The organism is Spirosoma lacussanchae (genome assembly GCF_005870035.1).
In the GTDB taxonomy this organism is placed as follows: Bacteria; Bacteroidota; Bacteroidia; order Cytophagales; family Spirosomataceae; genus Spirosoma; species Spirosoma lacussanchae.
This window is the reverse complement of record NZ_SWJG01000012.1, coordinates 57,672-115,342: the sequence shown is the minus strand read 5'-3', so window position 1 is coordinate 115,342 and position 57,671 is coordinate 57,672. Positions and strand designations below refer to the sequence as shown.

The 57,671-nt window shown below is 52.2% G+C and carries 50 protein-coding genes (2 of these 50 cut by a window edge); 42 read left to right on the top strand and 8 right to left on the bottom strand.

What is annotated here, in order from left to right; all coding sequences use genetic code 11:
• The 3 genes from FBR45_RS25025 to FBR45_RS25015 all read left to right on the top strand — a co-directional run.
• Nucleotides 1-1,224, top strand: the 3' portion of a protein-coding gene (locus tag FBR45_RS25025; protein WP_138507209.1) for a multicopper oxidase family protein. The gene continues 267 nt to the left of window position 1, outside the view; only the last 1,224 of its 1,491 coding nucleotides appear in the window; its start codon lies beyond the left edge, outside the window; it ends in the stop codon at nucleotides 1,222-1,224.
• Nucleotides 1,225-1,291: 67 nt separating this feature from the next.
• Complete coding sequence (locus FBR45_RS25020; protein WP_138507208.1) at nucleotides 1,292-1,783, top strand: DUF3347 domain-containing protein; 492 nt, start codon at nucleotides 1,292-1,294, stop codon at nucleotides 1,781-1,783.
• Between the two features lie 53 nt (nucleotides 1,784-1,836).
• A complete protein-coding gene (locus FBR45_RS25015; RefSeq protein WP_171044962.1) occupies nucleotides 1,837-2,403 on the top strand; it encodes a helix-turn-helix domain-containing protein in 567 nt (188 codons plus the stop codon).
• A 66-nt stretch (nucleotides 2,404-2,469) separates the two neighbouring features.
• Here the strand turns inward: FBR45_RS25015 and FBR45_RS25010 are convergent, their stop codons facing one another.
• On the bottom strand, nucleotides 2,470-2,688 hold the full coding sequence (locus tag FBR45_RS25010; RefSeq protein WP_138507206.1) for a hypothetical protein: 219 nt from the start codon (nucleotides 2,686-2,688) through the stop codon (nucleotides 2,470-2,472).
• Nucleotides 2,689-2,861: 173 nt separating this feature from the next.
• Between FBR45_RS25010 and FBR45_RS25005 the strand changes: the two genes are divergently transcribed.
• The 28 genes from FBR45_RS25005 (at nucleotide 2,862) to FBR45_RS24870 (ending at nucleotide 32,289) form a co-directional block, all read left to right on the top strand.
• Nucleotides 2,862-3,473, top strand: a complete 612-nt coding sequence (locus FBR45_RS25005) for a helix-turn-helix domain-containing protein (RefSeq protein WP_246082387.1) — start codon at nucleotides 2,862-2,864, stop codon at nucleotides 3,471-3,473.
• A gap of 101 nt (nucleotides 3,474-3,574) precedes the next feature.
• On the top strand, nucleotides 3,575-3,802 hold the full coding sequence (locus FBR45_RS25000) for a heavy-metal-associated domain-containing protein (protein ID WP_138507205.1): 228 nt from the start codon (nucleotides 3,575-3,577) through the stop codon (nucleotides 3,800-3,802).
• Nucleotides 3,803-4,203: 401 nt separating this feature from the next.
• Nucleotides 4,204-4,413: a hypothetical protein gene (locus tag FBR45_RS24995; protein WP_138507204.1), complete on the top strand. Its 210-nt coding sequence runs from the start codon at nucleotides 4,204-4,206 to the stop codon at nucleotides 4,411-4,413.
• A gap of 116 nt (nucleotides 4,414-4,529) precedes the next feature.
• Nucleotides 4,530-5,924: an efflux RND transporter permease subunit gene (locus FBR45_RS24990; RefSeq protein WP_246082386.1), complete on the top strand. Its 1,395-nt coding sequence runs from the start codon at nucleotides 4,530-4,532 to the stop codon at nucleotides 5,922-5,924.
• The gene (locus FBR45_RS24985; protein WP_138507203.1) at nucleotides 5,905-6,534 is read left to right on the top strand and encodes a class I SAM-dependent methyltransferase; all 630 of its coding nucleotides are present in this window, start codon (nucleotides 5,905-5,907) and stop codon (nucleotides 6,532-6,534) included. The genes FBR45_RS24990 and FBR45_RS24985 overlap by 20 nt, the downstream gene beginning before the upstream one ends.
• Before the next feature lie 10 nt (nucleotides 6,535-6,544).
• Entirely contained in the window at nucleotides 6,545-8,488 is a 1,944-nt protein-coding gene (locus tag FBR45_RS24980) for an efflux RND transporter permease subunit (RefSeq protein WP_138507202.1), read from the top strand.
• A complete protein-coding gene (locus FBR45_RS24975; protein WP_246082385.1) occupies nucleotides 8,439-9,812 on the top strand; it encodes a TolC family protein in 1,374 nt (457 codons plus the stop codon). The genes FBR45_RS24980 and FBR45_RS24975 overlap by 50 nt, the downstream gene beginning before the upstream one ends.
• Nucleotides 9,790-11,238 (top strand): efflux RND transporter periplasmic adaptor subunit, encoded by a 1,449-nt coding sequence (locus FBR45_RS24970; protein WP_171044961.1) that lies wholly within the window; start codon nucleotides 9,790-9,792, stop codon nucleotides 11,236-11,238. Before FBR45_RS24975 ends, FBR45_RS24970 begins: the two co-directional genes overlap by 23 nt.
• Before the next feature lie 2 nt (nucleotides 11,239-11,240).
• The gene (locus FBR45_RS24965; RefSeq protein ID WP_138507200.1) at nucleotides 11,241-13,097 is read left to right on the top strand and encodes an efflux RND transporter periplasmic adaptor subunit; all 1,857 of its coding nucleotides are present in this window, start codon (nucleotides 11,241-11,243) and stop codon (nucleotides 13,095-13,097) included.
• A 50-nt stretch (nucleotides 13,098-13,147) separates the two neighbouring features.
• Nucleotides 13,148-14,356: a glycosyltransferase family 61 protein gene (locus FBR45_RS24960; RefSeq protein ID WP_138507199.1), complete on the top strand. Its 1,209-nt coding sequence runs from the start codon at nucleotides 13,148-13,150 to the stop codon at nucleotides 14,354-14,356.
• A 31-nt stretch (nucleotides 14,357-14,387) separates the two neighbouring features.
• On the top strand, nucleotides 14,388-15,617 hold the full coding sequence (locus FBR45_RS24955; protein ID WP_138507198.1) for a glycosyltransferase family 87 protein: 1,230 nt from the start codon (nucleotides 14,388-14,390) through the stop codon (nucleotides 15,615-15,617).
• Between the two features lie 18 nt (nucleotides 15,618-15,635).
• Nucleotides 15,636-15,761: a hypothetical protein gene (locus tag FBR45_RS26795; protein WP_262709547.1), complete on the top strand. Its 126-nt coding sequence runs from the start codon at nucleotides 15,636-15,638 to the stop codon at nucleotides 15,759-15,761.
• A gap of 84 nt (nucleotides 15,762-15,845) precedes the next feature.
• On the top strand, nucleotides 15,846-16,637 hold the full coding sequence (locus tag FBR45_RS24950; protein ID WP_138507197.1) for a PEMT/PEM2 family methyltransferase: 792 nt from the start codon (nucleotides 15,846-15,848) through the stop codon (nucleotides 16,635-16,637).
• A 74-nt stretch (nucleotides 16,638-16,711) separates the two neighbouring features.
• Complete coding sequence (locus tag FBR45_RS24945; RefSeq protein WP_171044960.1) at nucleotides 16,712-17,821, top strand: BamA/TamA family outer membrane protein; 1,110 nt, start codon at nucleotides 16,712-16,714, stop codon at nucleotides 17,819-17,821.
• Nucleotides 17,822-18,079: 258 nt separating this feature from the next.
• Nucleotides 18,080-18,529, top strand: a complete 450-nt coding sequence (locus FBR45_RS24940; protein ID WP_099077268.1) for a 5-fold beta-flower protein — start codon at nucleotides 18,080-18,082, stop codon at nucleotides 18,527-18,529.
• 122 nt (nucleotides 18,530-18,651) lie between these two features.
• Entirely contained in the window at nucleotides 18,652-18,924 is a 273-nt protein-coding gene (locus FBR45_RS24935) for a hypothetical protein (RefSeq protein WP_099077266.1), read from the top strand.
• A 100-nt stretch (nucleotides 18,925-19,024) separates the two neighbouring features.
• The gene (locus FBR45_RS24930; protein WP_138507195.1) at nucleotides 19,025-19,603 is read left to right on the top strand and encodes a hypothetical protein; all 579 of its coding nucleotides are present in this window, start codon (nucleotides 19,025-19,027) and stop codon (nucleotides 19,601-19,603) included.
• Nucleotides 19,604-19,746: 143 nt separating this feature from the next.
• On the top strand, nucleotides 19,747-22,158 hold the full coding sequence (locus FBR45_RS24925; protein ID WP_246082384.1) for a TonB-dependent receptor: 2,412 nt from the start codon (nucleotides 19,747-19,749) through the stop codon (nucleotides 22,156-22,158).
• 109 nt (nucleotides 22,159-22,267) lie between these two features.
• Nucleotides 22,268-22,840: a helix-turn-helix domain-containing protein gene (locus FBR45_RS24920; protein WP_138507193.1), complete on the top strand. Its 573-nt coding sequence runs from the start codon at nucleotides 22,268-22,270 to the stop codon at nucleotides 22,838-22,840.
• Between the two features lie 107 nt (nucleotides 22,841-22,947).
• Complete coding sequence (locus FBR45_RS24915; protein ID WP_138507192.1) at nucleotides 22,948-23,286, top strand: four-helix bundle copper-binding protein; 339 nt, start codon at nucleotides 22,948-22,950, stop codon at nucleotides 23,284-23,286.
• 406 nt (nucleotides 23,287-23,692) lie between these two features.
• Nucleotides 23,693-24,088 carry a DUF6799 domain-containing protein gene (locus tag FBR45_RS24910; RefSeq protein WP_138507191.1) on the top strand — a complete coding sequence of 132 codons (396 nt, stop codon included), beginning with the start codon at nucleotides 23,693-23,695 and terminating at the stop codon, nucleotides 24,086-24,088.
• Nucleotides 24,089-24,169: 81 nt separating this feature from the next.
• Entirely contained in the window at nucleotides 24,170-25,972 is a 1,803-nt protein-coding gene (locus FBR45_RS24905; RefSeq protein WP_246082383.1) for an alpha-amylase family glycosyl hydrolase, read from the top strand.
• A gap of 57 nt (nucleotides 25,973-26,029) precedes the next feature.
• Entirely contained in the window at nucleotides 26,030-26,614 is a 585-nt protein-coding gene (locus tag FBR45_RS24900; RefSeq protein ID WP_138507190.1) for a hypothetical protein, read from the top strand.
• Nucleotides 26,595-28,463 carry an FAD-binding oxidoreductase gene (locus tag FBR45_RS24895; RefSeq protein ID WP_138507189.1) on the top strand — a complete coding sequence of 623 codons (1,869 nt, stop codon included), beginning with the start codon at nucleotides 26,595-26,597 and terminating at the stop codon, nucleotides 28,461-28,463. The genes FBR45_RS24900 and FBR45_RS24895 overlap by 20 nt, the downstream gene beginning before the upstream one ends.
• A gap of 4 nt (nucleotides 28,464-28,467) precedes the next feature.
• The gene (locus FBR45_RS24890) at nucleotides 28,468-29,235 is read left to right on the top strand and encodes a hypothetical protein (protein WP_138507188.1); all 768 of its coding nucleotides are present in this window, start codon (nucleotides 28,468-28,470) and stop codon (nucleotides 29,233-29,235) included.
• 837 nt (nucleotides 29,236-30,072) lie between these two features.
• Nucleotides 30,073-30,801 carry a helix-turn-helix domain-containing protein gene (locus tag FBR45_RS24880; RefSeq protein WP_138507187.1) on the top strand — a complete coding sequence of 243 codons (729 nt, stop codon included), beginning with the start codon at nucleotides 30,073-30,075 and terminating at the stop codon, nucleotides 30,799-30,801.
• 67 nt (nucleotides 30,802-30,868) lie between these two features.
• Nucleotides 30,869-31,861: a sterol desaturase family protein gene (locus FBR45_RS24875; protein ID WP_246082382.1), complete on the top strand. Its 993-nt coding sequence runs from the start codon at nucleotides 30,869-30,871 to the stop codon at nucleotides 31,859-31,861.
• A gap of 248 nt (nucleotides 31,862-32,109) precedes the next feature.
• Nucleotides 32,110-32,289 (top strand): hypothetical protein, encoded by a 180-nt coding sequence (locus tag FBR45_RS24870; protein ID WP_138507186.1) that lies wholly within the window; start codon nucleotides 32,110-32,112, stop codon nucleotides 32,287-32,289.
• A gap of 19 nt (nucleotides 32,290-32,308) precedes the next feature.
• On the opposite strand, the gene FBR45_RS24865 is transcribed toward FBR45_RS24870, so the two are convergent.
• Nucleotides 32,309-34,483 (bottom strand): heavy metal translocating P-type ATPase, encoded by a 2,175-nt coding sequence (locus tag FBR45_RS24865; RefSeq protein WP_138507218.1) that lies wholly within the window; start codon nucleotides 34,481-34,483, stop codon nucleotides 32,309-32,311.
• 460 nt (nucleotides 34,484-34,943) lie between these two features.
• On the opposite strand from FBR45_RS24865, the gene FBR45_RS24860 reads away from it, so the two are divergent.
• From FBR45_RS24860 to FBR45_RS24840, 5 genes are all read left to right on the top strand, one after another.
• Entirely contained in the window at nucleotides 34,944-35,540 is a 597-nt protein-coding gene (locus FBR45_RS24860) for an AraC family transcriptional regulator (protein ID WP_171044959.1), read from the top strand.
• A gap of 91 nt (nucleotides 35,541-35,631) precedes the next feature.
• Nucleotides 35,632-37,893, top strand: a complete 2,262-nt coding sequence (locus tag FBR45_RS24855; protein ID WP_138507184.1) for a heavy metal translocating P-type ATPase — start codon at nucleotides 35,632-35,634, stop codon at nucleotides 37,891-37,893.
• A 12-nt stretch (nucleotides 37,894-37,905) separates the two neighbouring features.
• A complete protein-coding gene (locus tag FBR45_RS24850) occupies nucleotides 37,906-38,136 on the top strand; it encodes a heavy-metal-associated domain-containing protein (RefSeq protein ID WP_138507183.1) in 231 nt (76 codons plus the stop codon).
• Between the two features lie 132 nt (nucleotides 38,137-38,268).
• Complete coding sequence (locus tag FBR45_RS24845; RefSeq protein WP_138507182.1) at nucleotides 38,269-38,781, top strand: DUF305 domain-containing protein; 513 nt, start codon at nucleotides 38,269-38,271, stop codon at nucleotides 38,779-38,781.
• 126 nt (nucleotides 38,782-38,907) lie between these two features.
• The gene (locus FBR45_RS24840; protein ID WP_138507181.1) at nucleotides 38,908-41,760 is read left to right on the top strand and encodes a multicopper oxidase domain-containing protein; all 2,853 of its coding nucleotides are present in this window, start codon (nucleotides 38,908-38,910) and stop codon (nucleotides 41,758-41,760) included.
• Between the two features lie 33 nt (nucleotides 41,761-41,793).
• Here FBR45_RS24840 and FBR45_RS24835 read toward each other — a convergent pair whose 3' ends face one another.
• From FBR45_RS24835 to FBR45_RS24815, 5 genes are all read right to left on the bottom strand, one after another.
• Complete coding sequence (locus tag FBR45_RS24835) at nucleotides 41,794-42,363, bottom strand: hypothetical protein (RefSeq protein ID WP_138507180.1); 570 nt, start codon at nucleotides 42,361-42,363, stop codon at nucleotides 41,794-41,796.
• Nucleotides 42,364-42,408: 45 nt separating this feature from the next.
• A complete protein-coding gene (locus FBR45_RS24830) occupies nucleotides 42,409-49,374 on the bottom strand; it encodes a polyketide synthase (protein WP_138507179.1) in 6,966 nt (2,321 codons plus the stop codon).
• 45 nt (nucleotides 49,375-49,419) lie between these two features.
• Nucleotides 49,420-49,965, bottom strand: a complete 546-nt coding sequence (locus tag FBR45_RS24825; RefSeq protein ID WP_138507178.1) for a GNAT family N-acetyltransferase — start codon at nucleotides 49,963-49,965, stop codon at nucleotides 49,420-49,422.
• Between the two features lie 237 nt (nucleotides 49,966-50,202).
• A complete protein-coding gene (locus FBR45_RS24820; RefSeq protein ID WP_246082381.1) occupies nucleotides 50,203-50,790 on the bottom strand; it encodes a DUF305 domain-containing protein in 588 nt (195 codons plus the stop codon).
• Nucleotides 50,791-50,813: 23 nt separating this feature from the next.
• Nucleotides 50,814-51,464 (bottom strand): DUF305 domain-containing protein, encoded by a 651-nt coding sequence (locus FBR45_RS24815; RefSeq protein ID WP_138507177.1) that lies wholly within the window; start codon nucleotides 51,462-51,464, stop codon nucleotides 50,814-50,816.
• A 170-nt stretch (nucleotides 51,465-51,634) separates the two neighbouring features.
• Here FBR45_RS24815 and FBR45_RS24810 point away from each other — a divergent pair, with 170 nt between their 5' ends.
• From FBR45_RS24810 to FBR45_RS24785, 6 genes are all read left to right on the top strand, one after another.
• The gene (locus FBR45_RS24810) at nucleotides 51,635-52,885 is read left to right on the top strand and encodes a hypothetical protein (RefSeq protein ID WP_138507176.1); all 1,251 of its coding nucleotides are present in this window, start codon (nucleotides 51,635-51,637) and stop codon (nucleotides 52,883-52,885) included.
• A gap of 235 nt (nucleotides 52,886-53,120) precedes the next feature.
• Complete coding sequence (locus FBR45_RS24805) at nucleotides 53,121-53,621, top strand: hypothetical protein (RefSeq protein ID WP_138507175.1); 501 nt, start codon at nucleotides 53,121-53,123, stop codon at nucleotides 53,619-53,621.
• A 93-nt stretch (nucleotides 53,622-53,714) separates the two neighbouring features.
• Nucleotides 53,715-53,996, top strand: a complete 282-nt coding sequence (locus FBR45_RS24800) for a hypothetical protein (protein ID WP_138507174.1) — start codon at nucleotides 53,715-53,717, stop codon at nucleotides 53,994-53,996.
• A 210-nt stretch (nucleotides 53,997-54,206) separates the two neighbouring features.
• Nucleotides 54,207-54,506, top strand: coding sequence for a hypothetical protein (locus FBR45_RS24795; protein ID WP_138507173.1), 300 nt, complete (start codon nucleotides 54,207-54,209; stop codon nucleotides 54,504-54,506).
• A 12-nt stretch (nucleotides 54,507-54,518) separates the two neighbouring features.
• Nucleotides 54,519-54,836 carry a hypothetical protein gene (locus FBR45_RS24790; protein ID WP_138507172.1) on the top strand — a complete coding sequence of 106 codons (318 nt, stop codon included), beginning with the start codon at nucleotides 54,519-54,521 and terminating at the stop codon, nucleotides 54,834-54,836.
• A 183-nt stretch (nucleotides 54,837-55,019) separates the two neighbouring features.
• The gene (locus tag FBR45_RS24785) at nucleotides 55,020-56,018 is read left to right on the top strand and encodes a DUF932 domain-containing protein (protein ID WP_138507171.1); all 999 of its coding nucleotides are present in this window, start codon (nucleotides 55,020-55,022) and stop codon (nucleotides 56,016-56,018) included.
• A 103-nt stretch (nucleotides 56,019-56,121) separates the two neighbouring features.
• Here the strand turns inward: FBR45_RS24785 and FBR45_RS24780 are convergent, their stop codons facing one another.
• Nucleotides 56,122-57,671, bottom strand: partial view of a YWFCY domain-containing protein gene (locus FBR45_RS24780; protein ID WP_138507170.1) — the 3' portion only. Its footprint extends 628 nt past the window's final position; only the last 1,550 of its 2,178 coding nucleotides appear in the window; its start codon lies off the right edge, out of view — the gene reads right to left on this strand; its stop codon occupies nucleotides 56,122-56,124.

Genomic DNA, 57,671 nt, shown 5'->3' with positions numbered 1-57,671 from the left:
CGGGGCGGTATGCTCGGGCCAACGATTCGGGTACAGAATGGCTCCGATGTTTCGTTACGCTTCACCAACAACTTAGACGAAGAATCGAATATCCACTGGCACGGGCTGCTGGTGCCTGCCGAGATGGACGGCCATCCGACTCAGTTAGTACAAGCGGGGGGGGCGTTCACCTATACGTTTCGGCTGAATCAGGCTGCCAACATGGCGTGGTATCACCCCCACCCCCATGAAAAAACCGGCAAACAGGCAAATCTGGGGCTTGCCGGCATGATTATCGTCGAGACCCCCGCCGAGCGCGCCCTAAACCTGCCATCGGGCAGTTACGAACTGCCTATGGTGATCCAGGACAAACGCTTAGACGGCAACGGTGCGCCTACTTATAATCCCAGTATAGACGATGTGATGATTGGCTACATGGGCGAAACTATCATCGTCAATGGTGTTGCTGGTGCCGTACAGACGGTATCGACCCGCATGTACCGGCTACGGGTGGTCAATGGCTCCAACGGGCGAATCTATAACCTGGCTCTGAGCAACAACGCCCCCTTCTGGATTATTGGCTCCGATGGTGGTCTGTTGACTGCCCCCGAACAGGTCACGGCTCTGTTGTTATCACCGGGCGAACGCGCCGATCTGCTGGTTGATTTTGGCAAAGTCGCCGTAGGAACCGACGTGTTTCTGAAAAGTAACTCCTTTACCGGGGCCACCTCGCAGGGCGGGCAGGCATTCAATATCCTCAAGTTTACGGTCAATAAAGCCGAAACCGACCCGTTTCAGATGCCCGCGACCCTCGGAACGGTTTTGCCCCTTTCAACGGCTTCAGCGACCAAAACCCGCCTGTTCGACATTGGGATTTCTATGGAAGGCATGAACGGCATGGCGATGCGCGGTATGCATACCATTGGCGGAAAAACGTACCTGAGCAGCCGGATTGACGAGTCGGTTAAACTCGGCGATACGGAAATCTGGGAGTTCGATAACAGCAAGGGCGACGAACCCCACCCCATGCACCTGCACGGAACGTTTTTCCAGGTGTTGAACCGGGTAGGTGGACGAAATGCGTTGAATGCCACCGAAAAGGGCTGGAAGGATACCGTTCTGGTTATGCCTGGTGAGCGGGTTCGCATTATCGCTCAGTTTACGAAGCCCGGCACATTCGTCTTCCACTGCCATAATCTCGAACACGAGGACGACGGCATGATGCTCAACTTCCGGGTTAGTTAACATCAAAAAAAAGTCACCTAAATCAATTTTAGTTTACCATTTTGTTTCACTTAATTTTTTAATACGGATGAAAACCAGTCGTTTCTCCGCCTTGCGGTTCGCTGTGGCGGCTTTGAGTCTCTCCCTTTTTTCGGCGGCTGCCTCGGCGCAGGACACTGCCCCCGCACTGACCGCCTACTACGGCGTAAAAGACGCACTTGTTGCTACTGATGCGGCCAAAGCCAAAGCGCAGGCAACCTCGCTGACCGCAGCCCTGAGCAAGGTCGAGGCTGCTAAACTCTCAGCCACCGATAAGAAAGCCTTAGCGATGGCCAAAACTCACGCTGCTGCCATCGGTAAATCAACCGATGTGGACGATCAGCGGGCGCAGTTCGAGATGCTCTCGACCAGCATGATTTCGCTGGCCAAAGCCACCAAACCCGCCAAGTCTTACGTGCAGTTCTGCCCGATGGCTGCCAACGGTAAAGGAGCCTCCTGGTTGAGCGACAAAAAAGAAGTTCGCAACCCGTATTATGGCGACAAGATGCTGAAGTGCGGTTCGGTGAAAGAAGTAATTTAAGGGATTGCGCCTGGCCATTTCTCAGGATGGCCGGGCGCAAAAATTTGTCTATAATGGCCATTCAGGAACTTCATATCAAAAACATGGTTTGCGACCGCTGCGTGCGGGCGGTTCGGCAGGAACTCGAACGACAGGGGTACGTGGTTCGCCATATCGAACTGGGCCGGGCGGCTGTGGAAGGAACCCTGATTGAGCTGGATGTGCTGGAGGAGGGATTAGCGGCATTGGGCTTTGAGCTGCTGACCGACCGGAACGCCCGAACCGTTAACCAGATTAAATCACTGATTATCGACCTTATTCAAAGCGGACAGATTGCGAAGTTGAATATTACCCTGTCTGATTATCTTTCCCAACAACTCGGTAAAGACTACGCCCACCTTAGCCATATTTTTTCGACCACCGAACACATCACTATTGAGCGGTTTTGGATCATGCAGCGCGTCGAACGGGCCAAAGAATTGTTGAGTTATCGGGAGTTGTCAATTAGTGAAATTGCCACGCAGTTAGGCTATAGCAGCTTATCCTATCTGTCCAATCAATTCAAACAGGTAACCGGCCTGACCCCCGCTACGTACCGCGACCTGAACGCACCCGACCGCAACCCGCTGGACTGGATATAGACGGTCGAAATGATCAGTTACGGACGCGGCCCGGTCAACTACTTGACCGGGCCGCGTTGTGTGGGTTCAGGAATCTTTCTTCATCTTCATTTTACTGTGATCCATTTTACTGTGGTCCATACCCTGCATCGAGCCAGATTTTTCATTCATCTTCATGGTACTATGGTCCATTTTTTTGGTCGCCTTAGCCTGTTTTTTGGCCGCTTTTGCGGGTTTCTGGGTTTGAGCGAACCCTCCGCCAACCAACAGCAGCGAGAACGTAAAGGCAATGATTGTCTTTTTCATGGCAAATTCGTTAAAAGAAATATGTTATTTCTACCTGTTTTGAACCTTACTCTGACGCGGTTGTTCAACGGTAGACTTGTAAAATTTTTGGATTAGCTCATTTCGCAAAAAACTGTAAAGACAGGCCAAAATTTTGTAGAACAAAAGCCGGTTCGTTTCCCCATTTTTGTTTGATGAACAGGGAGAGAGGAGACATAAATAGCAGCCTGACTACTATATTGGTTAAAGGACTGACCAGCAGCGGGTTGATACAACGTGTTCGGTACGAACTTTCGGAAGCCGGGTTTCGGGTCGTCGCCATTCGTCCGGGGAGGATTACAATAAAGAAGACGGGGTTGTGGCTCAAGCTGGAGCCTCTGCTTGGTATCTGGGGAGTTTTTCTGTTGGATGAGCGGGAGCAGCAGGTAATCGAACACGCCCAAAACGTATTAGTGAATAGTCTGGCCCAATGGTCACTACCGCTTCGGAGCCTCTTAAAACACCTCAGCGAACAGACCCGTTGCCCCTATGAACAGCTTAACGATTTATTTCTGGCGACCGAAGGGATGACGTTCGGTCGGTATGTCGTGCTACAACGCTTAGACAAGGCCATTGAACGGCTCACGTACTCCAACGCAACAATAGCTGAAGTAGCCCGGCAAACTGGCTATCAGGACGAAGCCCATCTAATCAGGCACTTAGATGCCGAGCGGGGCTTGCCACCCGCTCATTTTTTGGCCCTCCGGGATGCCCGAATGGGCCAGAAACCGCACAGGTTGGTTACTGCTCCCGTTGGGATGAACTAACGACCGACAGATTTTACAAGCACTGCCCGAAATTGTGTAATGCATCCGGGTTATGAATAGCAGACCTTTGTCTATAGTTCACCCGATAATTCGTGAAACAAATGGAAACGACAAAGCAATCTGAAATTCAGTTTAAAACAAACATCAAGTGTGGCAGCTGTATCGTTACTGTAACCCCATTTTTAGATAAAACGGTTGGTGCACAGCATTGGCAGGTCGATACGGCCAGCCCTAATAAAGTGCTGACGATACAGGCAGATGGAGTGTCAGCCGAGCAGATTCAACAGGCGGTTCAGCAGGCCGGTTACAAAGCTGAATTGTTAGGTTAATAACCTTTTGGTTAAAACCGGTTGGTGTCTGATAATAAACTGTATACCAACCGGCTTTAGCCAACGGATAGACGCATTCATTTCGGTTAAAATCCCAATTATTTTATAATAAACGGGCCTTAATCTTATAACTCAGCCCGTTCGATTTTGCACTATTTTTGTGCTAAATTAGTTTTCACATTAAACAGTCATTGGTGCGGACACTTAAAAACATAGGCTTGGTAAGTTGGGGACTCTGGCTAATGCTGGTACTCGGTGGCTTCCGGCCTGTTACTGGCCGTGCCTGTCCTACCCAATCCGCCGTTCCCTGCACCTGTTGCTGCTCGGCTGGTCATTCGACCAACGCCGAAAATAGGTCGGAATCTGCCGCGTCCTGTGCTTCCGAAGCCTGCTCGTCAACGGTGAACCCGGCTGATGTTTCGGTTCGGGTATCGGTGGCCCCCGCCCAGGACGTTCTCAATGATCAACCTTCGCTGGTACTGGTCTATCATCAGTGGCTCCGCTCTCTGCTGGCAGCCAGCCATGATGCAGGTATGCGCCCGTCGCACAGCTACGATTTCCCTCCCTTCGAGCGCGATGTGTTTCTGCGTCTGCGTACTCTGCTTATCTGAATTTATCGATTTTCTTGGTAACCCATTGACTGTGCGTGGCTTTATTGGGCCATTTCGCCAGTTACTGAGTTATTCTGTTATGTACTGTTTGCTTACCGCTTAACCATTCTACCCCAATGATTGAGGGCTTAATTAAATTCTCCATACGCAACCGATTCATCGTCCTGCTGATTGCAGCCGGGCTGTTCGGCTGGGGCGTGTACTCCGTCAGAACGAGCAAGATTGACGCGATTCCCGACCTGTCGGAGAATCAGGTCATCGTCTTTACCGAATGGATGGGCCGCTCTCCGCAGCTCATCGAAGATCAGATTACCTACCCGTTAGTGACGAACCTTCAGGGACTGCCACAGGTGAAATATGTGCGTGGTACGTCCATGTTCGGCATGAGCTTCGTTTATGTCATTTTCAACGACGACACGGAGGTGTATTGGGCCAGAGAGCGGGTATTGGAACGGCTCAACTATGCGGCCCGGCTGCTGCCGGGGGGCGTTTCGCCGACGCTTGGCCCCGACGGTACGGGCGTGGGGCATATTCTCTGGTACACGCTCAATGCGCCCGCTATGGATCTCGGTGAGCAGCGGGCCGTACAGGACTGGTACGTCAAATTTGGGTTACAGAACGTGCCGGGCGTGGCCGAAATCGCGTCGTTTGGTGGCTTTCAGAAGCAGTACCAGGTGACGCTTGACCCCAACAAGCTGACTTACTACGGTCTGTCGGTACCGCAGGTCATCGGGGCTATCCGGGCCAACAACAACGAAGCCGGGGGCCGCAAGTTTGAACTCAGCGGTATAGGTTACATTATCAAGACGACGGGCTATCTGCAATCGGTCGAGCAGATTCAGAATATCCCGCTCAAGACGATCAGCAGCGTTCCCGTGCGCGTAGCCGACGTAGCGACGGTGCAGATGACGGGCGAAACCCGGCTGGGCATCTTCGACCTGAACGGGCAGGGTGAGGCCGTGGGCGGCATCGTGGTGATGCGCTACGGCGAGAACGCCGACGAGGTGATTGGCGACGTCAAGAAGAAAATGGAAGAGGTAGCTAAGGGACTACCCGAAGGCGTAACGTTCAACATCGTCTATGACCGTAGCGGGCTGATTCAGGAATCAGTTGCATCGATTCAGCACACGCTGATTGAAGAAATGATTGTCGTGTCGCTGGTAGTGATTCTGTTCCTGCTGCACTGGCGGTCGGCCATCAGCATCATTATTCAGATTCCGATCACCATCGCCACGAGCTTTATTCTGCTCAACGCCTTCGATATCTCCTCCAATATCATGTCCCTGACAGGCATCGCGCTGGCTATCGGGGTGATCGTCGATAACGGCATCATTATGGCCGAAAACGCCTATAAGAACTTAGCCACCCGGCAGGCTGAATTAATGGCAGAGCGCAATCAGCAACCGCCAACGACCCAGCCTGACAATACCGATCAGGGCAAACTGAACGGACAAAAGCACCGCCCCGCTACCCCTCAACCAACCGAGATCTATGGAAATGAACGCACCTAAAAAGCATTGGGAGACCATCTACCAAACTAAGCAAGCTGTCGAGGTTAGCTGGACCCAGGAAATACCAGTCACGTCGCTGGATTTCATTCGGCAGGCACAGTTGCCTAAGTCGGCCCGTATTATCGACATCGGCGGGGGCGACAGCAAGCTCGTTGATTTTCTGCTGGATGAAGGCTACGAAGACATCAGCGTCCTTGACATCAGCGAAGTAGCCCTCAACCGGGCTAAACAACGGTTGGGCGAACGGGGGGATCGGGTAGAATGGATTGTGAGTGACATCACAACTTACGCGCCGATTCAACCCTTCAACTTTTGGCATGATCGGGCGGCATTTCACTTCCTGACTACCGCCGAACAAATTAATCGGTATATGACCACGGCCCGTGTTGGTGTGTCTCCTAATGGCTACGTCACTATTGGCACATTCTCCGAAACAGGCCCGGAAAAATGCAGCGGTTTGCCCATTCGACGCTACAGTGAACAGACCCTCACTGACGAGCTGGCTCGCGGTTTCCGCAAACTTCGGTGCATTACTGAGGACCACATTACGCCCTTCGATACGAATCAGAACTTTCTGTTCTGCTCGTTTCAGCGAGTGCATCAAAACTGATTCAAAGACCATGTGGGAAAAGATAAAGAAAAGGTTCGGATTCGGGCCTAAAAACTACGTTGAAATCCCCGACGAGGAACGGCTGGCGATCATCGAGCGGTCGAGCATTCAGGTGTCGCGGGGGGTGTTCTATTCGACCATTATCATCATTACGTCGTTTCTGCCGGTGTTTCTGCTGACCGGGCAGGAAGGAAAGTTGTTTCACCCCCTGGCCTGGACCAAAACGTTTATCCTGCTGGTTGATGCGCTATTAGTGGTGACGCTGGCCCCGGTGATGCTATCGCTGTTCATGAAGGGCCGCTTCAAGGATGACCACGCTAACCCGATTAATCGCTTCTTAGAACGGGTGTATGAACCCATCATCCGGTGGGTGATGCGCTGGCGTAAGACGACGATTGGTATCAACCTGTTAGCCCTGGCTATTAGTATACCAATGCTGATGAGTCTGGGTTCGGAGTTTATGCCGCCGTTGGACGAACAAAGCATTCTGTTCATGCCGGTTACGCTACCCGACGTATCGAACGCCGAAGCTAAACGGATTTTGCAGGTGCAGGATAAGTTGATTAAGTCGGTGCCGGAAGTCGATAAGGTGTTGGGGAAAGCGGGGCGAGCATCGACAGCTACGGATAACTCACCCATCAGCATGATCGAGACCATTATCATGCTCAAACCCAAGTCCGAGTGGCGGGAAGGCATCACCAAGAAAGACCTCATCAACGAGCTGGATGCCAAACTTCAGATTCCGGGCGTGGTCAACGGCTGGACGCAGCCCATCATTAACCGAATCAATATGCTCTCTACAGGCATCCGTACCGACGTGGGCATCAAGGTACACGGACAGTCGCTCGACAGCATCTACGCCGTATCTGAGAAGGTCAAGGCGGCTTTGGAAGGTGTTTCGGGTGTAAAAGACCTCTACGTCGAACCCGTCACGGGCGGCAAATACCTGACCATTGATGCAAACCGGGAAGCCTTGGGTCGCTACGGACTGAGCGTGGACGATGTGAACGGCGTGGTTGAATCGGCCATTGGCGGTTCTCCCATCGGGCAGACCATTGAAGGTCGTCGGCGGTTCTCGATTAATGTGCGGCTGGCGCAGGACTATCGCAACAGCGTTGAGCGCATCCGGCGAATTCCGATTGCTACGGCCTCGTTCGGTACCATCCCGCTCTCGGCGGTGGCCACGGTGAAGTTTGAAGATGGTCCCCCGATGATTACCTCCGACAATGCGCTGCTCAGGGGGGCGGTGATGTTCAACGTCCGCGACCGCGACCTGGGAGGAACGGTGCAGGAAGCCATCAATAAAGTAAGCAAAGAATTGAAACTGCCCAATGGTTATTTTCTGGAATGGAGCGGGCAGTACGAAAACCTGATTCGGGGTAAGCAAACGCTGATGATTATTGCCCCCGTGGTGCTGGTGATCATTTTTCTCTCGCTCTACCTCGCTTTTGGTTCGGCGCGGGAAGCGTTTCTGAGTTTGATTACGATTCCCTTCGCGCTGATCGGCGGGGCGTACATGGTCTATTTCTACGGGGTAAACCTGTCAGTGGCCGTGGCGGTTGGCTTTATCGCCCTATTCGGTATTGCGGTCGAAACGGGCGTGGTGATGGTGATCTACCTCAACGATGCCATGAAGCAACTTGTCGCAAAACGGGGTAATTCCCGCGACACCATCAGCCGCGACGAGTTGCGCGAATACGTTATCAACGGCGCGGCCAAACGGCTCCGACCTAAAATCATGACCGTATCGGTGGCCCTGTTTGGCTTAGTGCCGGTGCTGTGGGCATCGGGGGTGGGGAGCGATGTAATGTTGCCCATCGTGCTGCCCATGATTGGAGGGGTACTCACTTCCTCGACGCACATTCTGCTGGTGACTCCGCTGATTTTCTTACTGACGAAAGAATATGAACTTAAAAAATTTGGTAAACTGGATGTGCTGGAAGCTTCTCACTAACAGTCTGCTTGCCGCGTTGCTGGTAACGCAGGTTGGTTTGGGCCAGACGCGGCCCCAGCCAGTCCCGTCAGCCGTGCAGTCGCTGACGGGGACTGACCAGTACGTGCGGCCTTCGGCCGCTGCTCCATCCGGCCTGGTGCTGGCTTTAGACAGTGTGTTGGTTCGTATCGACCGAGACAACCCACTGCTTAAACCCTACAGCAGCCGGGCGGCAGCCGCCCGTGCCTATGCTGAAGGGGCTCGGAGTTGGATGGCTCCAATGGTAGGTGGCGGGGTTTTCATGGCCCCCTATCCAATGCAAATGGTCATGGATCAGCGGGATATGGGGTATGGTATGATTGCCATTGAACAGGATATTCCCAACCCCGTCAAACAACGGGCGAAGCAAGTATTTCAGCGGTCGAAAGCGGCTGTGGAAGAAGCTGGTCGCGGCATCACGCTCAACCGGCTCCGCTCCGATGCCAAAGGGCTTTACTTCGACTGGCTGGTGCTGGAAAAACGGCGGTCGGTGCTGGCCGAGAACCGGCAGATTCTGCAAACAATGAAAAAGCTGGCTGACATTCGTTACCCGTATCAGCAGGGCAGTCTGGGCAATATTTACAAAGCGGAAGGCCGACTGTATGAGCTTGACAACATGGTGACAATGACCGAGTCGGAGATCCAACGCAAACGCATTGGCCTGAACACGCTGATGAACCGCCCCCAAACGGAAGCGTTCGGGATTGACACCACCTACTGCCCCACCGAACCGCAGCCGGTTGTGCCATCGACGGAGGAAATCAGTCAGATCCGGTCAGATATTCTGCGCATGGATAAACAAATTCTGAGTATGCGGGCGGGTATTGAAGCGCAGCGGGCGCAGGCCCGGCCCGATTTCCGGGTTCGCTTCGACCATATGCAGCCCCTGGCTGGCACGAAGAGTATGATGCCAACCCAGATGACAATAATGGGGATGATCTCGATACCCGTTCTTCCCTGGGCCTCACGGATGTATAAGGCCGAAATCAAAGGCATGGAACAGGACATCGCGGCCATGCGCTACGAACGCGAAGGAATGCTTATTGAAACGCAGGGTATGGTGGCCCAGATGCTCACCGACATTCGGACGATGCGAACGCAGTTGGAGAATTATGAACGGCGGGTGATTCCAACAATTCGCAAGAACTACGATACCCAGCTAATTGCCTACGAGCAGAACAAAGGCGATCTGTTCGTGGTGATTGATGCTTGGGAAACACTGAACATGACCCAGATGGATTATCTGACGCGCCTACAGGAGTATTACCGCATGATTGTAAGTTATGAGCGAGAACTGGAGAAATAAGAACAGGCTGGGGCTGATGGCCTCCCTCGTCGGGCTTGTCCTGACTCTGTTGGCAGGCTGCCAGGCAGACAACGACAACAAAGAAGCAACGGCACCGGCCAACCCAAATACAGGGGTTCATAGCGGTCATACCCACGAGACCGCCGAGGAAGCTTACACCTGCCCCATGCACCCGCAGATTGTGCAGGGCAAACCCGGTTCGTGTCCCATTTGTGGCATGGATTTGGTGAAAAAAGTAACGGCCGGTGGCGACAGTCTGGCGATCAATGCCGACCTCAAAGCCCTGTTACAACCCACTAACTCGGTGGTGGTGGCCAATATTGCAACCGTGCAGCCCGAACAACGCACGGCAGCGGTATCCGTACAGGCTAACGGCATCATAACCTACGACACCCGGCGACTTTACACGATTCCAGCCCGGTTCGGCGGACGTGTCGAAAAGCTATACGTGCGCGTTAATTATCAGCCCATTCGCAAGGGCCAGAAACTACTGGAACTCTACAGCCCCGACATCGTCACGGCGCAACGTGAACTGCTCTATTTACTCGATGCGGATGCGGACAACGCTCCCCTGATTGCCGCAGCCAAACAAAAGCTTCGATTGCTTGGCGTAACCGACGGGCAGATTGATGAGCTGACCCGTACTCGTAAACCCAGTTATGCCTTGGCTGTGTACAGCCCTTATGATGGGTATGTCATCGAAGAATCGGCGGGTACACCGCCTTTGCCTGCTGCTGGCGGCATGGGTAGTGCCGGAGCCGGTAGCGGCATGGGGGGTGGAGAAGGTATGGGGGGCGGTATGTCAGACGGGGGAAGCTCTCCGGGTACGGATGAAATCACGTTTGCAACGCCAACCCCCGCGCCGGGGAGCGAGGGCGTTGTTGGCTCGTTGCTGCTACGCGAGGGGCAGTACGTCCAGACCGGGCAAACCTTGTTCCGGGTCGTAAACCCCAGCCGCCTGTGGGCCGAGTTCCGGCTCTACGCCCGCGATGCGGCTGGCATCAAACCCGGCGACGAGCTGACCATTGCCTTCGACCAGACGGGCGAGGCTCCGCGCCGGGCACGGGTCAGTTTTGTAGTGCCTTTTATTGAAGGAAACGGGCAGTTCGTTACCGTGCGGGCGTATCTGCCGGGGAGTAATTCGGTGCGGGTGGGCCAACTGGCCCGCGCTACGCTTCGGCGGTCGGGCGGGCCGGGGCTTTGGCTACCCGCTACGGCCATACTCGACTTAGGCAACGAGCAGGTCGCCTTTGTGCAACAAGAAGATGCGGCTAATACCTTCCGGCCCGTGCGGGTGCAGATCGGTCAGCAAACAGGTGGGTATGTTGCCATCACCAGCGGGCTGACGGGTGAGCAGGTCGTTGCCCGCAATGCCCAATTTTTAATCGACAGCGAAAGTTTTGTTAACGTAGCCACCACAAAATAGCCATGCTGAAACAAAAGAAATATGGTTGGGCCGGGCTGCGATCAGCCGGGCTGCGCTGGTCTTTCCTGCTGATGCTGGTGCTGAATGCCGCCTGCCAGTCGGGCGAAAAGACCGACAATGACCAGGCCGATTCCGCAGCGGTAGCCGCCAGCGACGACCATAGTGGCCATAATCACGGGCCGGACGGGGCGGAAAAAATTACGTACACCTGCCCCATGCACCCGCAAATTGTGCAGGACAAGCCCGGCTCCTGCCCCATTTGTGGCATGGATTTGGTGCCCGTGGCGAAGACCGGCGAAATAGCCACCGAGATTATGCTCAGCGAAAGCCAGATGCAGCTTGCCAACGTGATGGTTCAGCCGGTAGCATCGGGCAATATTGGCAACAGTACCGTACTGAACGCCCGGCTTGCCGCCGATCAGCAGCAAACGGATGTCATCAGCAGCCGGGTAGTGGGCCGAATCGAGCGGCTCTACGTGAAAGAGACGGGTCAGCCCATCCGCAAAGGGCAGGTATTATATGAAATATACAGCGAACCCCTGCTTACTCAGCAGCAGGAATACCTGTTAGCCCTTCGGCAGGCCGAAGAACTGAACGAGCCGCGCTATGAAGACTTCCGGCGGGCTGCCGAACAGAAACTTCGGCTGTATGGCATGACCGCTGAACAGATTACCGGGTTAGCCAAAACCCGGAACGTGCAACCGCGTATTCCATTTGTGGCACCGGCAGGTGGCACCGTTACGGAGATTGCCGCCAGTGAGGGGCAGTACGTGGGTGAAGGGGCGTTGCTGTATCGTTTGGCTAACCTGGGCCAGCTTTGGGTCGAAGCCGAGTTGTATGCGGGTGAAGCCCGGTTTGTGAAGGTTGGCGACCGGGTGCCCGTACAGGTGGTGGGCTATGAAACCAGTCCGACGATGAATGCGCGGGTGACGTTTATTAACCCCGAATACCGGGCCGGTAGTCAGGTACTGGTGATGCGGGCGGTAATGCCCAATCCAGGGGGGCGGTTCCAGCCCGGCCAGCAGGCACGGGTGTTGCTTCGGCACGGCGTACAGCGCGGGCTGACGCTGCCGGCCGATGCCGTGGTGCGGGCCGGACAGGGAGCGGTCGTGTTCGTGCAGACGGGTCAGGGACAGCCCGATGGGTCGGTTTTTCAGCCCCGCCGGGTACAGACCGGTACCGAAACGGATCAGCAGGTGTCCATTACCAACGGGCTAAATGGTGATGAACAGGTAGCAATGTCGGGGGCCTATCTGCTGTACAGCGAACTGATTCTTAAAAAGGGTATTAACCCCATTACTGCCGAAGTTGAAGAAGGTGTGAAATCGACCCCCACTCTGGAAAGCAACCCCACCGCACCAGCGGCCCGGTCCGTAGCCAATGCTGCCACTATTCCCAAAAGCCATAAAGCCCCGCACACCTTTATAAAGCAGTTGACAATTGTCTATGAAACTTCGCTGAAGTTGACCGAAGCCTTGATCGGCGCGAATTCGGAACAGGCCAAAACGCTGGCGGGAGGGGTCGGAAAAGCCTTAGCGGGTGTGGATATGATGTTGCTTTCGGGTGCAGCTCATACCGACTGGATGACCTACCTGAACACCATGAATGCTGCCTTAAAAGCCCTTAACATGACTACTGACCTGGAAAAGCAACGAACGGCTTATGCTCAGTTTGAAGAAGGATTGTACCGGAGTATCAAAGCGTTTGGCGTGACCGATAAACCCGTGTATCGTCAGTTCTGCCCAATGGCCCTGAATAACAAAGGCAGTTATTGGCTTAGCGACAAAAAGCCCATTCGCAACCCATACTTCGGCGATCAAATGTTGACCTGTGGCGAGACAAAGGAAGTTATCCCCTAATCGGGAACTATCATGAACTCCCAATTTAACCCCATTTGTACTCCATCACTATGCCTACTGACTTGCTCCCGGTGAAACCCGTGGCGGTGCATACCTCCTGGACGAAGCGCGTAAAACGTGTCCGTCAGCAATTCATTCAACTAAGTAGGCTTGTGCTGAGGAAAGGAGTCCGGGTAGGGTATCGTCTGGCGGGTTACCAGTTTCTGGATAAAGAGCAGACCGAAGCTTTCCTCCGCCCCTATAGCTTAGTAACCTACCCGGCCAATGCGCTATGCATGGAGGAGGTCGTTGACCTGATTGATCCCTCCAAAGTCTATTACCCCCAGACTCAGACCGAAACTGAACCCGTTTCGGTCTGGCGGTACAAGACCCCTGCGGCAGGGGCCGAACTGCGCCCCTACGGCAGTGTGCTGACCGAGCGAAACATACCTTGTACGGACATCAATACCGACGATTTTTACCAAAACGTACTCCATCGGCAACGTCGGCAGTCGATAACCGTACAGACCGTGATCGCTCCCTGGAGCCACTATCTGGACGGTATTATTTGGGGTGGGTATTATGATTTTGTGTTTTTGGTAGCGGCAAAACTGGCCCGCATCAAGGGCGTGCTGCCCGAAGCGGTATTTCGTAATGCAACCGTAGCGTACCCCCAATTTGGAACTGCCTACGAGCGTGATTTCATGGCTTTACTGGGTGTTGAAGCACATCAACTTATTGATACGCGCAAAACCAGCGTACAATTCAGGGAGTGTATCGTAGCTAATGCCGGCCACTGGTTCTACCCGAATCTGGCGGATATAAACGCGCTCCGAACGTATATACTACCGCAGCTTCCGGCCCCCGACACGCGCAGAAAGCGCATCTATATCAGCCGGAACTGCCGACGCCGAATCACAAACGAAGCCGCGCTAATTCAGCTACTCAACCAGTATGAATTTCAGATTATTGACGATGTACCCCGTTCTGTTACGGAACAGGCGGCCATTTATCGGGATGCTGATTTCATTGTAGGGCCACATGGCGCGTCGTTCAGCAACCTGATCTGGTGCCAGCCAGGAACGCAACTGCTGGAGCTTTTCGCACCCACCTATTACCCCGACTTTTTTCGCTATTTAGCCAACGTACTTAGTATGCGGTATGCGGCTTATTTTCAGGGAGAAGCTCATCCCGGAAATTGGACGCGGGGCCTCGAAGACGATATAACGGTGTCTATCCCGGAGATAGAGCAGTGCCTGAAAAAAATGCTGGGTACGTAAGTACCCTGTCCACCACCAACTACCGTAACGAATGCAATCTCTTTCTACCCTTGCCCGCCGATTCTGGTACGTTCTGCTGGCTTTCTTTATACTGGCTATAGTTTTTTCCATTCGCGAAGCCTACACGCAGGATGAACACGGTGATCCGTATATTTTCTGGGCGGCTGGCCTGAAATTCATGGCCGACACCCCTTTATACGAGCCAATACCGGGTGCTCAGGAATACATCTATCCGCCCGTTGCAGCGTGGCTGTTTCAGCTACTGGCTATTTTCCCTTTTCCGGTTGCCACTGGGCTATTTACTTTTTTCAATTTTGCCGCTTGGCTGGGCCTAATCGGACTAACGTACCTGTTGTTGGTACATTTTTCCCCCAACCGCTTTACGCGAACCGCCCTGCTCATCGCCGTCATCGCCACAATCCGATACTATTGGCATAACATTATTTGGGTGAACGTCAACGAGGGGGTAGCCCTGCTGAGCGTTGGTGGGCTATATAGTTACGTGCGCGGACGGGAAAACCTGGGCCTGCTGCTGCTCACACTGGCTATGTGGGTTAAAGTGATGCCGATTTTGCTGGTCGTCGTTCTGCTGATTCGTCGTCCTGTTTCTACCTTATGGAAGGTCGGTGGCTACAGCCTGCTTTTTGCGTTGCTTGTCTTTCTGCAACGGGGCGTTGCGCAGGGCATTCAGGATTATCTCGATTACTGGTATGTTGTGTTCCGGCCATTCTTACTCGAAGGACGGGTATATACCGACTGGATTGCATTTGGCATTTCCGCTACGTTATCGAAACTGTTGACGGCCCATCCCGACATTAACGGCATTCGGTATCACATCGCGGAATGGCAGTTGGCCCTAGTGAATAAAATCAGTCTGATTGTTCGCCTTGCCCTGGTGGGCATCACGTACTATTTCGCCTGGAAAACCCGTCGGCAGGCGGCCCTTCCGGTACTGCTCCTAACGTACCTGACAATACTTCTTGTGGCCGGCGTGTCGTGGGAAGGCCATCATGTTACGCTCCTTCCCGTTGTAGCAGGATTGTATCAGTACCTGACCGAACTAAGCCTGTTCAGGCTGAGAAAAGTAATGACCGTCGTAAGCATCGCCGTTGGGCTGATGACCAGCGATCTGTTGGGAGGTCGTTTGTCTGACTACGTTCAGGGCTTCAGCCTGATTACCTATCTGGTCTTATTCTTATTTGGAGTTGCGGCTGTTGTCAATGCGCGGCTTATTCAAGCCCGGAACCATGTTAACCGGTAGTCATATCCCAGTAGTGCAATGAAAGAATGCTGTAAAACAGGTGATAAGCAGCCAACACCAAGCTGGCGAACGTACCTGAACTGGCTGCTTTACGCCGTAATCGCCGGTATGCTATTGCTGGCGGCCTGGAGTCAGTTCAGCTAACCGTTTACGGGTGGTCTCCTGCTTTTTACGTGTGAAGGTATCCCATGTAAAAGATTGCCAATAAACATATAAAACCACCGGATTATGAACGAATCAATAAACAACGCCAACCGTTCTGCCGGTCAATTTAGTTGTTGCTGGCAGGTAGAGCAGACAAGGGCGGGGTTGTACTCACCGGGTAATCTTCTTTACGTAACACTTGGTATCTCCGGTTTCATCCTGGACCGATTGAGTTGGCGTCGTGCGTTGGTTATGGGTGTATCGTTAGGCTGGGCCTGGTATGGGCTTCCTGACCTAACTGACCTCTGGTTTTGCGTAGCATACGTTATGCTGTCGATGCTGCTCTATCTCGGTTTGATAAGTAGTGTTTTGCCGCAGCATGGACTTCGCCTTAACTGGATTGGGGCGAAAGGCGAAGAAAAAGCGTTCAGAGCATTTGAGGGCCTGTTTGCATTTGCTTTTTTTCATAATGGCCTGGCATTAACGCATATCAGCCAGCAAACGGCGAGTACACTCCCTGCATTTCAGTCAATGGACTCCATAATTACGATTCTGGCGATAGTGTTGATTTTCACCGGTACGGCTGTGAAGATTTGGTCTGCGTTGGTGGTGGGCCTGCCGGTGTATTACTGGAAGTATATGTTTCTGGGCCGCGCCGTTGGCGGTTTTGTCGTCAGAGGCCCTTACCGGTATTTAGCCAATCCTATGTATGGAGTCGGACAGCTTCAGGTGTACGGAATTGCCTTGTACTACCACTCATTTTATGGCCTCCTCTTCGCGGCTCTTAATCAATTGTTGGTGTTTGGTTTTTACTACGTTGTCGAGCGTCCTTTTATGAAGCGAACGTTTGGCATCAGTGCTTTGTCAGTGAATTAGCTGATTTCAGGGCTTGAAGATTGAGTGTTTTCCGTACTAACTTGTCAATCAACACCCATATGCAACCGGTTTGCTTGCTTCCAGTCTCTGCGTGTTGGCCCCGCCTGTTTGGCCTGCTGATTCTGTTTGGGCAAGTCGTGCTGTCTTCCGTGCAGGCACAGCCACGTTCTTCGTTCTGGCGCAAACTGCATCCTGATTCGCTGACGAGCCGCCCGTTGCGCTTTGTGCCGCTACCCGTATTACAGTCGGGGCCGGAAATTGGCGTGAAAGGCGGCATCACTCTCGATTACTTTTACAACGCAGGGACGGGGCGAGCTGATAAACCCCGCTTTCACAGCCGGTACTGGCAACGGCTCGACTCGCTCAATCGACGTACCCGCGATTCATACGCCTTCGTTCATGTTCTTTACAGCACCCGTCGGCAACTGGCCGCAGAGGGTGTATGGAATACCTATGGCGCGGCTGAACGGTACGTAATGCGGGGGCGGGGCGGCTACGTTGATTTTTCGGAAGATTATTGGGGCGTAGGCAATCAAACCCTGAATGAGCGCGAGTTCTACGTGTTAAGTTATCAACGTTGGTACGTGCAACATCGGTTCTGGCGACGAGTAAAAGGGCGTTTTTTCGCGGGCCTCAGCTACTATTATTCTAACACGCAAAACGTGCAGTTGAGTCAGGGCCAGCCCCTGCACGAATCGTTGCCGGGCAGTCAGGGCAGTGTGGTGTCGGCCCTGGGGCCAACCCTATTGGCTGATTACCGGGATAACCCGTTCAGCCCGACGCGGGGCTGGTACGCTGAGTGGGCCTTTCAGATGTATAGCCACAAATTCGGTAGTCAGTTCGATTACACTGAACAGTCTGTTGATTTGCGCCGGTACGTACCGCTGAATGCGAAAAATATGGTTGGTCTGCAAGCCGTTGGGCAGTTCACAACGGGAACTATTCCGCTGCGGGAGTTGCCCAAACTGGGAGGGCCAACTATGTTACGCGGCTTTGTGCAGGGCCGGTATCTTGACCGGCAGCTTTGGTCGGCCCAGGCCGAGTACCGGCGTACCCTGAACCGTTTTCTGATAGCAGCCGCTTTTGCTGCGTTGGGTGGTGTGGCCGAACACGTTACCGATTTTTCCCTTGCGACTACTCGTTACGCTGGCGGGGTAGGAATGCGTGTGCTACTGAATCGATAAAAGCAGGTTTACCTGCGTACCGATCTGGCTATCAATTCAAACAAGACGGTTAACCTGTATATACGTATGTTGGATGCATTTTGAAATCCTCATTATTCAGATGGTCTTAACACCATCTGAAAACTTTCGTTTTACAGAATATTATTTTACATAGTATTAATATTAAAATATATAATCATAACTTTACCACATCTAAAAAATAATATTTGCCATCTATGCTTTTTTTCCTAATTTGCTACAAAAAAAATATACACAAAAATGATGAGATTCGTCGCCCTCACCCTCTTGTTGCTAACGCCGTTTCTTGCTCAGGCGCAGCAGCCCGTCAAGGATTATAAAGGCCATATTTTGACCAGTTCTGGTCAAATTCAACAAAATGGCATTACGGTAGGCACAGTATCAAAGGAAGGCATCATTCAGGATGCCAAAGGAAAAAAGATTGCCTTTCTGAAGGCTGACGGAACAATGGTTGATGCAAACGGCAAACTGTTGGGTCGCATGGCGAAAGATGGCATGAGCTTTTACAACGAAACCGGCGGACTCGTATTTACTCTAAAAGACAGGCCGGACGATACTTGCGACCTGATTGATGCCAAGGGGAACGTAGTAGGCAATGTTCACGACAGCCTGAAAGGTAGTGCTTGCGCCCTCCACTGCTTTCAGGCCGGGATGAAAAATAAGCCTGACCACAGTAAAATGAAGCATTGAGCTTTGCGGGTTTGCTGGGAGGAAGAATTTGCCATATGTATTCGCTAATTAACGTTGTCGAAGGCTACGTAGTAAAACTTAGTCTGCACCACGGCCGGTGGCAAACAGGTCGGCCTGTGTTTATGCAGGTCAACATTCAACAAAACAACGAAGCGGATACGGCAGAACTGGCGGATATAGTAGACGCACAGGTTACTATCACGTCCGAATATCTTGCTAAACCTTTTATACTTCTGCTGGAAGCTAGTGCCATGGGATTAGCCAAACTGTTTACGTTCCCGGAAGCAGGCACTTATCAGGCAAGGGTTCAATTTTCCCATCACCTCTCAGTCCTCACAACGGTCTTTACGCTACACGTTGAAGAGGGCAAAGATGCGGCAGACCCCGTCGGTTAATCAACAACTAATCACAATCAGCCTTATACGTGAGTAGGATCACCTTAAGGTCCTAATTCTTCCCATACATTTGCTACGTAACCAATCTACGGTCGTAGCCATGCGTAATGTTTTACTTATATCGCTCCTGTATTTAAGTTCGCCTGATTTGACACAGGCTCAATCGAATGCCAGTATGCCGGGCGGTTTATTTCGTTCGGCTGAAGATTTCAGACGGAATGAATTAATGCTGGCCGTTGACTGCCGGGCGCAAAAACATAAACTACGGCTGCACGAGTTCATCGGAAAGCCTTATGTGACGATCATTCATCAGAGGCAGTCGTATCAATACGCTAAAGATAGCCTGTATGGATTTCGCGATTGTGCCGGGCAGAGCTACCGGTTTGTGTCTGAGAACGACCACTACCCCATCCTCAATCCGGGCGAACCTATATTGATTTACAAACTGGTACGGCCACCCATAGCCAAACAGCCCGGATATACAAAACTATTTTTTAGCAAAGACGCAGGTGCTCCGCTCCAGGAGCTTACGGTTGAAACCCTGAAACGGGCTTTTCCGGAAAATCATGCCTATCACGACCGACTTGATGCTCAGTTCAGCAACGGTGGCGATTTATCGGTTTACGATCCCTTGCACCGTATGACGAAGATTAACTGGCTGCTTAAAGAAAGTCAATAAGCCGAGAGTTGTTTAGAATATTTCTAAAGAAGTTTGTTTGTTGCAGAATGGCATATACCTTTGCATAGTTTTGAATCAGTCTAAATAAAACTATGCAACTTCTTATACGTGCCCTAATCCTGTCAATTTTTCTTTTTACTGGAATGGCAGCGAGAGCCGACGACGGTAAACCATCGGGTGTGCTCCAGGGCTTTGTGCTGGACCGTAATGGTCAACGCGCTGAGGGGGTTACCGTAGCACTCAAAGGAACCATTCGCCAGGTAAGTACCAATCAGAAAGGCTTCTACCAGTTCACAAACCTTGTTCGGGGGCAGTATGTGCTGGTCGTATCGGGCGTGGGCCTGCAAACCAACGAGCAGACCGTCAACGTTACCGATGAGCAAATCACCAGCCTGACGATCACCATTCAGGAAAGCATACAGGAACTTCAGGAGGTCAAAGTCATTGCCGCCAGAGGATTACGTGAGCGGGAAGTTTTGCCCGAAGTGGGCCACAATGCCATTTTTGCCGGTAAGAAAACAGAAGTCATTAACCTGGGTGCGCTGGATGCTAACCTGATTACCAACAACAGTCGGCAGGTATTCAGCAAAACGCCGGGCGTGATGGTCTGGGAAAGCGAAGGGTCGGGTATGCAGGTGGGGGTGGCCGTGCGGGGGCTGAGTCCCAACCGCTCCTGGGAGTTTGACACCCGGCAGAATGGAGTGCAGATCAGTTCGGACCCCTTCGGGTATCCCGAAGCGTATTACAACCCACCCATGCAGGCCGTCGAGCGGATTGAACTGGTTCGGGGTGGAGCCTCGCTGCAATACGGCCCGCAATTCGGCGGTTTGCTCAATTACGTTTTGAAAGGTCCGGCAACCGACAAACCGATAGCCATCGAATCGCAGCAGTCGGTAGGCAGCTACGGGTTATTTTCTACCTATAACTCGTTGGGCGGCACGTCGGGGCGGTGGCAGTATTTTGGGTACGTAGACTACCGCCGGGCTGATGGCTGGCGTGAAAATAGCCGCTACAACATCTTCAACGGCTTTGTCTCGATCAGTTATTTAGTCACGAACCGGCTTAAGATCGGGGCCGAAATTTCGCGGGCTTCCAGCGTCAATCAGCAGCCGGGCGGCCTGACCGACGGCCAGTTCGCCCAGAATGCCCGGCAGAGTTCACGGGCACGCAACTGGTTCAACGTACCCTGGACGGTTCCCTCTGTTACGGTTGATTACACCATAAATGAGCGTACCCAGCTGAACCTGAAAGTACATGGCCTGTTTAGCGAGCGGAATCAGATCGGCTTTGTCAGTGCCATCACCAATCCCGACGTACCCACTGCGGGCGGTCAGTTGGCAAACCGGACTATCGACCGCGATACGTATCAGAACTGGGGAAGCGAGCTGCGGCTGATTAGTCAGTATAACGCGCTTGGTCGGCGACACGTTCTCTCGGCGGGGGTGAAATATTTTAACGGCTACACCGACCGCCGACAGCAGGGTAAAGGCGATGTCGGCTCGGACTTCAACCTGAGACTGGTGGATGCCGCCTTTCCCCGTGCGCTCAACCTGCGGACGACGAACGTAGCCGCGTTTGCCGAAAACCTGTTCCGGTTGACCGACCGCTGGACGCTGACACCGGGCATCCGGGTTGAACTACTTGATAACAGCGTATCAGGACGTTACAGTTTTGCAGCCAACGAAACCGAAAACCAGATCAGCCAACAACGCAGCCGATCATTTGCCCTGCTGGGTGTGGGAACGGAGTACAAACTGGCCCATTTTGCTACGTTCTACGGAAACTATTCGCAGGCGTATCGTCCGGTGCTGTTCGGCGACCTGACACCCGCTGCCCTGACCGATTTTGTGATTGATCCGAATCTGCGGGATGCGCGGGGCTACACGATTGATGCCGGTTTGCGGGGCGCGTACCGTAAATTCCTGACCTACGACCTGGGCGTTTATTATTTGAACTACGCCAATCGCATTGGCACCCTGACCCGCCTGAATGAAGCCAACCGCCCCTACCAATTCCGGACGAATTTGGGTCGGAGCGTAAGTAAGGGCGTAGAAGCTTATGTCGAAATTGATCCGATAGTAGCACTGGCGGGCCACTCAAAAGTGGGGTACGTAAGTTTGTTTACCTCACTGGGTTTCACGGATGCCCGTTACCTGGATTTGCCTACGGCAACCGTTACTAACGGTCAACTCGTAGAGGGAAACCTACAGCGTAAATTCGTAGAGAACGCCCCGCAATTTATTGGCCGTTTTGGTTTAAACTACACCTACCGCACCTTTACGCTTACAGCCCTGCTGAACCGGGTGGGCAAAGCGTACAGCGATGCCAACAATACTGAGAACGCTACTACCAATGCCCAAACGGGTCCGATTCCGGCGTATCAGGTAATGGACGTATTGACCTCGATTCAAGGGAAGCGGTATCTGTTCAAAGCAGGGCTTAATAACTTAACGAACGAACGCTACTTTACCCGGCGGGCCGGTGGGTATCCGGGGCCCGGTATCCTACCCGCCGACGCACGTAACTTTTACGTGACGGTTGGTATCAGGTTATAATGAATTTAACACGGGAAAAGTTGGAGGTGAAATTCCACTTTTTCTGTGTTAACTTTAACAAGCCTGTAAGACCGTTCGTTACTTCTGATGGTCAAACGAAAAGTATGCTATGCAAACACTTTATATCAAAAATATGGTTTGCGACCGTTGCGTATGGATCGTAAAGCGCGAACTGGAACAACTCGGACTCACCCCCGTATGTGTGCACATCGGTGAGGTGGTGCTTGCCGAACCACTGGAAAGTACTAGACTGGATGCTATTAAAGGTGCTTTGAATCCTTATGGATTGAGTTTGCTGGAAGATACTAAACTTCAATTGGTAGAGCGAATAAAAGCGGCTATTGTTGAGTTGGTTCATCAGGAGGACGTATCAACTCCCCTGAAGTTTTCCGACTATCTTTCTGAAAAAATCCAGCAGAGCTATCCCTATTTAAGCACTCTATTTTCTACGATTGAGAATACCACGATTGAACATTTTATTATCCTTCAAAGAATTGAACGAATTAAAGAGCTGCTTATTTACAACGAGTTATCAATCGAGGAGATTGCCTATAGGCTTGGATATAGCAGTGGTCAGTATTTAGCTAATCAGTTTAAAAAGTATACGGGCTTAACGCCTACTCAATTCCGGCAAAATAATGAGGCACGGCGAAGACCCCTGGATCAGGTGTTGATGCCCTAAAATCTTACACGAAGCCGATAAAATTTTACACGGTGCTACGTACCCCGTCTTGCTACCTTCGCCTGGCTTCTGAATAGAAGCAGACTAATCACCAAAAAACGACAAACATGGTAGCTCAATTGCAAGATTGTATCGACGCCTGCCTTCGCTGCGCCCAGGCGTGTGATCGCTGTCAGGAAGCGTGCCTGCACGAATCAGATGTCAAGATGATGGTCGCCTGTATCCGGCTGGATCGGGATTGCGCCAAAATCTGCTATCTGGCGACTTCTTACATAGCGGGTAACAGTCCTTTCGCTAAACAGGCGTGTGAGCTCTGCGCTCAGATTTGCGAAGCCTGTGCTCAGGAATGTGAAAAACATGCCGCCCACATGGACCATTGCCGCCACTGTGCCGAGGCTTGCCGGAAATGTGCCGACGAGTGCCGTAAATACGTCAGCTTGAAATAAGCTTGATCCTACCCCTTACCTTCCTGGACCGCCCGACCATAATAGCGGTTCGGGAAGGTTTTCCATTAGATAAAGCTCCCTTCCGCGCCATGGAAGCTTTTAGTAGTTGGATAAAGAAACCAAACTTAGGAATTCTAACAGCTACTTGCACTAACGTTCAAAAGCTTACCTAAACGCATAATTTTACAAAACAATGGTGGGCATAGTACGATACATTTGTCGTAGCACGTCTGATTTTACTGAGAATTGCTACGTCTGAGCTTTATCAGCTAAATGGTTGATTATCGACATACGGGCGTACTGTTTAAATTGGGAATTTTGTGACACCCGCTATCGGGTGTCGGCTCATGTTGGTCCCAAGCTACGCCCGCTTTCTATCAATTTAAAACCAATAACTTTTTAAACCATGAAAACGATGGCTTTCGCTCTGACACTTATGCTGCTCGGAGTATTCGGCATTACCTACGGGCAAAGTGAGCATTCGGCTCACAAGGCTATGGCCAGCCAGACCAAGCAGGCGGGTCAGGCAGCACATGAAGAATATATGGTCATGCACAATGGGAAAATGATGATGGTGCATCAGGGTAAGATGACCCCGATGACAATGGACATGACGATGAGCGACGGAACATTGTGCATGACCGACGGCACTTGCAAGCGGAAAGACGGCACGGTCGTCAAAATGAAAGAAGGCGACCACTGCATGATTGAAAATGGCGAAATGGTAATTCATGTGGGTGGCGAGAAAATGTTTAAACAGAAAAAGAGCAAGATAAACATGAAGGGAATGAAGGATGAGTAAACTGCGGCAACTGTATCATGACCAATTAGGTCCTTGGCGGCAGGTATCGTCATAATTCCACCAATTAGCTTTTCAACTAGTATGAACCACCTTGCTTCATTGACGTCGATGCCTATAACTGGCGATAGGCGTGGTAAGCTGGCGTCTCCAACATTTTACAGGGACTCCCGTGAGCAAACATCTCCTTCATTGCCTACGTTACGATCTGTACAGAATATTCAACTGGAGCCGAAGCCCGGTAAACGTTACTGGCCGAACTGCCACCGCGAATGGCGGGAGGAATTCATTTATTTTATCTTAATCGACCGGTTTCATGACTCTTCGTTGCGGCACGCCACCGAACAGAAGGAACGTACCCATGGCTTCGGTACTGCGGAAAATTTAGGGAATTTCTGCGGAGGAACTTTCGAGGGAATCATTCAGCATTTAGACTATGTGCGCACATTAGGGTGCACGGCTCTTTGGTTAAGCCCAATTCTTGAAAACAATTTAACGTCTTACCACGGCTACGCCACACAAAACTACTTAGCCGTTGACCCCCGTTTTGGTACGCAGAATGAGTTGGAGCACTTGGTGGAAGCCGCCCACCAGTTGGATATGCGGGTGTTCTTGGACATCGTTCTTCATCATTCGGGCGATAACTGGTTTTATCCAGACGACGAACCCTTTTACTATTATCGGGGTGTTCGATTTCCGTTCGGTGACTGGCGGTGGGACGACCGCCCTTTACCCGTTGAATTGCGTAATCCAGAAATGTATAACCGACAAGGCAGGATTCGAAATTTTGATGCCTACCCAGAAACACTGGAAGGGGATTTTTTCGGGTTAAAAGCTTTTCGAAATGACGCTTCTCCTGAAGCTACCAATGTACTCGATGTACTGACAAAAGTCTACTGTTACTGGATGCGGGAATTAGATATCGATGGCTTTAGGATCGATGCTGTAAAGCACCTACGCCCTGAGACGATCCACTATTTCTGCAATCGCGTTCGGGAATACGCCTATCGGTTGGGCAAGAAAAATTTTTTCATTTTTGGTGAGCTAGTGGGCTCCGATTATTTATGTACAGATTACATTGGTCTTTATAAACCTACCTCAGCCGTTGATGTAAATGTGTACTATGGGTTGGATTCAGTGCTTGATTTTCCTTTATACACCATACTGGAGGGGGTTATCAAAGGGGTAGCCTCTCCAACCCGGCTCATTGAACGGTATACAGAGTTACAGGATCAGGCCCTACATCGCCATCCGCTGGGCGAGTATCTGGTAACGTTTCTGGATAATCATGATCAGATAGGAAAATCGGTAAAACAACGGTTCGGCTGTGGTGCTACGGATAAGCAAATTATTGCAGGCGTCGGCTATTTGCTTTGTGCTTTAGGGATTCCCTGTTTGTATTACGGTACTGAACAGGGATTTGATGGTTCTGGAGCCGATGATCGTTGGGTTCGGGAGTGTATGTTTAACCCTGAGAACCCCGAACTCAATGTCTTAAATCAAAACTGCTCTATTTATCAGGCTATTGCTCAACTGGCTTGTATCAGACGCAAGACACCTGCGCTTAAATTTGGTCGAATGTACTGGCGCGAGATTTCGCTGGATGGGCAATTATTTCAATTGCCAACGGAACCGGGAAGTTTACTCGCTTTTTGTCGAATGTTACATGACACGGAGGTTTTGATCATTTACAATTCTTCGTGCACCGAGATTCAAACCGGATACGTAATTGTAGATGCAGAACTGCATAAACGAGCTAATAGCTTTTTCTTTCTGTACGGTTCTTCCGGGGAAGCTCCGTTGTTAGGCGGTCCGAATAGCCCTATACCCCGTTGTGTCCAGGTACAGCTACAGCCCACGCAATTGGTTATTTTAAGTGCAGACTAAAAGCCCCCCTTTCCTTTTCATTCTATTTCGGAACATTGACTAAACGTTCTATTTATCATGAAAGCAATGATTAAGTACCTGTTTGTGATGCTGCTCGGTGCGGCCACTTTTACAGGATGTCGTGACAAAAATAAATCCGTCAACGACACCCAGACGGCTACTACTTCAACGGACCGTGTAGTGCATGACGATGATTCGGGCATGAACATGATTCACCGGGGCATGGATATGGTCAAATCCGGCAATGACCTGATGCATCAGGGACAGATGGCCGATGACAAATCTGTGATGGAGCGGGGTATTAAACTGATAGATGAAGGCATGGACATGATTGCAATGGGCAAAGAAATGATGGGTAAATCGTCGGCCACAGCATCGAGTCAGCCGATGGCCGATGATATGGATGCTATGGGCCAGGGAATGAGCATGATGAGCCAGGGCATGGACGTGATGACGATGGGGAAAGACACCGCTGCCAAAGGTATGGGGTCTATGAACCAACCCACTATGAGCAAAGGTATGGGTATGATAGACAAAGGCATGGGTATGATGAGCAAGGGGGCCACCCAAATGAAAAAAGCTGCCAAAAACCCCATGCCGAAAGACCCCCCGATGATGGATGATGACAAAGACGATATGTAAGCCCTATACCGTGGGCGGAGTCTGTACGTTGCTGTTGATTAGCTGGGGAGCCTGGGCTCAAAGCGATCATCAGAAGCACCACCCCCAGCAGGCTTCCATGCCATCGGCCCAACCCATGTCGATGGGTACAAACCCAACCCCCGACACTGCTGGTGGAAAAATGGCGGGTGGCATGGGGGGCGGACTGAAAGGGGGGATGGAGACTGAGATGGGGGACATGATGGAGATGGGAAAGTCGCCCCCGAAAGAACTCTTTCCATCACTGATGCAGGCACCACTCGATCCTGCCCAACGCGATGCTCTTGGGCAATTAGCCAACGAACGCATCCGTAATGGCAATAGCCTCTTAACGTCGGGCCTGCAAGCCCTGAAGTCAGCGACCCAAGAGCAGGATCAGGTAACCGCTCAGACGGCCATGGAGCAGATCCATCAGGGACAATCCCTGCTTAAAAGCGGATTAGCCGTCCAGCGCACGCTGGCCGAAGGAACTGACCCCCGCGTAACAGCCCTATCGTGGTTTAAACAGCAGATGAACCTGCTGCCCGTGGAATCCACTGAACAACCGCATGGGTTCTTTGGACTATCGTGGTTTCATTACATCACCATGTTATCAATGGCCCTATTTGTCGTAGCGGTGGTGGGCCTGTATGTTCAGAAAATGAAGCGAGCCAACGCGCTCGTAGCGAAACTGGCCGGTATTTCGCCGGAAACCCCCGCACCGGCATCAGATGCCCTACCAACTACAACGGCCTTACTAACTCCCATTTCAGCCGTTAACCCTGACATTGCGCCTTCTAAACCTAATTCATGGTCCGGTACGTTGCTGGTGACCGAAATATTTGACGAAACGCCCAACGTCAAAACATTTCGTCTGGCAGACCCTACCGGCGGTAAACTTCCCTTTAACTACTTGCCAGGCCAATTTATTACCGTTACAATTGAGCAGGCCGGGGTGCCCGTGAGGCGGTCCTATACGATTGCCTCGTCGCCGACGCACCGGGATTTCTGCGAAATCACCGTGAAACACGAGCCGCAGGGGGTAGTTTCTCATTTCCTGCATACCCAGGTTAAAGAGGGTGCCTTACTACAGTTCACTGGCCCGTCGGGTAAATTTACCTTCACCGAAGCCGATGCGGAAAGTGTTGTGCTCATTGCCGGGGGAGTGGGCATCACGCCCATGATGAGCGTTGTCCGGTATTTAACAGATCGGTCCTGGAAAAAAGACATTTTTCTGCTTTTTAGTTGCAAAGACCAAGGCAGCATTATCTTCCGGGAGGAACTGGAGTACCTACAAAAAAGGTACCCGAATCTGCACGTTACCATTTCGTTAAGCCAGGAAAACAGCCCAGCCGAGGGTATTTATCTTTTAGGACGTATCACGAAGGAAGTGCTGAATGCCCGCGTACCAGACATTACTTCCCGTCGCGTTCATATCTGCGGGCCTGCCCCCATGATTGATGCCGTTAAGCAGATGCTTAGCGAGTTGAACGTGCCGAAAGAGAATGTACGGGTCGAATTATTTCCGGCTCCGGCCCCTCCCTCAAAAACGCCCGTACCACCGTTGGTGGCAACAACTTTGACCGATACGGCTACGGTTGTTACGTTCGTAAAATCCAACAAAACGGCCCTGCTAACTCCCAACAAGTCGATTCTGGAAGCGTCAGAGGAAGTTGGTGTCAATATTGATTACTCCTGTCGGGTCGGTACATGCGGCATTTGTAAAACGAAACTGCTTACGGGATCGGTAGCGATGGCCGTTGAAGACGCCTTAGATGATGATGACCGGGCGCGACATATCATTCTGGCTTGCCAGGCTAAAGCAACCGGTCCGGTGGCCGTTGATGCGTAGAATCATGCAAAGCGAACGAAAAATAATCAGGAGTTTACTAGTGCTACAACTTGCCTTATGGCTGGGATTTTTGGTCCATCGTTCACCGCGCTTTCCCGGTAGCCTGACGGGGGGATTGCTGGCCGTAACCGGAACTGTGTTAATGGTGCTGCCTCCGCTCGTTTACTCAGTCGCTAAACGAAGTGCTTACCTGAAGCCGTTGCTTACCCGTCATATACCGTTAGGAACGTTGCTCAGTTGGCATATCTATACCAGTATCATTGGGGCGATACTGGCTATACTGCATACAGGTCACCGCTTTGAAAGTACATTAGGTATCGTATTGACAGCCATGATGCTGCTCACAATCCTGAGCGGATTTATCGGACGGTACTTCTTAGGTTATGCATCTATGGAACTCCATGAAAAACAGACCCTACTTAATCAATTGGCTACTCAGTATAACCAGTTGGTCAGCGGGGGCGGTCAACAACCGGAATCTGATTTTCAGTACGCGGCCACTCACTCGTTGATGGGTCGTGTTTTAAACAGCGTATGGGGGACGACACCTGCCGTACTTTCCAGTGATACACCACTGGCGGTACGGGCCGTTCGGTTAACCGAATCCATCGCTGATGTGGAATACGCCATTCGAACGCATGACCTCCTGAAACGACGCGTGGCGCGTTGGCTGGTGTTGCATATTGTTACCTCCTGCGCGTTCTATGGACTGCTTTTTTTGCACATTTGGTCCTCCATCTATTTTGGTTTGCGATGGTTCAACGGCAATTAACGTACTGGGCTTTTGGAGTATCCCTGCTGGTTTTCGGCGGGTCGGTTTATTATACCCTTCAGTATCCGGAAGATAGCCCGGTTCAGTGGCAAAACCAGGTCATGCCGGGTCAACTATCACTGGCCCATGCTTCAATGAAGGACAATTGCGCATCTTGTCATACAGGCGTGAAAGGTGTTGATGAAACTAAATGCATTGGTTGCCACGCTGCGGATAAAGCGTTATTGGGCCGTCAGCCTACAGCTTTTCACGCCAATATCGGCAAATGTTCTGCCTGCCATATTGAACATCAGGGACCGAACGCTGATTTGCGAACCATGAATCATCAGGCACTGGCTCAGATAGGAGTTCGATTACTGCCCGAGCTAAGGTCGCGCTTAAAATTGACAGCCAACGCTGACCTTCCTACGGGCCACCCGCTCGTTTCCTCGCTCGAAGCGGAACTTAATTGTTCGGGTTGCCATAGCTCCAAAGACCCCCATTTTGGACTGTTCGGAACGGATTGTGCGACCTGTCATGCTACTACTCAATGGACTATACCGGCATTTCAGCACCCCTCTGTTCGCTCTACGGATTGCGCTCAGTGTCATCAGGCTCCGCCCAGCCATTACATGGGTCATTTTGAGATGGTATCTAAGAAAGTTGCTTCGCAAGGTAGTATACAGACTGGCGGTTGCTGCGAGGGAGTTCAGGTTAACCAGTGCTACGTCTGCCACCAGACTACTGCCTGGAATGATATAAAAGGAGTGGGCTTCTACAAACACCATTAAAAGATACGTTGAAACAGATTTAAAGTAAGCCCATGCAAGCGTATGCCTTCATATATAGCACAACAATGTGAATAAAACTCCATTACTATACTTGCACAACGGCTTTGCTTTCTACCGAGGAAATTTACGTTCGGTCAGCCAGCATCATCACCACGCCGTTGAAATGGTTATCAGTGAAGGACCCTGTGAGTTCTGGAATGGCTCTGAGCGGCTGCACCGGGGGCGGGTTGCGCTATTGGGAGCCGATGTTCCACACAGATTCGTTGGCAATGGCTGGCAATGGTTTGTTTATGTGGAGCCGGAGAGCCGCTTAGGGTGGAACCTGGCCCAATGCCTTAATGGACAACCCGTGTTGAGTCTGTCGGATGAACTTGTGGCTGATTTACCCGTTGCCGAAGCCGCGACAACCGGAGAATTGACCCTCCTTTTTGGTCGGTTGATCCGTCGGCTGATGCCGGATGTTGTACCAGCTTTGGCCGTTAACGTCGATGAGCGAATTGACTCGGTGCTGGACTACGTAAAAACTCACATTGATGATCCGTTGCCACTTGGGCAACTGACGGAGATTGCGTGCCTGTCGGAGGGACGATTGATGCACCTGTTTAAAGAACAGGTTGGTATTCCCATTCGGAAGTACATTCTTTGGAGTCGACTACAAGTCAGCGTAAAGCACGTATTGCAGGGACAAAATTTAACCGGGGCTGCCCACAGTGGGGGCTTTGCCGATTCAGCCCACTTTAGTCGCACCTTTTCCGAGATGTTCGGCATCCGCCCCTCCGACGTACTGCTAAAATAGCCGGTTTATTCAAGTCTGCCCGTGGCGGAATGGTGAGCTTTGTAGCGGTCATTTATCAAATACAAGCATGAACAAACGCATCACGCTACTCCGCTACCTACTCTATCCGGTTATCTGGGCAGGCTCCTTCCTGCTGATTGTCTCGCTGCTGGCGGCTGGTGTCAATACCTATCTGGCTACGCTGTCCGTCATTGCCGGAGCCGCCGTTGTGGTGTTGCTGCTGGAACGGGCATTACCCTACGAAACCGACTGGTTACGCACTAAACACGGCGACTTGAATCTCGATACGGTTCACTACGTAGTCAATTATGGCATAAAAGTGGTGGCCCAATTGATGATTCTCTGGCTGGGGCAGTCGCTAATTTTGTGGGCTATTTTTCCAACCTACTGGCCGTTATGGGCGCAAGTGCTGCTCGCCCTAACCCTCATCGACTTCTTTCTGTTCGCCGTTCACGCGCTCAGTCACCGTTACGAGTGGCTGTGGAAGCTGCACGCCATTCACCACAGTTCCGAACGGCTTTACTGGCTTAACGGCGACAAACGACATCCGATTCATCAGGTGCTGGAAGGGTTGCCGGGTATCACCCTGTGTGTGCTGATCGGGGCACCTATGTCGGTCATCGCGGGAGCGCTGGCCGCGCTTACCGTCAACATGATGCTGCAACACGCCAACATTGACTACCGGGCCGGTTGGCTGAAACACCTGTTCAGCGTGGCCGAACTGCACCGCTGGCATCACCGGGCCGACTACAAAGACGCTCAGGTCAACTACGGGGCCTGGCTGGTTATCTGGGATAAGCTCTTCGGCACGTATTACGACGCACCAAGCCAGGCTGAACAGATCGGGCAGATCGGCATCGCTGAAGAACCTGATTTCCCAAGTACCTACGCGGGGCAGCTTCGATACCCTTTTCGTCCTGGTACTAAACAAGTGAATTCACTGCTTTTGGCCATTGGGCTAAGCTTCTCTTTTCTGTCGTTTCAAACTCCTGAAGATAGGTACGGAAATCAAATTCAATCCGCTTGTTATTGTATGCCGCATCCCCATGTACTTGAATAGCCTCTTTGACCAATTCCTGCGCCTGATCCGGCGGTTGACACGCCCACATACCAAACAGTAATAACAGCGGGCTTAACGGATGAAGATGTCTAAACATGGTTAATAGAGAAGAGATTTGACGTGCTGTCTGGGGCTATACAGTACGCCGTTAAACGCCTGAACTTCCGAATTTTACAACTTCTTCGACACAATCTTACAAGGTAGTCATTGGCGAAACCTCGTAGATTTGACTAAAAATTCTGACTGGTATGAACGAGCTACTCACGGCTTCCGATGATGTTTTTGATGCACGAATCGCAGAAATGCTTGCTCGGGATGACCATCCGGTTTATGATACCAAAACGGACACCGCCCACTGGAAAAAACTATGTCTCCGTCTGGAAATACGTGCGTCAGGTCTCATGGATTATCTCCGCAGTGATAACTAAACCCAAATGGCGATAACGGCTACGGGTTGCTACTACGCAGACTCCGCTTCAGTAATTGCGCGTTCAGAGCTACGATGACCGTGCTGGCACTCATCAGCACGGCCCCAATAGCCGGACTAAGTACGAAATTAGGGTACAGCACCCCAGCCGCCAGGGGAATAGCGACAACGTTGTAGCCAGTTGCCCAGAAAAGGTTCTGAATCATCTTGCGGTACGTAGCCTTACCAAACTCGACTAAGTTGGTGATGTCGGTGGGGCGGCTGTTCACTAAGATAATGTCAGCGGTTTCGGCGGCCACGTCGGTGCCGGAACCAACAGCAATACCTACGTTGGCCTGCGCCAGGGCCGGCGCATCGTTTACCCCGTCGCCGGTCATCGCCACAAACTGTCCTTGCTTTTGTAAGTCTTTAACCACGTTCACTTTTTGGTCGGGCAATACTTCGGCATAAACACCATCCAGGCCAAGTTCTTTAGCCACCGCATCGGCTACTTTCTGATTGTCGCCCGTCGCCATATACACCTTAATACCTGATTGTTGCAACCGCTGTACGGCCTCTTTTGAGTCTTCCCGGATTTTGTCGGCCAGGGCTACATACCCGGCTAATTGGTCGTTAATCAACACAAATACGACTGTTTCGACTCCACTGGCAAAGGCATCGTGGGGTTGTTCAATGCCTTTTTCTTTCAGGTAGCCCGGACTCACCACCACCACCCGCTGACCATCTACCGTTGCTGACACGCCCTTGCCGGTGATGGATTGAAAGTTAGTGATGGTCGGCATCGTAAGGTTTCGTTTCTTGGCTTCGCGAACGATGCCCTGGGCAATGGGATGCTGTGACTGCTGTTCCAGAGCCGCCACCCTACCCAGAAAACTGGCTTCGTCATCCGGCTTCAGCAACTGAATCCGTGTTACACCAAACTCGCCTTCGGTGAGCGTACCCGTTTTGTCGAATACCATCACCGTAATTTTGCGGGCTTCCTCAAACGCCGTGCGGTTGCGAATCAGCAGGCCCTTCTGCGCCGAAATAGCCGTTGAAATAGCAACAACCAGCGGAATAGCAACCCCCAGTGCGTGCGGACAGGCCGTGACCATAACCGTGACCATCCGCTCAACGGCAAACGAGACTTCTTTACCACCTACCAGCCAAACGACCAATGTGATAAGCCCGACGGACAGTGAAAGTAACGTCAGCCAGCCAGCCGCCCGGTCAGCCAGCGTTTGGGTCTGTGATTTAGTGTTTTGGGCCTCCTCCACCATTCGCACCACTTTGTTGAGGTAGCTGTCTTCGCCTTTATGCGTAACCTTAATTTTTAGCGAACCCTCGCCATTCACGGCCCCGGCAATCACCCTATCGCGTTGCTTTTTCTCAACGGGCACGCTTTCGCCCGTCAGCATACTTTCATTCACGGCACTGTTTCCCTCGACCACCTCGCCATCCGTCGGAATGCGTTCGCCGGGCCGAATCAGTACCAGATCACCTTCAGTAAGCGTGTCAACCTTAACGTCAGTTAGTTGATCGCCATCGACTTTGTGGGCCTCGGCGGGCAACATTTGCACGATCAGTTCAAGCGAACGCGAGGCCCCGGCAACCGATTTCATCTCCAAGTAATGACCCAGGAGCATAATATCAATCAGGGTTGCCAGTTCCCAGAAAAAATCCATACCCTGAAGCCAGCCGAACGACACCGCTACGCTGTAGGCATAGGCCGCCGTAATCGCAACGGCCACCAAGGTCATCATGCCCGGTCTAGGGGAACCTGATTGCCGGATACGTAGCTCATCGATCATGCCGGTCAGAAATGGCCAGCCACCATAGACGTAAATGACGGAGGCCAGTACGACGACGAGGGGTTCCCGATACGGAAAATCGAGGTGGTAACCGACCAGGTCCTGAAACATCATGGACAACGCGACCACGGGCACCGACAGAACTAAACAAATCCAGAAGCGACGCAGAAAATCGGCGATCATCGCCCCGTGGTCATGGCCACCATGCCCCATCTTGCTGTGATCCATGCCTTTGTAGTTCATTTGGCTGTGGTCCATCTTACTGTGGTCCATCCGGCTATGATCCATTACTCCCTGATTCATACCCGTGTTATCCTGATGATTGGCCGGGTGGCCTCCCCCCTCGTGTCCGTCGTGATCCGTGTGTTGCCGGGGCTGCTTTCCGGCAGACGATTTCCCCGGCATGGGCGGCTGGGGGGCAGCTTCGTGATGATGTTGATGTGCCGGTTGCTTTATTTCCATCAGGTGGAATTGGCCGACTGTATCGACCACGGTTTGTAGCTCCCCAATAGATGGGTGTTCTTCTACGGTGATAGCGACCTCGGCAGACTCAACGGTCACGGTAGCGGCCAGTATAGCCGGGTGTCTCAGCAAGGCCTGTTGAACTTGATTAGCTTGCTCCGGCGTCGATAGGCCGTGAATCATATACCGATGCTGATGTTTCATGGTTCTGACAAATAATGCTTCCAAAGAACCCTAAAAAATCTACTGTGGTTTAGCGAATAGCTTATTGTGAGCTACTTCCAAAAATTCTGTAAGATTTACCGGACAATCTTGCAAGTAAAGCCGGGCAGGACGAGATAGCTTTGTTCGGTTAAGAATTGTTCACACTATTAAATCCGTTGTCAACAAATTGTGCATGAGCATGGCAGGTCAACAGTCCACTATCCACGAAGCACCCCTTGCCATCCGGGGAATGGTATGTACCCGCTGCATTCAGGTTGTGCGGCAGGATTTGGAACGGCTGGGGTTTACGGTGTCGGAGGTGCGATTAGGACACGTTCGGCTACAGGGTCGTCTGTCGCCGGTGCAGATCGAACTAATCCGAAAGACCTTAGAAAAGGAAGGTTTTTCGTTGCTGACCGATGCGAAGGTTACGCTTGTTCACCGCATGAAAGCCCTGATCGAGCAGACCTTGGATCAGCATGATTCAGGCGAACCAAGAGGGCGGTTATCGGAGTTGATCGCCAATGAATTCCATGCCAATTATGATGCGCTGAGTGCCTTGTTTTCGTCCAGCGAAGGCCAGACACTCGAACGGTACGTGATTGAACGGCGATTGGATAAAGTAAAAGAATTGCTGGTCTATACCGATTTGCCACTCACTGACATCGCCTATCAGACCGGATTCAGTAGCGTCTCGCATTTATCCAACCAGTTCAAACGGCTGACGGGTCTTTCGCCAAGCTACTTCCGAACGATCCGACAGGAAAAACAGGCTATTCAACAGCATACAGCCTGAACAATATTACAAGCATAGCAGGCAATTGTGTAACGAATTCGGCGGCTGCACCAACGACCTTTGCCCTATAAAATCAGTCATTTTAATTCGGATGAATACAGCAAGTTCCACGTTAGAAAAACCCGTAAGGGTCTCTGGAGCCATTGTCCGTCAGAGCTTTCCGGTGCTGGAGATGACCTGTGCGGCCTGCGCCGTCAGTGTCGAGTCGATGCTCAACAATACGCCTGGCGTAGCCAAAGCAGTGGTCAACTACGCCACTCAGTCAGTGGCCGTTGAGTATAATCCTAAAGCCATTACTCCGGCGGGAATGCAGCAGGCGGTGCAGTCGATTGGCTACGATCTGGTGGTCGATGTTGAAGACCCACAGCAGGTGCAGCAGGAAGCCCAGCAGCGGCATTATGAGGCTGTGAAGCAGCGCACGATCTGGGCCGGTATCTTATCGATTCCGGTGGTCATCATCGGTATGTTTTTCATGGATATGCCGTTTGGCAACTATATCATGATGGCCCTGTCGGCTCCGGTGGTGTTCTGGCTGGGTCGTTCGTATTTCATTAACGCCTGGAAACAGGCGCGGCATGGCAAAGCCAACATGGATACCCTGGTGGCTTTATCAACCGGGATTGCGTTTCTGTTCAGTGCCTTCAACACGTTGAATCCTGATTTCTGGCATCGGCGGGGTTTGCACCCACACGTGTATTTTGAAGCGGCTGCGGTTGTGATTGCGTTTATCTCGCTGGGTAAATTGCTCGAAGAACGGGCCAAGTCGAATACATCATCGGCCCTGAAGAAATTAATGGGTCTTCAGCCCAAAACCGTCCGCGTCATCGAGGATGAGGCCGAACGGGAGGTGCCCATTGCTGCGGTTAAGGTTGGGCAGTTGATTGTCGTGCGACCCGGTGAGAAAATCCCCGTCGATGGTACAGTTACAGCGGGAAGTTCGTATGTGGACGAAAGCATGATTTCGGGCGAGCCGGTTCCCGTTGAGAAAAAGGCGGGCGAAACGGTTTTTGCGGGTACGATTAATCAAAAAGGTTCGTTTCGATTCCGGGCCGATAAGGTCGGCGGTGAAACGATCCTCGCGCAGATCATCCGCATGGTGCAGGAAGCGCAGGGCAGCAAAGCCCCCGTGCAGAAGTTGGTGGACAAGATCGCCGGTATTTTTGTGCCGGTTGTCATCGGTATCGCCCTGTTGACCTTTGCAGCCTGGATTATATTCGGCGGGGAAAACGCCTTTACCCACGCCCTGCTGACCTCCGTAACGGTGTTGGTCATTGCCTGTCCGTGTGCGTTGGGGCTGGCTACACCCACCGCCATTATGGTCGGTGTGGGCAAGGGGGCCGATAATAATATTCTCATCAAAGACGCGGAGAGTCTGGAACTTGGCTATAAAGTAAACGCCGTCATTCTGGACAAGACCGGCACGATTACCGAAGGAAAACCAACCGTTACCGAGTTGGCCTGGCAGGTGAGCGATACCGAAGCCAACAGCCTCTCTGCGGTGTTATATGCGCTTGAAGCCCAGTCAGAGCACCCATTAGCCGAAGCAGTGGTCGAACGGTTAAAACAGAGCCGCGTCAAGGGAGTCACGCTGGACAGTTTTGAAAGTTTGACCGGGCAGGGTGTCCGGGGGCGGTGGGAATCCAGCGAGTACGCGGTTGGAAATGCCCGCTTGGTAGCCAAGCGGGGAATTCTGATCGGGCCGACCGTTAAGCAGTTGGCTACCCGCTGGCAGGACGAAGCAAAAACAGTCGTTTATTTTATCGACGATACGCGAATTTTGGCCGTGCTGGCGATAGCCGACCCCGTCAAGCAAACCTCGCGCGAAGCCATCCACACTCTCCGTAAACGAGGCATTGCCGTGTATATGATGACGGGCGATAACCAACAGACGGCTCAAGCTGTTGCGAAGGCAGTAGGGGTAAGCGATTACCGGGCCGAAGCCCTGCCTGCTGACAAGGCTCAGTTTGTGAAAGAGCTTCAGGCTCAGGGTAAGGTAGTAGCCATGATTGGTGACGGCATCAACGACTCGCAGGCTCTGGCGCAGGCCGACGTAAGTATTGCCATGGGGCGCGGTTCAGATATTGCGATGGACGTAGCGAAAATGACGCTGATCACGTCCGATCTCAACAGTGTTCCCAAAGCGTTGCAACTCTCGAAGAAGACGGTGCAGGCCATCCGGCAAAACCTGTTCTGGGCGTTTATTTACAACCTAATCGGTATTCCCATTGCCGCCGGATTATTATATCCTGTTAATGGTTTCTTATTGAATCCAATGATTGCCGGGGCTGCGATGGCCCTCAGTTCGGTGTCGGTTGTGAGCAACAGTTTACGGTTACGCTCGGCAAAACTCTAAAACTCAACCACTATGGAAACCTTGAATTTCAAAACAAACATCAAATGCAGCGGCTGCGTGACGGCTGTTACGCCCTTTCTAAACGGTATCCCAAGCATTGCTCACGTCGACGGGTGGAATGTGGATACCGCCAGTCCAGATAAAATTCTGACCGTTCAGACAACGGACAACCGGATTGGTGAAGAAATTCAGCAAGCGGTGCAGCAGGCAGGGTACCGGGCCGAACCGATTGAACGGCCATGACGACGCGGTGCAGCCCGCGCCGACTGTCCTGATTACCAAAAGTTTTGTAAAGAGAATGCCCGAATCTTACAAGCCGCCTTGCTATCCGGTAAGGCGGTATAATGGTTGTAGTAGTACGCAACAAATCAACGTATGGAAACGCACAAACAACATTCCGGTCCTGCCCCGTCTATGCATCAGGGCCATTCAATGCTCAATCAGAACCATTATGGCAAGTTAGCCATCATGGCTGTTCTGTCGTTCATCTCCATGTATATCCTCATGTACTCGATGGTGGATCGGTTGGCGAACGTGATTCCGAACGTGAATCAGTTGTATATGGCGGGGCTGATGACCATGCCGATGCTCATTATCGAGGTGCTGCTGATGTCGTCCATGTACGATAATAAACAGCGGAACGCGCTGATCATTGCAGTTAGTGGCATCGCGTTGGTCGGTTTTTTTGCGCTTATTCGCTACCAGACAGCCGTTGGCGACAAAGAGTTTGCCAAATCTATGATTCCGCACCATGCCGCTGCCATACTGATGGCTAAGGAAGCCAAACTGAGCGATCCTGACTTGCAAAAATTGCAACAGGACATCATTACCGCGCAGAAGAAAGAGATCAAACTGATGAAGGACAAAATTGCGGAACTGAATCGGTAAATCGCGGCTCTTCCGGGCAGTAGCCAAAAGTTTCGCAAGAATAGGGTTTAATCTTACAAGCAGCTCCTCTAACCAGGGGGGCCGCCTTTTTTGTTATTGCCTAACACATACATCGTGTTCTTCACAATGAAAAACAGTTTTTTTCTGATAGTCAACCTGTTACTGGTTGTAAGCTATAGTTTCGGGCAACACCAGCAACACACGATGCCCGCTACAAATGCGGCTGCTCCTCAGCGCAACGACCCTGACAAATCAAGTTTTCCGGTGGTCAAAACAACCCTGCCCGTGACGCGCCCCCAGGCTCTGGCGAAAACGAAGCTGACCGGAAAAAAGGTAACTTACGATCTGGTCATTGATGAGCAAACAGTGAACCTGACGGGCAAGCCTAAAAAAGCAATGACCATCAACGGTGGGATTCCCGGACCCACGATGCGGTTCACGGAGGGCGACGTTGCTGTCATCCGGGTCCACAATAAATTAAAAACAGAAACCTCCCTGCACTGGCACGGTATCCTGCTTCCCAATAAACAGGACGGGGTATCATACCTGAACACACCCCCGATTCATGCGGGCGACACCTACACCTTTGAGTACCCATTGGTGCAGTCGGGGACGTATTGGTTTCACTCCCACACCCGCTATCAGGAGCAGGTTGGGGTGTATGGCTCTATTGTTATTCAGCCCCAGAAGCCAACGATCAAAGCTGATCATGACCTGGTGCTTTTACTGTCGGATTGGACCAATGAGAATCCGGCTTACATTCTCAAAAATCTGAAACGACGTAACGAGTGGTACTCAATAAAAAAGGGGAACATGCAATCACTTAACCGCATTATTCAGCACAAAGCCGTCGGAGCTTACCTCCGTCAGTCGATGATGAAAATGGCCCCGATGGACATTTCAGACGTTTATTACGAGCGTTTTCTAATCAACGGCAAAGACACGGTTCGCTACCCGGAAATTAAAGCCGGGCAGACAGTACGGCTGCGGGTGATTAACGCCAGCGCATCCACCTATTTCCACGTCAACTACGGAGGTGGTCCCATGAAACTTATTGCGGCTGATGGTCTGGATGTCCAGCCGGTGGACGTTGACCGGCGGCTGATTGCCATCGCCGAGACCTACGATTTTCTGATTACCGTTCCGCAGGGTGGAGCGTTTGAAGTACGAGCCAGTGCCCAGGACGGGTCGGGCTACGCAACTGCGCTGCTGGGTACCGGCCCAGCCCGTTATGCCCCAACCGTCCCACGGCCTGACTTGTACAAGCTCACGGCCAATATGAGCCGGATGGGGGGAATGAGCATGGGTACGATGAATATGGGCAAAGCCGACACAACTGAACAGGCCAATACGGATATGAACGGCCCTATGATGCACGACATGGCCGGGATGAATCATCAGTCGAATCCGCAACCCGTAAATCCATCGAAACCAGCTACTAAAGCTCCGGCTATGGAAAACATGGACCATAGTCAGATGCCGATGGGAGGGGCTAAACTAAAGAAGCCAACGCCTGACAAACCGAAAAAGCAGGATTCAATGGCTGGTATGGACCATAGCAAAATGGACATGGGTGCAAAGCCCCCGGTGAAGAAGCCGGTCTCAGCAAAAAAGACCACTAAGCCAGCAAAATCAGTTGGTTCAATGGCTGGCATGGACCATAGCAAGATGGACATGTCGGGCATGAACACGACCAAAGACGGCAAGATGGACATGACCGGCATGAATCACGGTCAGATGAATGATGCATCCATGCCGGGCATGGATCACAGTAAGATGGCAATGAATATGGATTCGGTATCCGTCAGGAAAACAGAAAGCAAGAAGCCGGATGACATGGCTGGGATGGATCACAGTCGAATGAATATGGCCGAACCCGCGCCGACGGACCGGTCGGGCCGTAGCAAAGCCGGTACTATGGCCGGAATGCAGGGAATGGATTATGGAGGAATGGCCGGTATGAGCATGATGGACGAACAGAACACTATTGACTACAGTATCCTTAAGTCTCCCGAACCGATTGAGTTTCCGGCAAATCGTCCCATTCGGGAAATACCATTGACGCTTTCAGGGAATATGTTTCGCTACATCTGGGGTTTCAACGGCCAACCGCTCTCGCGGGCCGACATGATAGAGATTCGGCGGGGTGAGATTGTACGGATGCGACTTATGAATAATACGATGATGATGCACCCCATTCACCTGCACGGTCATTACTTCCGGGTGCTCAACGGACAGGGGCAGTATTCACCGCTCAAACATACGGTGAACGTATCGCCGATGGAGAGTGTCACGATTGAGTTTATGGCTGATGATGATAAAGACTGGTTTTTCCACTGCCACCTACTCTATCACATGCTCAGTGGCATGGCCCGTGTAGTCAGCTATGGCGATAAACCTGACTCATCCATTGCCAGCATTCAAAAATTGCACTTGCGCGATATGCGTGACAACCAACCCTTTGTCTGGGGCTTCCTCCAGCCCGGTTATCCGATAAATTATGGTAGCCTGAATGTCTCCAACAACAAAAATGCGATAGTAGCCGGGGGAGATCATGACTGGCGAACCAACCGGTTTGAGTTCGATCTGGATTATGAACGCTATTTCGGTGACTGGTTCCGGGTATTTGCCGGCGTTGATGGTGGTAATGAGGAGTTTCTGCGCCGGATTCGGCCCGAAGATGGGGTTGCTACTGATCGGCGTATCATCCGGGCTGTGGCGGGTGTTCGGTATATGCTACCTTTCCTGATTCAGTCTGAGGTTAAATTCGACACGCGCGGTAACGTCCGTTTCCAGGTAAATGGGCAGCAGAGTTTGTTTCCCCGTTTGGATTTCCAGTACCAGGCGCAATGGCTGGTAGGCAGCTATGTGCGGGCGCACGTCGAGTTCCAATACACCGTGTCAAAAAACCTGTTCCTGCACAGTGATTATGACACCCGATACAAGACGTTTGCAGGCGGGCTTGGGTATAATTTCTAATCCGGGGAAGGCAAAAGGAGCAACCCACCGTAGCTATTCCGCAAATAACCCAAGTATAATGCCGACAAATCCAAATAACGCGATCACAAGGCCCAGAAAGTAGATGGAACCGGGGCCGCTCACCATAATAACTGCCCCAACAACTAACAGAATAACGCCCCCGATCAGTTTGATCCAGTTGGCCCGTGCTTTCTTGATTGTACTGGGTACAAACTGCCCGGTTTTCTTTTGGTCTATTTTTTGGACAATGCCCCGATGCATCGGTTTTGACGGAGCAGTGGTATTGGTTCCTGAGTGCTTTGTCGCTTCGTGTGTTAAGGATAGCCAGATTTTAACCCGCTCTGTATGCTTACTCAACGTATTTGCAAGGACCAGCCTGTTACTGTTGTGAGCAACAAGTTCAGGGGGCGTGGTGGCCGAGTCAGTCGTCGTAATCGGTCCTGTCGCCAATGCGATGCCGTGATTTAGCGACGATTTGGCGATTGGCTGAGTGCTGAGTACGGGATACAGCGTAAGGGGTGTCCGTTGAACATACGCCACAGGACGACTACAGGAAGCCAGAGCAAGAACGACAAGCAGCAGGATGCGAGAAGTATTTTTCATGGAGTTGAATTGATTACTGATTAGACAAGTGGCTATTAGACCAACCTATTCCGATAGATTGAGTTGCCGAAATTTTCCCGGCTGAATCGGGTCGGTTACAAACCAGCCCGGATTACCCTGTTGGTCACGGCCCAGTCTGGCTTTAGGTATAGGTGGCTTATCAGCCTGGTTATATACCTGTAGCAGATCATGGATCTCCGGCCCCCTTGGTTGTAGAAATTGGGCGTTCACTAATTCCCCAAAACTATCGAGGAACGCTGAGATGATCTGTTGAATGTCCTCCTCCGTATGGGCCTCCGTCATAAAACAGGGGAAACCGTCCCAGATATGAATTCCCTTTTCCCGCATAAGCGTAAACAGAAGTTCGCCGTAGGGGACATCCTGGGTGAATTTCAGCTTCCAGAGCGAACCAAACTGTGCAATGAGTATGGGGAGTTGCTGTTTCGCCAGGGCCAAATTCAGCGTGTCGGCCAGCCGTTCGGCTTTGGTCGTCAACCGTTCCTGAAGCGCAGGGCCTTGTTCGCGCAGGTATAGAAGTGAGGCATGGGCAGCCGCCAGGGCTAATGGATGTCGGACAAACGTACCAGCAAAAAATGTGATGTCGGCCTCCGGGAAGGAAGCATCCCCATACTGCCAATAGCCGCCATCCAACGCATCCATAAATCGGGTTTTACCGGCGACGACACCGATGGGTAGCCCCCCACCAATCACTTTGCCATAGGTAGCCAAATCGGCTCTGATACCAAACAGAGCCTGCGCCCCGCCCGGATGCATTCGGAAGCCCGTGATTACTTCATCAAAAATGAGCGCAGTCTGTGAAGCCCCGGTAATGGCCCGAACCTGCTTAAGAAAATCAATTGGCAGAAACTCAGGCCGACGACTCTGCACGGGTTCCACCAGAACAGCGGCCAGTTCGGATGCCCGTTCCCGAATGATTTGTAAACTTTCGTCCGTGCCATACTCCAAAATCAAGACGTTCTGCACCGCTTCTGGCGGAATACCGAGAGCCGCCGGATAAGATTGGCCGCTCCCGCTGCCCCGCCGACTGATTACCTCATCGAATATGCCGTGATAGGAACCGGCAAACGTGACGATGAGTGAACGTCCGGTCACCGTTCGGGCCATCCGTATGGCTCCCAGCACGGCCTCTGATCCGGTATTACACAGGGCCGCCCGGTCAAAGCCCGTAAATTCACAAACCAGGCGAGCTACGTCGCCCGACAACCGGTGCTGAGGCCCCAGTTCATAGCCCTTCTCTAATTGGTCGCGTAGAGCATTCGTCAGCAAATCGGGTTGGTAGCCAAACAGGGTTGACCCAAAGCCATTCAGCACGTCGATGTATTCGTTCCCGTCAATGTCCCAAAGCCGACTGCCTTTCGACCGCTCCACGACAATCGGATACACCAGTTCCTTGGTAACTGGTCTAAAACCAGTCACGACCCGTGGATCGGCCATCCAACGGCGATTTTCCTGGGTGTAGCGTTTACTCGCGGCAGTCTTCCGGGTGTACTGTTCCGTAAGTCGCTCTACCAACTGCTGCTGTTCACCGCTCAAAGCCGAGCGTGGGTTAGCCGTTGAGAGCCGCTCGATTCGGGCACCCGCCCCGAACGGCTGTTGAGGGGCGGGCGGGGAAGCTGGAGGCCGGGAAACCGACTCTTCGTTCGGTAGCGGGACCGATTGCTTCAGTTCAGGCTTCGGGCTGGTTGCGGGCATCAGTTCAGACCCTGTTGGTTCTACGGAGCGGGGTGTGACCGGAGAGTTCTGTCCCCGCAACACGGCTAATTGTTCAGCCATGATCCGAAGTTGCCCCTCGAACAAATCCATGACCGGATCGTTGCCTGCTGATCTGGCTGGCGCAGGATTCGCAACGGAGCGAGCCTCAACGGTCCGCGCAGGTTGAACGGGTGTCGGAGGAGTCGGGTCAGACGGTAGAACGACGGAGGGCGTTGCCGGAGGGGAGGGTGTTGCCAGAGGAGGGGGCGTTACCGGGGCCGGGGGCTGAAATGCGCTGGCTGGCAGTTCGCTGTCTAAGAACTGGGCGACCGATTCAATGGAGGTGTAGGTGCTGTTGAGTTGGCGGAACGAAATTGGCACCTCGAACTTTTTACGTATAGTGTACGAGAACTGAGTTAGTGCCAGCGAGTCAAGACCCAGCTCAATGAATGTTCGGTTCGTATCCTCCTGAGCTATCTGGATACCTGCCGTGTCGTTTAACAGGGTCTGGATGAGCGTACCTAAATAGTCTTTCCGCATAATCGGTGTTGAGATGACAATTAATGGCGTATCGATTTCCAAAACTTCGCTTACAGAGACAGGTAATGGCGGGGTAGCCAACCCGGTCGGTTCTGGCCCGTCTGCCTCCAATCGACTGCCCTCGGTTACCTGTTTGGGCGGGTCCAGCCAGCACCGCGACCGATGGAACGCATAGGTAGGTAGATCGACTCTCTGATTCACCCGCCCGGCCTGAAAAGCGGCCCAATCCGGGTTGATGCCTCGTAGCCATACCTGCCCCAGCGCATTCAACACAGATTCCGTTTCGGACCGACCGCCTTTAGCCTGCTGTGGCCCAGCTTTGTCTAAGCTTGTCACGATCTCAATCGGGCGGGGTACGGCTTGTTGGCGGGCCAGGGTTGACGTAACGCTACCGGGGCCGACCTCCAGCAGAATCGGATTCGGCAACGTGAACAGAGTTTCTAAGGCATCGGCAAAACGGACAGTAGCCCGCATATGGGTTGCCCAGTAACCGGGGCTGGTGGCTTCTGCATCCGTCAGCCAGGTACCACTGACCGTCGATACAATCGGTTTTTGGGGCCGTTGCAGCGGAATAGGCCGCACGTTCGCTTCAAACTCAGCCAGTATGGAGTCCAGCATGGCCGAGTGAAACGCATGGCTGGTTTCCAGCAGGCGATTGGCGATGCCCCGTTCGGTTAGCTGTCCGGCAAACGCAGCAACGGCTTCATTGGGGCCGGCAACTACACTCAACTGACGGCTATTGACGGCGGCTACGGAGAGTTCGGGGGGTAACATCGCCGAAAGCTGGGTATGCTCCAGCCGCACGGACAACATACTACCCGACGGTAACTGGCTGATCAACCGCCCGCGCGTTGCCACGAGACTCAGCACGTCGGGTAAGGTGAAGACTCCCGCCAGATGAGCCGCCACGAACTCGCCAATGCTGTGTCCGCACAACACCGTTGGCTGGACACCCCAGCTTTGCCAGAGCCGTGCCAGGGCATACTCGGTAACGAAGAGTGCCGGTTGGGTGTAACGGGTGTCTTTGAGTCGTTCGATGGCCTCCGCCTGGGCATCGTCGGGGTACAGAACCTGGCGGATGTCGATATCCAGATGATGCGTCAGATACTGGGCGCAGGTGTCAATGGCCTGCTGGTAAACGGGTTCCTGTTCATACAGGGTACGGCCCATATTAATATACTGCGCCCCCTGTCCGGGAAACAGAAACACCAGCTCGCCGGGTGATGCCGCCAAACGGCTTCCTTCCGTTGGTGAATAAATCGTCTGCGGCAAGGCGGGCGTTGTCAGAGCCTGCCTAACATCGGATTCATCCGTTGCCAACACAAATCGACGATGCGCGAAGGATGGTTGCCGATTTTGGAGCGTGTAAGCCACATCGGAAAGGGCAAGGTCTGGATGCTGATGGAAGTACTCGTTCAACTGCGAAGCGTAGGTTGTCAGGCTGTGCCGGGAACGGGCCGACCAAATCACTAATTGAGCCGGGCGCGGCCCCAACGGTTCAGGACGTTGTGGTATCCCCAACCCATCGTGTTCTTCGACCACGACGTGTACGTTCGTACCCCCCACTCCAAACGAACTAACCCCCGCGCGGCGCGGCCAACGTTCTGATTCGCCGGTTCCCGGCTGTTCCCACGCGCAACGGGTTTGGTTGACGTAGAACGGACTGTCGCTGAACTTGATCTCCGGGTTAGGCGTGGAATACCCAGGTGATGGGGGTAGCTGCCGATGATACAGGGACAGAGCCGTTTTGATTAACCCGGCTACCCCGGCTGCCGCCGTCAGGTGTCCCAAATTGCTTTTTATTGACCCTAACGCGCAGAATTGCTTTCGCGGTACGGGGCCAAACGCCATCGTTAAGCCTTCCACTTCGATTGGGTCGCCCAGCGGAGTAGCGGTCCCGTGGGCTTCCACATAGCTAATTGTCGCGGGATCGATTCGGGCATCGTTCAGAGCCGCCCGAATCGCCCCGGCCTGCCCTTCGGCGTTGGGAGCCGTGAAACTGCCTTTACCGCTTCCGTCGTTGTTAACGCCAACCCCTTTGATTACCGCGTAAATCCTGTCACCATCCCGTTGAGCAGCCTCCCGTGCTTTCAGCAACACCACGCCTGCACCGTCACTGAAAACGGTTCCGGTGGCCTGTGCGTCGAACGGTCGGCAGTGTCCATCCCGACTCAGCATGGCCCCCTCTTCATACAGATGACCACTGTAGATCGGTGCCGTAACGCTGGCTCCGCCCGCCAGGGCCAGTTCGCAATGCCCCAGCCGAATACTGTCAACGGCCTGAGTGACGGCCAGAAGCGAGGTTGAACAGGCAGAATAGACGCTGACGGCCGGTCCACCCAGGTTCAGTTGGTAGGCCGTGCGCGAAGCAATGAAATCTTTTTCATTGACCGTCATCGCCTGAAAACTGCCCACCTGCCGGACTACATCGTGGCGGGGTAATACGTTGTTGAGGTAGTAGGTGTTGTTGCCACAACCGGCCCAAACCCCAATCTGCTTACCGTAGATGTGCGGAGGATACCCTGCCTGTTCGAGGGCTTCCCAGGCAATTTCCAGGAACACGCGCTGTTGCGGGTCCATGACCTCCGCCAGTTTAGGGCTGATGCCGAAAAAGCCGGGGTCGAACCTATCGGCCTGCTCCAGAATACCCCTGGCTCGGACGTATTGCGGGTCATTGACCAGTTCGTCTGATAACGAGGAATCCAGTTCGTCCTGAGCAAAGAAACGAATTGTCTCCCGGCCAGCCAGTAACACCTCCCACAACGCTTCTACGGTATTGGCCCCCGGAAAACGACCCGCCATACCGATAATGGCGACATCCTTCGCAGGAGTTGATTCGGATGGAATCGGTATCTCGTCGGGGGTATGCCGGCTCCGACTTCCCAGATATTGAGCCAGCAAACGCACCGTTGGAAACTGGTATAACTTCGTTACCGATAGCGTATAGTTTCCCAACTGGTTGAGGGCGTTTGTTGCCCGGGCAGCCAATAGCGAATTACCACCCAGCTCGAAGAAATTGTCCATTACCCCAACCTGATCAAGAGCCAGAACTTCGCGCCAGATGGCGGCTATGGCTAACTCCGTTGGGTTGCCAGGGACGTTGACAGGGTTGTCTGTTTTCCCTTGCAATAGGGGGTCGGGGAGTGCCAGCCGGTCTGCTTTGCCATTGGCCGTTAGGGGAATCTGGTCGAGTGAAACCCATATGGTCGGAACCATGTATTCGGGCAATCGGTCGCTCAGAAAATTCGTCAGGGCTGTTTTGTCGAAGGGGACATCCAGGACTACGTACGCAATCAGCCGGATGTCGGTCTGGCTCTGATCGGCTCCCCCAACTCGTTTGGCCACCACCACCGCCTGTTTCAGGTGGGGAACTTGTAACAGAGTTTGCTCGATTTCGCCCAACTCAATACGAAATCCCCGTATCTTGACTTGCTGGTCGATGCGGCCCAGGTATTCAAGCGAGCCATCCATCAAGAGCCGAACTAAATCACCACTCCGATAGAGCCGCGCGTTGGACAGCTCAGGCGTAACGGAGTCGGGATGGCCACTTCCGGGGGCAAGCGGGTTGCGGATAAAACGCTGTTCGGTGAGTTCGGGCTGGTTCAGATAGCCCCGCGCTACGCCCGCGCCCCCCACGTACAGTTCGCCTGATTCACCGGCGGCTACCGGCAGTTGCTGGTCATCCAGCACATACGTTTTCAGGGTTGGAATCGGCCAGCCAATGAGACTACCGTTTTGCGCCAGATGAACCTCGTCCAGCCGCAGATACGTGACGTGTACGGTTGTCTCGGTGATGCCGTACATGTTGATGAGCTGGCAGGTCGGAAACCGTCGGTGCCAGGCCCGAAGCGTGGCCGGATGCAGGGCTTCCCCTCCAAAAATGACGTAGCGGATGGGTACGTCCATGTTTTGAGCGAGGAGGTGTTCCTGCAACACGTAAAATGCCGAGGGTGTTTGATTCAGAACGGTAACCCGCTGCTGAACCAATAACTCCGTAAATAACTGAGGGTCTCTGGCAACCGATTTTGGAACGATCACTAATCGCCCACCGAACAACAAAGCCCCGTACATTTCCCAAACCGAAAAGTCGAAGCAGAACGAGTGAAACATGGTCCAGACATCGTGTTCGCCAAAATCGAATCGGGACGGGTGCATTTTCAGCAAACTGACCACATTGCCGTGTTCAATCATCACGCCTTTTGGCCTCCCCGTCGATCCAGAGGTGTAAATCACGTACGCTAACTGACGGGGAGTCAATGGTACGGATGGGGGTTCGGCAGACTCATGACCAATCGCTGTTGCCTCCCGGTGGAGACATATAACGACCCGGTCCGCAAGCTGACCTCCGGTAAGAGACGTTGTCAACGTAGTCAGCGCATGACGGTCAGTCAGTACCACTGGTGCGTTCAAATCAGACAACAAATAGGTAATGCGTTCAGTGGGGTACGCCGGATCAATGGGTACGTAAGCACCGCCCGCTTTGAGAATGCCCAGCAAACCGACAATCATCTCCAGCGAACGCTCCACACAGATCGGTACGAGCGTTTCGTTAGCTACGCCCTTTTTGAGTAAGTAGTGGGCTAACTGATTGGCTTGTTTATCCAACTCCCGATAGGTCAGCACTTCCCCTTCATAGACAACGGCGACATAGTCGGGGGTTCGGGCAACCTGTTCAACAAACAGGTCGATCAACGTTTTGTCGGCGGGGTAATCAGACGTTGCTAATACAGGTGGGACTTGATCGGGTATATTTTCCATAGCTTCATGTTAACGGGAGGACACCGTTGTTGCTCAACTTGCTATTCAGACCAATTCGGTGGTATCGGCCAACCAGTCGCTTACTAAATAAGCGTATAGAAACGAGTCGATCAGGACTCCATTCTTCACCACACTTCCGCGAAGCAGCCCCTCCTGCCGATACCCTGCTTTTTCGAGCACTTTGATGGAAGCTGTGTTGTGGGCCATCGGTTTGGCATATAGGCGGGTCAGACGCATTTGTTCGAATGCATACTCTGTTATCGCTTTCACAGCCGCCGACACGATACCCCGCCCCCAGTATGCCTGACCCAGCCAGTACCACAGTTCAGCCGAGTGTTGTTCAACGTCTTCGCCAATCCGTAGCCCGATGTTACCAACAGCTTCCCCATTCACATCGATGGCAAAGTCCGTTTCCCGTTCGGGATCGACCACGAACTGAATCCACCGCTGGGCATCTACCATCGTATAAGGATGGGGGAAGCTATCCCGAAGCGTAAGCCATACGGCCTGATTATTGGCATGACGGGGCAGGTGATCTTCGTCACCGTATTGCCAGGAACGTATCACACAGGGGCCGCAATCGATTTTCATAGAAGTTGGTTACAGCAGGGCTGGTTCACAGATTAACATTTACTAATAAATTATCTTATTTTGACGCATAGACGTTGAGTTGTCACGATGAGAACCACATCAAGATTTCACTATACTTATGTAAAATCTTTGGGTTCCACGTCAATCCTTCACAGTTGCACATTTTACGTTTAAAAACACACAAAAAGGGCGACACAGATCTCCGTGTCGCCCTGGCGATGCCGTACGAACAGGTTATCAGGAAGCTACTCGTGCTTCTAACGTTTTCAGTTCCTCCCGTTCTTTCGTCTGCATTTTAATGATGCTTTGCGCCATCATTTTCATCGTATCCGACTTGGCTTCCTTCAAAAAAGCAGTTGCCATATCGATACCCTGCTGATGGTGTTGCGCCATCATGCTGGCAAAATCGTGATCCACGTTACCATTCATGGAGTGGGTGCCGCTGTGCATGATCTTCATCGCTTGTTGCCCTAATTTGGATGAAGCAGCCCGTGGCTTGTGGGTACGCATAAACTGAGCGAGTTCAGCGATTTCCTTTTGATTGGCTGCCTTGATCTTTCTTGCCAAGGCGATAACCTGGGCGTTTTTGCCCTGCTTGATCTCCATATCGGCCATTTCGACAGCCGACTGGTGGTGCATCTTCATCATCATGGCAAAATCATGGTCGGGGTCACCCGTCATTTTCATATTCATCATCTGGGTCATGCCCGACTGCATAGCCTTCATCATGGCGTTACTGGCCGACTGTTGGGCTAACATGGGTTGCGACAGGAGCAGCATTACGCTCAGGGCTGCTACCGAAAAGAGTTTAATTTTCATCTTCATAAACGTTGTTAAACACAGGTGAATCAGTAATTCTTGTTGGCTTTCAGCCAGTCCTGCAACATGCCGATTTCCTTTTTCTGATCGTCAATAATCTTGGTAGCCATCTGCCGAATCTGGGCATCATCGCCGTATTTTAGTTCCGACATGGCCACCTCCAGCGCACTCTGATGGTGGTCAATGAGTAGCTGCGCGTAGTCCACGTCTGAATCACCGGTCAGAACACGGACATCCTGCGCCCGCATCATTTTCATCATGGATTCCATTTCCTCGGCGTTGTAGGTGGCACCGGCAGGGATAACCACCGCTTTGTGGCTTTGGAGGAACTGATTAAATTGAGCAATCTCCGCCGTCTGCGCCGTGATGACCTGTTGCGCCATTTGCTTCATCGTCTGGTTGTCGCCCGACTTCAGTTCTTCGTTCGACATATCAATGGCTCCCTGATGGTGCATCCGCATCATCATAGCAAAGTCATGGTCGGGGTCGTTGGTGTCGGCCATTTTGTCCATCTCGGTCATCATCCGATGGTTGATCTGCTGATAGACGTTTTCATCGTGGGCCTGCGGCTGAAGCCCATCGTCGTTGGTGCACCCGCTGAGGATGAGGCCAATCGCTATAGCTAATCCAGTTGATCGGGACAATGTCACCGCCAAATTTTCGATGTTGGTTGTTTTCATTCCGTTGATAGAACCGCCGAAGCGGTAAATGTTGAGTAGTTACCTGTTACTCTATTCTATAACTAAAATAGAGTACATGGGGTTATTGCAAGATTCTTCGTCTGCCTTACAGAATTTTTGGGTTACTTTAGCCCATGCTTTATCCTCCCTGCTCTAAGGGTAACAAACGTATGCACACAACTACCTTAACAAACCTGATTAACGAGTACAAACAAAATCCAGACCTCACGTATCACTCCTGGTTTTTGCATAATGAGGATCGGCTGAAGGCGTTTCGCTCCATTCGGCGGGGCGTGTTGCAGGTGATTAGTGATATCAAAGACGGATCGTTCCCGAATGATTTCAAGGGAAGTTCGCTGGAATTTGTGCTCACCTGCATCACGGAGCAGAAACAGGTATTTGAGGGGGCATCGCACCCGTTTTACTGGAAACCCAAGCTGCGGATTCCTGATATTTACGAAAATCAGGACCATAAACGATACTTCGGGCAGTTTTTGGCGTGCTGTCTAAAAGCGACTAAACCCGAAACCGTGGTCGCGGAGATTAGCCGATTAGACAGTTATAAAATCAAGGGGCTTGGCCCCGCCGTAGCCAGCATCCTCTATTTTTTGCATCCGACCTGGGTGCCTCCATTCAATACCGCGATCATAAACGGGTATAATCGATTGTTCAGCGAGCGCAGAAAGCTCGGCTCGTGGTCGGAGTATCTGGCGATCCGGGAGAAAATGATAGCCGTCAACCATGAATACCGGCAATTGCTGTCCAACGATTTGGGCGCATTGGCTGGGTTACTGTTTGAGATTGGAGCGGGCAATCTATTGGTTCCGGGCATTGGGGAACAGCCGGAAAGTGAACGCGAGAAAGTGCAAAAACAACTATCGAAACGGCACAAGGAAGTCGTCTATGATCAGCAGGAAGAGCAAACGCACTCAGAGATGCAACACCATTTGTTGACGATTGGCCGGGCGTTGGGCTATGATGTAGCCGTGGCGCGTAATGATTTGTCTCGCCAGTACAACGGTCACGCCTTTTCGTTTGTGAGTTTGCCCAGCTTACCCGCCCTGCCCGTTGCGCCCGAAACCGCCCAAACCATTGCCCTGATTGACGTAGTTTGGCTGGAGAAGGGTACTGGTCGGCTGGTATGCGCTTTTGAGGTGGAAAAAAGTACGTCGATTTACTCAGGTATCCTGCGCCTAACCGATCTAACCTGTTCGCTGCCAGACCACGCCACAACGCTCTATCTGGTCGTTCCCGACAGCCGACGCAAAGAGGTGGAGATGCAGCTAACCCGGCCTTCTATCAGGCAAACCAACACGCCAATCCGCTACCTATTGATGTCCGAGTTACGCACCCACTGCGATGCCTTGTGTCGCTTTGGCGACGATCATAGAGTACTGGAGAAAATTGCACGAGTGGTGTAAAGCGGTGTCTCGTCCTAAAAAAATGGAGTAATTGTTTCGGTACGCTTGGTAAACCGGATTTACAACACTCCCACAAACTCACCGAACAGGAACGCAACTTCGCCGATTGGTCGAAAACACAATAGGGTTAATCGAATTCAGGTTGGGGGGCACCGCTCCAGCCTGTTTTTTTGAGATATGGATGCACGGCCTAACCGATGGGTGAAGTCAAAAAGCGCAGCCATACTACCCTAACATGTGCAGTAATTTATTTACACGTACCCAGGATGCTTGGCTAGTCGGTCCTTCAATTAGTGCTGTTTGGCCTGCAATACCTCTTACTAAATCTGATCAAAATATCAGCGCATGGCGATTCCGTCAGGTGGCCGATTGGGAAACATTTAGGCGCAATGCCGGTAAAACAGGCTGTATTCTGCCAAAGCGGCTGGTGTTGCTGGCGGATGTAAGTGTCCTCACGCATGACACCATCTTTCAGATTCGGCAGTACAGAGAGCAAAATCCTCTGTTCGCCCCAGTTGTCTACTTTGATCAGCCCGACCTGGGAAAGTTCATCCACACCTTCAACAGTGATCTGGCAGGGTACTCTTCCGCTACTGACTCCGAAGAGGAAATGGTGCGGCTGCTCCGGGCTGTATTCGCTGGGAAACATTATTACACTCCCGGCTTCTGCCGGTTGGTGGAGGATTTAGGTTTCCCAATTGCGAAAGGGGACGAGGATAAATACATAAAAAATTAAACAAAAAAATATTCAATATAGTAGTAACAACCGTCGAAAATACTCTTATTTGCACCGCAGGGGCTTGATAAGTAAGCCCTCTGCCCTGCAAGTATGGAACAGAAACCCAAACTTCTTTACGAAGACATCTACGGCCTTTTTGAATTTCGTGGCATCAAACAAGGCAAAATCGCCGAGGTTATGAAGATGTCCTACAACAATTGGTATAAAACCAAACAGAATCACCTGCGTAATCTGAGTCTCAACGAAATAGGCGAACTGGCCATGTTCCTCGAACTACCACCCGAACAGGTATTCAGCCTTTGTTTCGCTGTCTATAAACGAGCCTGGCTCGAGCAACAAAACATGCCGTTACCCGAACCAACTACTCCGTAAACGTTCTGCTGACAACCCGCCCGGAGCGGGTTTTTTTATGCCAATTGAGGTACAATCAAAGGGGAATTAGCGAAGGTAAAACGATAAATCAAGGAGGGAGTATAAAGTTCAACTAACAGAAAATCAGTGTTTTATATAAATTGAGCAAGCCGTAAATTTAAATAGTGAATCAGCGAACGACATACTAACCCCGCTGCTTTTACGGCCCTTATGACTTGTTTTTGTAGCCCTGCCCGTATTCGGTTAGCCATTGACAGCCGCATCAACCGCGACCTCATCGCAACAGCCCGTGAGCAGGGATTTGTATTCAGCAACCCGCCCGAAGACTTTCCTATCTGGCATAGCGTCGCCGAGGTTGATTTAGAAAACCCGGCCTTCATGTGTTCGCCGGAAGTTGCCCATTGGCTGATGGGAAAAGCCCTTGAAGTTACCCTGTTTCAGCTTTATCAGTCCCAGCGGATGAGCCAGCGTACTCATACCCGTAGTCTTCAGACAATGTGTAATCAATAACTCCCCTATACAATGGCAGTAACCATGAACTCCTACGTACAAACCCTTTACGACCAGATTGGCCGCACGGCTTTTTTTATGATGGGGGCCAAAGCTTTTCGCGTTGACAACAAAGCCCACTCGCTACGCTGGCAGATTGCCAACTCGCGGATCAAAAGCGTTACCGTGCGCTATGATGTCGCTGCTGACCTGTACGAACTGTGCTTTCTAACCGAGACCAAAACCACTATCTCTGAAATAGTCATTGAGCAGGTAGAAGCAGGTCAGTTGCACGCCACGATTGAACGAATGACGGGCTTACGGTTGTCATTGACCCGCGTTTATGCCTGAGTGAAGGGCCATCAAAGGCCCTTTGTGGATCAAGGGGTAGTTAGAAAATACGGTAAGCAAGCGGGTTTATAAAGGTTTATATTGTTGATTATGAATTAGTTATGTTATATTGAATTGGCTATTTTTATATCAGCAAACGGTCTGAAAGACAGGCCGAAAAAATCTTAAAACTTGCTGATTGCCATGCGCAAAGCCAACGTAAACAACCAACTGCTTACTACCGATTCATGGGACACAATTTGCTTCCCCGTTAAGTCAGTCCCCGCCCGCGACATTTTGCCCAACCCTTACCGGATGATACCGACCGACCGCCAGCATTTTATCGTGGGCAATATGCCCAGCGAGGAACGCCAGATTTTTGCGGCTCAGTCGCCCCGCTATTCGCTCATCCCCAATTCGGTTATCCGCGATGCCGTTACGGAGGTAACAGGCATCGAGCAGCCCGTACATATTCGCTACAGCCGAAACGGCGAGTATGCCATCAATGTCATTTTGCCCGACGAAACGACCGTAGGCCCTAACGACGTGATTCAACGGCAACTCACGTTTACCAATTCGTACACAGGTAAGTCTCAGTTTACCATTCAGGGAACGGAGATGAAGCGGGTACGGGAGCAAAAAGTACGGGTGGCGTTCTTCCGCCAAATCTGTTCTAACGGCATGATGGGATGGGCCGATGAGTTCGTAAGCCTTGACCAGTATCTTGATTGGCTCGTGACGGGCCAGACACCGGAGAAAGCCAAAGTCAAGGGTTTGGAATGGGTGTATGAGAGTGCCGAGACGTTGCGGGCCTACCAGCATATGTTTACGCACCGGGGCATCAATCTCAATCAGTTCCGGGCGTTTCTGGTCAATTTTCTGCGCGACTTTCTGCGCTACGCGCAGGACTGCCCCAGCCCCACGCACGACGTATTTACGATCATGCAGGACCGGGCCGTAACCGACCGGCAGGAAGCCGCCAAACTGGTTCGTAACGTGGGCGTTTCGCAAAAACTGGTTGATGCGGCTATGGAACGCATGGCTACCGAGGAATGTATTTTGGGTAGCGGCCCCAACGCCTGGTTGTTGTACAACGGCGTAAACCACGCCCTGTTTAACGGTAATTCGGGTCTGACCCTACCGGCCCGCTACGACCTCGACGAGAAGGCATTTCACGCCATAACCGCCCATTACGTGCTGTAAAAAAAACTGACTGCCTTTAAGGGCAGTCAGGAGAGAACAAAGGGGTAGGTAACTATTCAAATAACCAACTACTTTTCTATATAGCTTTCACTCAACGAATTTCTCAACCCTTCCGCTCCTTGAACACAATTCCGAACTCCGTTACCTCGCAATCTACCAGTAGCTGAATGTCTTCTTTCACCCGGTGGTAGTTGTCCTGAAGTAAGCGGGCTTTGAATGCCTGTCGGTCGGCGGGAGTTAGGTCGATGGGGTCGGTCCTGTACACCTCGCGGATAATACCGTCCAAGTCGAGCATGGGCGGTAGCTGGTGAGGTTTCTTCATTTGGTCGGTTTCTACGCCGATGAACGCCCTGAACGTTTTCAGGTCGAACTCCTCACCGAAATTGTCCACGAACTGCCCTACAAACTCACCCTGCTTCAGCCGCGAAATTTTGGCCGCCGGAATCATCTCTATCAACTGCTGCGATACGTTGATGGTGGTATCGTGCTTCGAGTACGTGATGGACTCTTTGGTTTGGTTTGTCTTACCAAACCGACGCGACAGCTTCTCCGCCGTTTCGTACACGACCGTACCCGAAAACACATTGGCACCGAGGTTCATGATCACCTTAGCTTCCTTCTCGCCGTAGTCACGGGTCAACTGCTCAAAGTCTTGGATGCCCAGCCAGGTGGCTACCTTATTCGAGCGGGCTGTGGCGATGAGCATGTCCAGCCCTTTGAGGAACATGGTCGGCAATTCATCCCAGAACAGAGCCGACTTGAGCCGCCCTTTCCGGTTGACCAGCTTCATGAGCCGGGCCGTGTAGAGCGAAAACGCAGTGCCGTATATGGCGGTACGTTCGGGGTTGTTGCCCGTACACAAAATTTTGGGGTCTGCGGGGTTGTTGATGTCGAGTGTAAAGTCTGAACCCGTCATGACCCAATACAGCGTTGGTGAGGAGAGCCGGGCCATCGGAATCCGCACCGACGAAATCTGCCCTTCCAACTGCTCCATCGCGCCCCCGTCGCGGGCATCAATGAAGGGCCGGACGTATATTTCTACTTCCGGGTAGCGTTCCATCAGGGCGAAGGTTTCATCGTAGCGACGGTTGATGAATTCCAGTGTGTGGGGAAAGGTGCAGCAACTCGCCAGCCGAGCGTAGGTGGCCAGTATGTCCGGGCGTTGCTGATCGGCGGGCTTCGCCTGCTCGGTAGCGTGGAGGACGCGGTATTTCAGGCTGACCGTCCGCAAATACCAGAGTACCGAAGTCAGGAAATTGATGGCCGATTCTGGGAAGAACTCCCCCTGCTTCTGCGCCCACGTCCGGTTCAGATTGAGCATCACTGTCTGAGCCGCTTCGTAGGCATCCATCACATCGGTCATACCGTCGGCATCGATGGGATTACAGCGGTGCGAGTACTCGATGTCGTCGAAGTTCAGGACGTAAAACTTCGGAATGAGCGGATCGTTTCGGCGTTTGCGGTCGGCCAATTGGTCGGCGGGTGTCCAGGCGTAGGTATTCTCGGCAATGGTTTTGCGGTAGGCGTTGTAAGCCTCCAGCGTCAGGTCGGGAAACTTGAAATCGTACACGTAGGTGACGTACCCCTTGTACAAACTTTGCCAGAGTGCCTGAATCAGCACCGCAAACGTCTTGCCCGACCCCTGCAACCCCA

Coding starts and splice junctions, on each gene's coding strand:
- FBR45_RS25020 (WP_138507208.1), top strand. CDS start 1,292: ATGAAAACCAGTCGTTTCTCCGCCTTGCGGTTCGCTGTGGCGGCTTTG.
- FBR45_RS25015 (WP_171044962.1), top strand. CDS start 1,837: ATGGCCATTCAGGAACTTCATATCAAAAACATGGTTTGCGACCGCTGC.
- FBR45_RS25010 (WP_138507206.1), bottom strand. CDS start 2,688: ATGAAAAAGACAATCATTGCCTTTACGTTCTCGCTGCTGTTGGTTGGC.
- FBR45_RS25005 (WP_246082387.1), top strand. CDS start 2,862: ATGAACAGGGAGAGAGGAGACATAAATAGCAGCCTGACTACTATATTG.
- FBR45_RS25000 (WP_138507205.1), top strand. CDS start 3,575: ATGGAAACGACAAAGCAATCTGAAATTCAGTTTAAAACAAACATCAAG.
- FBR45_RS24990 (WP_246082386.1), top strand. CDS start 4,530: ATGATTGAGGGCTTAATTAAATTCTCCATACGCAACCGATTCATCGTC.
- FBR45_RS24985 (WP_138507203.1), top strand. CDS start 5,905: ATGGAAATGAACGCACCTAAAAAGCATTGGGAGACCATCTACCAAACT.
- FBR45_RS24980 (WP_138507202.1), top strand. CDS start 6,545: ATGTGGGAAAAGATAAAGAAAAGGTTCGGATTCGGGCCTAAAAACTAC.
- FBR45_RS24975 (WP_246082385.1), top strand. CDS start 8,439: ATGAACTTAAAAAATTTGGTAAACTGGATGTGCTGGAAGCTTCTCACT.
- FBR45_RS24970 (WP_171044961.1), top strand. CDS start 9,790: ATGAGCGAGAACTGGAGAAATAAGAACAGGCTGGGGCTGATGGCCTCC.
- FBR45_RS24965 (WP_138507200.1), top strand. CDS start 11,241: ATGCTGAAACAAAAGAAATATGGTTGGGCCGGGCTGCGATCAGCCGGG.
- FBR45_RS24960 (WP_138507199.1), top strand. CDS start 13,148: ATGCCTACTGACTTGCTCCCGGTGAAACCCGTGGCGGTGCATACCTCC.
- FBR45_RS24955 (WP_138507198.1), top strand. CDS start 14,388: ATGCAATCTCTTTCTACCCTTGCCCGCCGATTCTGGTACGTTCTGCTG.
- FBR45_RS26795 (WP_262709547.1), top strand. CDS start 15,636: ATGAAAGAATGCTGTAAAACAGGTGATAAGCAGCCAACACCAAGCTGG.
- FBR45_RS24950 (WP_138507197.1), top strand. CDS start 15,846: ATGAACGAATCAATAAACAACGCCAACCGTTCTGCCGGTCAATTTAGT.
- FBR45_RS24940 (WP_099077268.1), top strand. CDS start 18,080: ATGATGAGATTCGTCGCCCTCACCCTCTTGTTGCTAACGCCGTTTCTT.
- FBR45_RS24935 (WP_099077266.1), top strand. CDS start 18,652: ATGCAGGTCAACATTCAACAAAACAACGAAGCGGATACGGCAGAACTG.
- FBR45_RS24930 (WP_138507195.1), top strand. CDS start 19,025: ATGCGTAATGTTTTACTTATATCGCTCCTGTATTTAAGTTCGCCTGAT.
- FBR45_RS24925 (WP_246082384.1), top strand. CDS start 19,747: ATGGCAGCGAGAGCCGACGACGGTAAACCATCGGGTGTGCTCCAGGGC.
- FBR45_RS24920 (WP_138507193.1), top strand. CDS start 22,268: ATGCAAACACTTTATATCAAAAATATGGTTTGCGACCGTTGCGTATGG.
- FBR45_RS24915 (WP_138507192.1), top strand. CDS start 22,948: ATGGTAGCTCAATTGCAAGATTGTATCGACGCCTGCCTTCGCTGCGCC.
- FBR45_RS24910 (WP_138507191.1), top strand. CDS start 23,693: ATGAAAACGATGGCTTTCGCTCTGACACTTATGCTGCTCGGAGTATTC.
- FBR45_RS24905 (WP_246082383.1), top strand. CDS start 24,170: ATGAACCACCTTGCTTCATTGACGTCGATGCCTATAACTGGCGATAGG.
- FBR45_RS24900 (WP_138507190.1), top strand. CDS start 26,030: ATGAAAGCAATGATTAAGTACCTGTTTGTGATGCTGCTCGGTGCGGCC.
- FBR45_RS24895 (WP_138507189.1), top strand. CDS start 26,595: ATGACAAAGACGATATGTAAGCCCTATACCGTGGGCGGAGTCTGTACG.
- FBR45_RS24890 (WP_138507188.1), top strand. CDS start 28,468: ATGCAAAGCGAACGAAAAATAATCAGGAGTTTACTAGTGCTACAACTT.
- FBR45_RS24875 (WP_246082382.1), top strand. CDS start 30,869: ATGAACAAACGCATCACGCTACTCCGCTACCTACTCTATCCGGTTATC.
- FBR45_RS24870 (WP_138507186.1), top strand. CDS start 32,110: ATGAACGAGCTACTCACGGCTTCCGATGATGTTTTTGATGCACGAATC.
- FBR45_RS24865 (WP_138507218.1), bottom strand. CDS start 34,483: ATGCCGGGGAAATCGTCTGCCGGAAAGCAGCCCCGGCAACACACGGAT.
- FBR45_RS24860 (WP_171044959.1), top strand. CDS start 34,944: ATGGCAGGTCAACAGTCCACTATCCACGAAGCACCCCTTGCCATCCGG.
- FBR45_RS24855 (WP_138507184.1), top strand. CDS start 35,632: ATGAATACAGCAAGTTCCACGTTAGAAAAACCCGTAAGGGTCTCTGGA.
- FBR45_RS24850 (WP_138507183.1), top strand. CDS start 37,906: ATGGAAACCTTGAATTTCAAAACAAACATCAAATGCAGCGGCTGCGTG.
- FBR45_RS24845 (WP_138507182.1), top strand. CDS start 38,269: ATGGAAACGCACAAACAACATTCCGGTCCTGCCCCGTCTATGCATCAG.
- FBR45_RS24840 (WP_138507181.1), top strand. CDS start 38,908: ATGAAAAACAGTTTTTTTCTGATAGTCAACCTGTTACTGGTTGTAAGC.
- FBR45_RS24835 (WP_138507180.1), bottom strand. CDS start 42,363: ATGAAAAATACTTCTCGCATCCTGCTGCTTGTCGTTCTTGCTCTGGCT.
- FBR45_RS24830 (WP_138507179.1), bottom strand. CDS start 49,374: ATGGAAAATATACCCGATCAAGTCCCACCTGTATTAGCAACGTCTGAT.
- FBR45_RS24825 (WP_138507178.1), bottom strand. CDS start 49,965: ATGAAAATCGATTGCGGCCCCTGTGTGATACGTTCCTGGCAATACGGT.
- FBR45_RS24820 (WP_246082381.1), bottom strand. CDS start 50,790: ATGAAGATGAAAATTAAACTCTTTTCGGTAGCAGCCCTGAGCGTAATG.
- FBR45_RS24815 (WP_138507177.1), bottom strand. CDS start 51,464: ATGAAAACAACCAACATCGAAAATTTGGCGGTGACATTGTCCCGATCA.
- FBR45_RS24810 (WP_138507176.1), top strand. CDS start 51,635: ATGCACACAACTACCTTAACAAACCTGATTAACGAGTACAAACAAAAT.
- FBR45_RS24805 (WP_138507175.1), top strand. CDS start 53,121: ATGTGCAGTAATTTATTTACACGTACCCAGGATGCTTGGCTAGTCGGT.
- FBR45_RS24800 (WP_138507174.1), top strand. CDS start 53,715: ATGGAACAGAAACCCAAACTTCTTTACGAAGACATCTACGGCCTTTTT.
- FBR45_RS24795 (WP_138507173.1), top strand. CDS start 54,207: ATGACTTGTTTTTGTAGCCCTGCCCGTATTCGGTTAGCCATTGACAGC.
- FBR45_RS24790 (WP_138507172.1), top strand. CDS start 54,519: ATGGCAGTAACCATGAACTCCTACGTACAAACCCTTTACGACCAGATT.
- FBR45_RS24785 (WP_138507171.1), top strand. CDS start 55,020: ATGCGCAAAGCCAACGTAAACAACCAACTGCTTACTACCGATTCATGG.